Annotated in this window: 60 protein-coding genes and 1 pseudogene (1 of these 61 running past the window's edge); 35 read left to right on the plus strand and 26 right to left on the minus strand. The window is 42.3% G+C overall.

Annotated features, from left to right (window positions below; genetic code table 11):
- Nucleotides 1-111: 111 nt before the first annotated feature.
- The 3 genes from ACHZC4_RS02895 to ACHZC4_RS02905 all read right to left on the minus strand — a co-directional run bounded on the left by ACHZC4_RS02895 (nucleotide 112) and on the right by ACHZC4_RS02905 (nucleotide 4388).
- Nucleotides 112-1542, minus strand: a complete 1431-nt coding sequence (locus ACHZC4_RS02895) for a tyrosinase family protein (protein ID WP_394752278.1) — start codon at nucleotides 1540-1542, stop codon at nucleotides 112-114.
- Nucleotides 1543-1793: 251 nt separating this feature from the next.
- Nucleotides 1794-2984, minus strand: coding sequence for a GNAT family N-acetyltransferase (locus ACHZC4_RS02900; protein ID WP_394752279.1), 1191 nt, complete (start codon nucleotides 2982-2984; stop codon nucleotides 1794-1796).
- A gap of 342 nt (nucleotides 2985-3326) precedes the next feature.
- Nucleotides 3327-4388: a lipid II:glycine glycyltransferase FemX gene (locus tag ACHZC4_RS02905; protein ID WP_394752280.1), complete on the minus strand. Its 1062-nt coding sequence runs from the start codon at nucleotides 4386-4388 to the stop codon at nucleotides 3327-3329.
- A gap of 839 nt (nucleotides 4389-5227) precedes the next feature.
- On the opposite strand from ACHZC4_RS02905, the gene ACHZC4_RS02910 reads away from it, so the two are divergent.
- From ACHZC4_RS02910 to ACHZC4_RS02920, 3 genes are read left to right on the plus strand one after another with little or no spacing between them, the layout of a single operon-like run.
- A complete protein-coding gene (locus tag ACHZC4_RS02910; protein ID WP_394752281.1) occupies nucleotides 5228-5548 on the plus strand; it encodes a DMT family transporter in 321 nt (106 codons plus the stop codon).
- The gene (locus ACHZC4_RS02915) at nucleotides 5549-5839 is read left to right on the plus strand and encodes a DsrH/TusB family sulfur metabolism protein (RefSeq protein WP_394752282.1); all 291 of its coding nucleotides are present in this window, start codon (nucleotides 5549-5551) and stop codon (nucleotides 5837-5839) included.
- Nucleotides 5830-6159 (plus strand): TusE/DsrC/DsvC family sulfur relay protein, encoded by a 330-nt coding sequence (locus tag ACHZC4_RS02920; RefSeq protein ID WP_394752283.1) that lies wholly within the window; start codon nucleotides 5830-5832, stop codon nucleotides 6157-6159. Before ACHZC4_RS02915 ends, ACHZC4_RS02920 begins: the two co-directional genes overlap by 10 nt.
- A 4-nt stretch (nucleotides 6160-6163) precedes the next feature.
- On the opposite strand, the gene ACHZC4_RS02925 is transcribed toward ACHZC4_RS02920, so the two are convergent.
- From ACHZC4_RS02925 to rraA, 3 genes are read right to left on the minus strand one after another with little or no spacing between them, the layout of a single operon-like run.
- A complete protein-coding gene (locus tag ACHZC4_RS02925) occupies nucleotides 6164-6562 on the minus strand; it encodes an RNA-binding S4 domain-containing protein (RefSeq protein ID WP_394752284.1) in 399 nt (132 codons plus the stop codon).
- On the minus strand, nucleotides 6546-7514 hold the full coding sequence (gene ispH / locus ACHZC4_RS02930; RefSeq protein ID WP_394752285.1) for a 4-hydroxy-3-methylbut-2-enyl diphosphate reductase: 969 nt from the start codon (nucleotides 7512-7514) through the stop codon (nucleotides 6546-6548). Before ispH ends, ACHZC4_RS02925 begins: the two co-directional genes overlap by 17 nt.
- A gap of 36 nt (nucleotides 7515-7550) precedes the next feature.
- A complete protein-coding gene (gene rraA / locus ACHZC4_RS02935; RefSeq protein ID WP_394752286.1) occupies nucleotides 7551-8042 on the minus strand; it encodes a ribonuclease E activity regulator RraA in 492 nt (163 codons plus the stop codon).
- Here rraA and ACHZC4_RS02940 point away from each other — a divergent pair.
- Nucleotides 8030-8266 carry a hypothetical protein gene (locus ACHZC4_RS02940; protein ID WP_394752287.1) on the plus strand — a complete coding sequence of 79 codons (237 nt, stop codon included), beginning with the start codon at nucleotides 8030-8032 and terminating at the stop codon, nucleotides 8264-8266. The two genes, rraA and ACHZC4_RS02940, sit on opposite strands and share 13 nt — an antisense overlap.
- Nucleotides 8267-8274: 8 nt before the next feature.
- Here the strand turns inward: ACHZC4_RS02940 and dtd are convergent, their stop codons facing one another.
- The 4 genes from dtd to ACHZC4_RS02960 all read right to left on the minus strand — a co-directional run bounded on the left by dtd (nucleotide 8275) and on the right by ACHZC4_RS02960 (nucleotide 10211).
- Nucleotides 8275-8712, minus strand: coding sequence for a D-aminoacyl-tRNA deacylase (dtd, locus tag ACHZC4_RS02945; RefSeq protein ID WP_394752288.1), 438 nt, complete (start codon nucleotides 8710-8712; stop codon nucleotides 8275-8277).
- Between the two features lie 90 nt (nucleotides 8713-8802).
- Nucleotides 8803-9192, minus strand: coding sequence for a type II toxin-antitoxin system VapC family toxin (locus ACHZC4_RS02950; RefSeq protein WP_394752289.1), 390 nt, complete (start codon nucleotides 9190-9192; stop codon nucleotides 8803-8805).
- A complete protein-coding gene (locus ACHZC4_RS02955) occupies nucleotides 9189-9401 on the minus strand; it encodes a hypothetical protein (RefSeq protein WP_394752290.1) in 213 nt (70 codons plus the stop codon). Before ACHZC4_RS02955 ends, ACHZC4_RS02950 begins: the two co-directional genes overlap by 4 nt.
- A 396-nt stretch (nucleotides 9402-9797) precedes the next feature.
- Nucleotides 9798-10211, minus strand: coding sequence for a hypothetical protein (locus ACHZC4_RS02960; RefSeq protein ID WP_394752291.1), 414 nt, complete (start codon nucleotides 10209-10211; stop codon nucleotides 9798-9800).
- Between the two features lie 1177 nt (nucleotides 10212-11388).
- Between ACHZC4_RS02960 and ACHZC4_RS02965 the strand changes: the two genes are divergently transcribed.
- On the plus strand, nucleotides 11389-12201 hold the full coding sequence (locus tag ACHZC4_RS02965) for a DNA-binding response regulator (RefSeq protein ID WP_394752292.1): 813 nt from the start codon (nucleotides 11389-11391) through the stop codon (nucleotides 12199-12201).
- Between the two features lie 95 nt (nucleotides 12202-12296).
- On the opposite strand, the gene ACHZC4_RS02970 is transcribed toward ACHZC4_RS02965, so the two are convergent.
- The 5 genes from ACHZC4_RS02970 to ACHZC4_RS02990 form a co-directional block, all read right to left on the minus strand.
- Entirely contained in the window at nucleotides 12297-13559 is a 1263-nt protein-coding gene (locus ACHZC4_RS02970; protein WP_394752293.1) for a transporter, read from the minus strand.
- Nucleotides 13560-13904: 345 nt separating this feature from the next.
- Nucleotides 13905-14594, minus strand: coding sequence for a C39 family peptidase (locus tag ACHZC4_RS02975; RefSeq protein WP_394752294.1), 690 nt, complete (start codon nucleotides 14592-14594; stop codon nucleotides 13905-13907).
- A 132-nt stretch (nucleotides 14595-14726) separates the two neighbouring features.
- Nucleotides 14727-14987, minus strand: a complete 261-nt coding sequence (locus ACHZC4_RS02980; protein ID WP_394752295.1) for a hypothetical protein — start codon at nucleotides 14985-14987, stop codon at nucleotides 14727-14729.
- Between the two features lie 214 nt (nucleotides 14988-15201).
- Nucleotides 15202-15513, minus strand: coding sequence for a hypothetical protein (locus ACHZC4_RS02985; protein ID WP_394752296.1), 312 nt, complete (start codon nucleotides 15511-15513; stop codon nucleotides 15202-15204).
- Nucleotides 15514-15888: 375 nt separating this feature from the next.
- Nucleotides 15889-16275 (minus strand): hypothetical protein, encoded by a 387-nt coding sequence (locus tag ACHZC4_RS02990; protein WP_394752297.1) that lies wholly within the window; start codon nucleotides 16273-16275, stop codon nucleotides 15889-15891.
- Between the two features lie 473 nt (nucleotides 16276-16748).
- Here ACHZC4_RS02990 and ACHZC4_RS02995 point away from each other — a divergent pair, with 473 nt between their 5' ends.
- Entirely contained in the window at nucleotides 16749-17009 is a 261-nt protein-coding gene (locus ACHZC4_RS02995) for a hypothetical protein (protein ID WP_394752298.1), read from the plus strand.
- Nucleotides 17010-17338: 329 nt separating this feature from the next.
- Here ACHZC4_RS02995 and ACHZC4_RS03000 read toward each other — a convergent pair whose 3' ends face one another.
- The gene (locus tag ACHZC4_RS03000) at nucleotides 17339-18307 is read right to left on the minus strand and encodes a hypothetical protein (protein WP_394752299.1); all 969 of its coding nucleotides are present in this window, start codon (nucleotides 18305-18307) and stop codon (nucleotides 17339-17341) included.
- Nucleotides 18308-18827: 520 nt separating this feature from the next.
- On the opposite strand from ACHZC4_RS03000, the gene ACHZC4_RS03005 reads away from it, so the two are divergent.
- Complete coding sequence (locus ACHZC4_RS03005; protein WP_394752300.1) at nucleotides 18828-19658, plus strand: thermonuclease family protein; 831 nt, start codon at nucleotides 18828-18830, stop codon at nucleotides 19656-19658.
- 401 nt (nucleotides 19659-20059) lie between these two features.
- Here ACHZC4_RS03005 and ACHZC4_RS03010 read toward each other — a convergent pair whose 3' ends face one another.
- Entirely contained in the window at nucleotides 20060-22444 is a 2385-nt protein-coding gene (locus ACHZC4_RS03010; protein WP_394752301.1) for a calcium-binding protein, read from the minus strand.
- A 199-nt stretch (nucleotides 22445-22643) separates the two neighbouring features.
- On the opposite strand from ACHZC4_RS03010, the gene ACHZC4_RS03015 reads away from it, so the two are divergent.
- From ACHZC4_RS03015 to ACHZC4_RS03045, 7 genes are all read left to right on the plus strand, one after another.
- On the plus strand, nucleotides 22644-24287 hold the full coding sequence (locus ACHZC4_RS03015) for an OFA family MFS transporter (RefSeq protein WP_394752302.1): 1644 nt from the start codon (nucleotides 22644-22646) through the stop codon (nucleotides 24285-24287).
- Between the two features lie 242 nt (nucleotides 24288-24529).
- Complete coding sequence (locus ACHZC4_RS03020) at nucleotides 24530-25012, plus strand: copper resistance protein NlpE (protein WP_394752303.1); 483 nt, start codon at nucleotides 24530-24532, stop codon at nucleotides 25010-25012.
- Between the two features lie 94 nt (nucleotides 25013-25106).
- Entirely contained in the window at nucleotides 25107-25298 is a 192-nt protein-coding gene (locus ACHZC4_RS03025; RefSeq protein ID WP_394752304.1) for a DUF433 domain-containing protein, read from the plus strand.
- 134 nt (nucleotides 25299-25432) lie between these two features.
- A complete protein-coding gene (locus tag ACHZC4_RS03030; RefSeq protein WP_394752305.1) occupies nucleotides 25433-26785 on the plus strand; it encodes an adenosylmethionine--8-amino-7-oxononanoate transaminase in 1353 nt (450 codons plus the stop codon).
- The gene (locus tag ACHZC4_RS03035) at nucleotides 26786-27517 is read left to right on the plus strand and encodes a 16S rRNA (uracil(1498)-N(3))-methyltransferase (RefSeq protein ID WP_394752306.1); all 732 of its coding nucleotides are present in this window, start codon (nucleotides 26786-26788) and stop codon (nucleotides 27515-27517) included.
- Nucleotides 27514-28413, plus strand: a complete 900-nt coding sequence (locus ACHZC4_RS03040) for a type II CAAX prenyl endopeptidase Rce1 family protein (RefSeq protein WP_394752307.1) — start codon at nucleotides 27514-27516, stop codon at nucleotides 28411-28413. The genes ACHZC4_RS03035 and ACHZC4_RS03040 overlap by 4 nt, the downstream gene beginning before the upstream one ends.
- Before the next feature lie 208 nt (nucleotides 28414-28621).
- Nucleotides 28622-29155, plus strand: coding sequence for a hypothetical protein (locus ACHZC4_RS03045; protein ID WP_394752308.1), 534 nt, complete (start codon nucleotides 28622-28624; stop codon nucleotides 29153-29155).
- 30 nt (nucleotides 29156-29185) lie between these two features.
- Here ACHZC4_RS03045 and ACHZC4_RS03050 read toward each other — a convergent pair whose 3' ends face one another.
- Both ACHZC4_RS03050 and ACHZC4_RS03055 read right to left on the minus strand, forming a co-directional pair.
- Nucleotides 29186-30526 carry a sigma-54-dependent transcriptional regulator gene (locus ACHZC4_RS03050; RefSeq protein WP_394752309.1) on the minus strand — a complete coding sequence of 447 codons (1341 nt, stop codon included), beginning with the start codon at nucleotides 30524-30526 and terminating at the stop codon, nucleotides 29186-29188.
- The gene (locus ACHZC4_RS03055; protein ID WP_394752310.1) at nucleotides 30523-32151 is read right to left on the minus strand and encodes a sensor histidine kinase; all 1629 of its coding nucleotides are present in this window, start codon (nucleotides 32149-32151) and stop codon (nucleotides 30523-30525) included. Before ACHZC4_RS03055 ends, ACHZC4_RS03050 begins: the two co-directional genes overlap by 4 nt.
- Before the next feature lie 112 nt (nucleotides 32152-32263).
- Between ACHZC4_RS03055 and sucC the strand changes: the two genes are divergently transcribed.
- The 3 genes from sucC (at nucleotide 32264) to ACHZC4_RS03070 (ending at nucleotide 35141) form a co-directional block, all read left to right on the plus strand.
- Nucleotides 32264-33430: an ADP-forming succinate--CoA ligase subunit beta gene (sucC, locus tag ACHZC4_RS03060; RefSeq protein WP_394752311.1), complete on the plus strand. Its 1167-nt coding sequence runs from the start codon at nucleotides 32264-32266 to the stop codon at nucleotides 33428-33430.
- Nucleotides 33427-34293 (plus strand): succinate--CoA ligase subunit alpha, encoded by an 867-nt coding sequence (gene sucD, locus ACHZC4_RS03065; protein WP_394752312.1) that lies wholly within the window; start codon nucleotides 33427-33429, stop codon nucleotides 34291-34293. The genes sucC and sucD overlap by 4 nt, the downstream gene beginning before the upstream one ends.
- Nucleotides 34294-34358: 65 nt before the next feature.
- The gene (locus ACHZC4_RS03070) at nucleotides 34359-35141 is read left to right on the plus strand and encodes an enoyl-ACP reductase (RefSeq protein WP_394752313.1); all 783 of its coding nucleotides are present in this window, start codon (nucleotides 34359-34361) and stop codon (nucleotides 35139-35141) included.
- 63 nt (nucleotides 35142-35204) lie between these two features.
- On the opposite strand, the gene ACHZC4_RS03075 is transcribed toward ACHZC4_RS03070, so the two are convergent.
- Entirely contained in the window at nucleotides 35205-35492 is a 288-nt protein-coding gene (locus ACHZC4_RS03075) for a hypothetical protein (protein WP_394752314.1), read from the minus strand.
- A 62-nt stretch (nucleotides 35493-35554) separates the two neighbouring features.
- The gene (locus ACHZC4_RS03080) at nucleotides 35555-35866 is read right to left on the minus strand and encodes a DUF3301 domain-containing protein (RefSeq protein ID WP_394752315.1); all 312 of its coding nucleotides are present in this window, start codon (nucleotides 35864-35866) and stop codon (nucleotides 35555-35557) included.
- Nucleotides 35867-36052: 186 nt separating this feature from the next.
- Here ACHZC4_RS03080 and ACHZC4_RS03085 point away from each other — a divergent pair, with 186 nt between their 5' ends.
- The 8 genes and pseudogenes from ACHZC4_RS03085 to ACHZC4_RS03120 all read left to right on the plus strand — a co-directional run bounded on the left by ACHZC4_RS03085 (nucleotide 36053) and on the right by ACHZC4_RS03120 (nucleotide 44902).
- Entirely contained in the window at nucleotides 36053-37852 is a 1800-nt protein-coding gene (locus ACHZC4_RS03085; protein WP_394752316.1) for a transglycosylase SLT domain-containing protein, read from the plus strand.
- Between the two features lie 235 nt (nucleotides 37853-38087).
- Nucleotides 38088-38903 carry an efflux RND transporter periplasmic adaptor subunit gene (locus tag ACHZC4_RS03090; protein WP_394752317.1) on the plus strand — a complete coding sequence of 272 codons (816 nt, stop codon included), beginning with the start codon at nucleotides 38088-38090 and terminating at the stop codon, nucleotides 38901-38903.
- Nucleotides 38904-39064: 161 nt separating this feature from the next.
- Nucleotides 39065-39130, plus strand: a pseudogene (locus ACHZC4_RS03095) (hypothetical protein); the annotation flags it as partial.
- A 39-nt stretch (nucleotides 39131-39169) separates the two neighbouring features.
- Nucleotides 39170-40408, plus strand: a complete 1239-nt coding sequence (locus tag ACHZC4_RS03100) for a competence/damage-inducible protein A (RefSeq protein WP_394752318.1) — start codon at nucleotides 39170-39172, stop codon at nucleotides 40406-40408.
- Between the two features lie 256 nt (nucleotides 40409-40664).
- Nucleotides 40665-43919 carry a tetratricopeptide repeat protein gene (locus tag ACHZC4_RS03105; protein WP_394752319.1) on the plus strand — a complete coding sequence of 1085 codons (3255 nt, stop codon included), beginning with the start codon at nucleotides 40665-40667 and terminating at the stop codon, nucleotides 43917-43919.
- A 24-nt stretch (nucleotides 43920-43943) separates the two neighbouring features.
- Entirely contained in the window at nucleotides 43944-44126 is a 183-nt protein-coding gene (locus tag ACHZC4_RS03110; RefSeq protein ID WP_394752320.1) for a hypothetical protein, read from the plus strand.
- Nucleotides 44127-44157: 31 nt separating this feature from the next.
- Entirely contained in the window at nucleotides 44158-44472 is a 315-nt protein-coding gene (locus ACHZC4_RS03115) for a hypothetical protein (RefSeq protein WP_394752321.1), read from the plus strand.
- A gap of 232 nt (nucleotides 44473-44704) precedes the next feature.
- Nucleotides 44705-44902: a hypothetical protein gene (locus ACHZC4_RS03120; protein WP_394752322.1), complete on the plus strand. Its 198-nt coding sequence runs from the start codon at nucleotides 44705-44707 to the stop codon at nucleotides 44900-44902.
- A 43-nt stretch (nucleotides 44903-44945) separates the two neighbouring features.
- Here ACHZC4_RS03120 and ACHZC4_RS03125 read toward each other — a convergent pair whose 3' ends face one another.
- The 5 genes from ACHZC4_RS03125 to ACHZC4_RS03145 form a co-directional block, all read right to left on the minus strand.
- Nucleotides 44946-45200: a CsiV family protein gene (locus ACHZC4_RS03125; protein WP_394752408.1), complete on the minus strand. Its 255-nt coding sequence runs from the start codon at nucleotides 45198-45200 to the stop codon at nucleotides 44946-44948.
- Nucleotides 45107-45484 carry a hypothetical protein gene (locus ACHZC4_RS03130; RefSeq protein WP_394752323.1) on the minus strand — a complete coding sequence of 126 codons (378 nt, stop codon included), beginning with the start codon at nucleotides 45482-45484 and terminating at the stop codon, nucleotides 45107-45109. The genes ACHZC4_RS03125 and ACHZC4_RS03130 overlap by 94 nt, the downstream gene beginning before the upstream one ends.
- Before the next feature lie 49 nt (nucleotides 45485-45533).
- On the minus strand, nucleotides 45534-45908 hold the full coding sequence (locus ACHZC4_RS03135; RefSeq protein ID WP_394752324.1) for a hypothetical protein: 375 nt from the start codon (nucleotides 45906-45908) through the stop codon (nucleotides 45534-45536).
- 13 nt (nucleotides 45909-45921) lie between these two features.
- The gene (locus ACHZC4_RS03140) at nucleotides 45922-46140 is read right to left on the minus strand and encodes a hypothetical protein (protein WP_394752325.1); all 219 of its coding nucleotides are present in this window, start codon (nucleotides 46138-46140) and stop codon (nucleotides 45922-45924) included.
- A gap of 161 nt (nucleotides 46141-46301) precedes the next feature.
- Entirely contained in the window at nucleotides 46302-47009 is a 708-nt protein-coding gene (locus tag ACHZC4_RS03145; RefSeq protein WP_394752326.1) for a double zinc ribbon domain-containing protein, read from the minus strand.
- Between the two features lie 63 nt (nucleotides 47010-47072).
- Here ACHZC4_RS03145 and bioB point away from each other — a divergent pair, with 63 nt between their 5' ends.
- From bioB to ACHZC4_RS03195, 10 genes are all read left to right on the plus strand, one after another.
- The gene (gene bioB / locus ACHZC4_RS03150) at nucleotides 47073-48065 is read left to right on the plus strand and encodes a biotin synthase BioB (protein WP_394752327.1); all 993 of its coding nucleotides are present in this window, start codon (nucleotides 47073-47075) and stop codon (nucleotides 48063-48065) included.
- Nucleotides 48065-49228, plus strand: a complete 1164-nt coding sequence (bioF, locus tag ACHZC4_RS03155; protein WP_394752328.1) for an 8-amino-7-oxononanoate synthase — start codon at nucleotides 48065-48067, stop codon at nucleotides 49226-49228. Before bioB ends, bioF begins: the two co-directional genes overlap by 1 nt.
- Complete coding sequence (gene bioH / locus ACHZC4_RS03160; RefSeq protein ID WP_394752329.1) at nucleotides 49221-50006, plus strand: pimeloyl-ACP methyl ester esterase BioH; 786 nt, start codon at nucleotides 49221-49223, stop codon at nucleotides 50004-50006. The genes bioF and bioH overlap by 8 nt, the downstream gene beginning before the upstream one ends.
- On the plus strand, nucleotides 50003-50797 hold the full coding sequence (gene bioC, locus ACHZC4_RS03165; protein ID WP_394752330.1) for a malonyl-ACP O-methyltransferase BioC: 795 nt from the start codon (nucleotides 50003-50005) through the stop codon (nucleotides 50795-50797). Before bioH ends, bioC begins: the two co-directional genes overlap by 4 nt.
- Nucleotides 50798-50803: 6 nt before the next feature.
- On the plus strand, nucleotides 50804-51463 hold the full coding sequence (bioD, locus tag ACHZC4_RS03170) for a dethiobiotin synthase (protein WP_394752331.1): 660 nt from the start codon (nucleotides 50804-50806) through the stop codon (nucleotides 51461-51463).
- A 934-nt stretch (nucleotides 51464-52397) separates the two neighbouring features.
- Entirely contained in the window at nucleotides 52398-52838 is a 441-nt protein-coding gene (locus tag ACHZC4_RS03175; protein ID WP_394752332.1) for a low molecular weight protein-tyrosine-phosphatase, read from the plus strand.
- 81 nt (nucleotides 52839-52919) lie between these two features.
- Entirely contained in the window at nucleotides 52920-54161 is a 1242-nt protein-coding gene (locus ACHZC4_RS03180; protein WP_394752334.1) for a polysaccharide biosynthesis/export family protein, read from the plus strand.
- Nucleotides 54121-54345 (plus strand): hypothetical protein, encoded by a 225-nt coding sequence (locus ACHZC4_RS03185; protein WP_394752335.1) that lies wholly within the window; start codon nucleotides 54121-54123, stop codon nucleotides 54343-54345. Before ACHZC4_RS03180 ends, ACHZC4_RS03185 begins: the two co-directional genes overlap by 41 nt.
- A gap of 204 nt (nucleotides 54346-54549) precedes the next feature.
- Entirely contained in the window at nucleotides 54550-56817 is a 2268-nt protein-coding gene (locus ACHZC4_RS03190; RefSeq protein ID WP_394752336.1) for a polysaccharide biosynthesis tyrosine autokinase, read from the plus strand.
- 21 nt (nucleotides 56818-56838) lie between these two features.
- A protein-coding gene (locus ACHZC4_RS03195) for a hypothetical protein (protein ID WP_394752337.1) crosses the window boundary here: on the plus strand, nucleotides 56839-57671 show its 5' portion. The gene runs 400 nt beyond the window's last position; 833 of the gene's 1233 nt are visible here — the first part of the coding sequence; the start codon lies at nucleotides 56839-56841; its stop codon lies beyond the right edge, outside the window.

The raw sequence follows: 57671 nt of genomic DNA on the forward strand, positions 1-57671 counted from the left end.
GAGCTTGTCGAACCATGAACCACAAGTCCTTCGACAGGCTCAGGACGAACGGAGTATTTTATAGTACTCGACATTATAAAGCTGACTAAGTACTAGGTTAGATACCTTGCGTTAGTTCAAGTAAAACAACTCAGCCTTTTTAAGTGTAATTGAGCCTTCTACCGGGCCGGTCGTTTTGACGACCGTTAGGCGAATAGTATCCAGTGCTTGTTTAGAGAGGAGTAACTCATCGGTGAGATCATAGCGAAACTCTCTTTGGGCACCTTTACCTGCGGGGTCGTCAATAAAAAATGAAATGGCACCCGTAAAGTATTTTTTGGCTTCAATGCTGGAAGGCATAATATTTTCCGGTAAATTAATATAGACTTCATAACGGCCTTTAGGCTTTCCGATATAAGCCGCCGTAAGATTTAATACAATACGTTCATCGACAATTTTATCGATAACCTGCAATTGCTCATGGTTTAAAGTAAGTGCTACGTTAGCAGGATTATCCATTGATGCTGTTGCGTGTAACGGGATAGTCGCAAGAGTATGTTCCACTAAACGAGGGGGTGTGATTTTACCCGCAGGCGCAACCGCTTTTTTATCATACACATAGTCAGGCTTGTTAATCATCGCAAGTACTTGTGGCATGGTGTAATTAATCCCAGTGCCATTATTTTTGCCATTATCTATATAGAACCGGTAAAGCCATTTTACAGAATTAAGGTCATCCAACGTCAGATTTTGCCCCGGATTCTCAATGATCCAGTTTTGCCAAAGTCTGTCAACATTGGAGTGATGAAGCCAAAAAACTGGGTCGAACGCGGCTGACGCAACATTGCCCATTAAGCCATTTGACACTTCTTGATTGTATACTTTGTTATAGCTAGTTGCTGTGCCACCAATATAATCATGCATGAAATCATGCAATCCTTGATTAATTTGGTTGTTATACGTTGCGTAATCCACAATGTCTTGTAAAGCAATGCTGTCTACTCGTATGGTCTCTAATGCGCCGCTACTAATGGCTTTGCCTTGGTTTAAAGAAGCCAACCGGCCTGGTTCATAAAGACTGCCCTTGGTTTTTGCCTGCAATTTATCTGGCAGGGTAGGAAATTTTGCATAATCCCAATACGGCATACTAAATGTCGGATCAAGGGAGTATTTGCGCACTATTTTTTCAAAGTGGGACAGATATAATCTGTGCCATGGCAAAAAATGAATATCAGACGCGGGGCCAGACCGGCTGTGTGATGCGCATTTAGACCATGCTACATAAGGTTGGGAAACTTTGGTAAAGCTTGGGCACAGGGGATTTGTATCTAAAATCGCTTCACTTGGATTGGGCACACCGTGTATAGCGGATTGAAAATACCAGCTCACCGGTATGCGGCATCCCAGGGCTTTTAATTTAACAAAAGCTTTTTGCATGGAAGCCAGTGCTTTTATCCCTTGTGCTGAATGCGCCTCGTATCTAATATAAGGAGCAGCAACGGCCGTAACCTGCCAAGACAGTGCGAATGCACCAATGACATGAAGTAATAGATATTTTTTCATTGGACTCTTAGGTTTAATATAAATGTTTTTACACGGGGGATTATTTTTAAAAAATCACCTTATTCATCAGTAAATTAATTTTTTAATTATTGTCATGCAGCCCTACTTAATTTCCGTTTTTAACGGAAACTAGATATTTTGTATTCATTCAACCCCTCTTTGAAAAACAGGGGTTAGGTGAGATTTTTCTAGTAAATCCCGCTCTATCCCCTTTTTTAAAGGGGATAGAGCGCATACGAAATTTTTACTCTTTAGTGACGCGTAAATGTTGTAGCGGGTTGTTTGGGACTTGCTAAAACGATATTTTGCCGAGATGCTTGTGTTGCTGCGAAGTCGCGGATTAGATCAGGTAAGTCAAGCCATGCCCCATTGCTTAAATTAATAATACGCGTAGATTTGGCAAGCCCGCGCACTGTGGCTTGTAGAGTTTCTGTGCGAGAAGCCCACTCTGCACTCAGTAAGATTATCCAGGTAGAATAATGGTCGCCCTGAAACAGACAGGCTCTCAGGTAACTGGATAAATCTTTATCGTTCAACTCTACGTGTGGCCCCAGAAAAACCAAACTGACTAGCGTGTTGTCCTGTTTACAAATAAAAGGGGTTGTCTCAAAGAAGCGCTGGGCGGCCAATTGATTACCACAAGCCAGTAATTTAAATTCCACTTCGTTTTCATCAATAATAATTTGACTGCCCCATTTCTTTTTATAAGCCAGCACCCCGTTTTTAAGAAAAGGCCGTGAGGTTCCAAGGTTAACGGTACGGTAGCCCCGACGGTGCGCATCTATCATGCCAAACCAGTAAATAGCAGAAACAACGCCGTCTTTAATTAGTTTTCGATCAGCATTTAATACCCCGTTGGCATAACCTGTGTAGCAATCATCGTTTTGAAAATTCATGGCTCCAGCCACTAATTCACCCGCGCGGGTAATTAGCAACAGCTCCATATTCTCATGAATTCGTTTAAACGATGGCCAACTGGGGATACGTGCGGAATCACGATGCCGACTTAGAATAAAAGGTTTATACATGCAATGATAAAAGTACTCCAGTTGTGCAGGATCGTTTGAAATATGATATTCAAATCCCGCTTTGCGAATTTTATTGATATCGCTTACCGTAGAAGGGTCGCGGAATGCGGCCAATAAGTCTCCGTCTACTGGCGGCAGCTTAGCCGTTTGGCTGACATAATAGGGTATATTAAACATGCGCCGTGCGATTGTTCCTGAAGGCTGAACACCATGATCCCGGAACAGAATCATATCCGCATGTTTTTCCCAATGCTGAATGGTCTTATTAATGTTCCATATAAAAACACTGCCTACTTTTTGGCTGTCAGCATAGTCGCCATACAATAATTGCACAAAATAAGGATCCTGACTTTTGCGGCCTATTAAAACGACCGTCAACCCATCTTTTTCAATCCGATAAATGGGCAGCCACAAGCACATTCGCCCATAAGCTAATAGAATAAATGCCTTCAGCTGCTTCTGCAAGCTAACAGGAATAAAGTGATAAAATTTTTTTTTCAGATAATCGAGCATTTTTAAAATTAAATTAAATTAATTAAAATTAAAACAAGGAATGAGGATTGTAGACAACTCGTATGACAACGGTATTAATTCTTCGTAGTATTAAAGTAATAAAGGTAATCATTCAGTCTCCCTCTTTGAAAAAGGGACTTTAGAGGAAGATTCTTTAAATAAATCCCCTCATCGCTTTTTAAAAGGAGGAGGTGAATATTTACCTTTAGAGCTGACGATGCTTTAATGATAAAGACTGACGCTTTACATCAACGCTTGCCAGCTGTGATTACGAACAAACACACTGAGTTTACGAAGTTCAAAGGCTACCGCAGCCGCAATACGGCTAGTTGCCCGCTCACAACAATCAAATTCGCCGGGTAAAATACCTTCAATACCATTTTTGCCAATTAAGCCGGATTTAAACTGGCGAAGACCGGCATTATCGGCACTGCCACCCAGGTCGTACCAAGATATTCCCTGATTACTCAACCATTTAATGACTTCCCACTGCATATAATAGCCTGCGTCCAATTCCAAGCCTTTGCTGTTGGATGCACCAAATAAGTATTGCGCAGTATTCCCCATAGCGGAAATAACGGCGCCGGCAACCGGTGTATTTTGAGAAAAACAAATGAGCACTTTGGGGCGTAGAGCCGGTTCAAGATCTTTATAAAATAAAGGCAGTTCTGCAATGGCCGAGGTATCAACAAACGATTTTCTATTAATCATATTGCCATACAGTGACATAAATACATTGATAGCCTCATCGCCTTCTAGCCATTTGCACTCCAGGCCGTGTTTTTCAGCACGATTAAGGTGGTTGCGCCAGCGGCTTTTAAGGTTTTTTCTTAAATCAGAAATGGTTGGCGATAAGTCGACAAAATATCGTTCTGAATCGGCAATGTCGGTTTTTTTATAGCCGGCTCGTTGCAAGGCACTACAAAATGTATCAATGCCGTCTTTGGACGGCGGCGGCATAAGACGTAATAATAATCCACGCTTGATAACATATTCCTCACGTAAAAAGCGAAGTACATGTTTTAAATATTCTGGATTTGGAGCCTGCCCCATGGGTTGCCATAATGGACCAAATTTGACATGGGCAACTCCTGAACGCATAAACGGCACGCGTCTGATGGCCACTTGAGCGGCGGCAACGATTTCCTTATCACGCCTAACCACTAAATTGCTGATAGATGCTTTTTGCCAACGCGCTTCAGCATACGAACGGCTCTGATCGATGGACGCATCGGTAAATGTCATCAAAATTTGATGCCAATCGTTTTTGTCGAGCTGATCAACTTCATATTTATAAAGAGACATAGAGTATGTGTGTAAAAAATTAATGATTGATCGGAATTACCACGTTAAGTATTGCCAAATAGGCATGGGAGTAAACTATTAGGTATTCATCGCAATGAATTCCACTGCCTTTTTCGCCAAAATTGCCTATAAACGTTACATATATTTTAAACAAAGCATGTGCCATGCCATAAATAATTAATCTAATACTATCAATATATTATTTTAAAAAAAATCGAGCGGCTAAGTTTTTTTTGTAATAATTGTAAATTATTCAGACGTTTGAAGGTTTGTAAAGAAAAAATTAAAAAATAATTTTGGGTGTGGCTTAATTTTAGCCCACCCATTTGTATCGGGTTAATAATTATGACTCTCACAAACAAGTTCAGACATCATTAAATTTGGTGGGTTTAAACTGATTTTATTTTTATTGCTACTATTTAGTCAAGTTTATAGTGAGATTATTTATTTTTATGCTAATAGATAGCATGGTTTTACACTTATGCAAATAAATTTATCTCATTAAAATAATTTTGGTTATCCAAAATGACGGCTGACATGTGTAAACAAAAATGACAGTTTACAGCTACCGCATGTAATCTTTTCCTTACGTAAAATTGCATTTGAAGGTAGTTATCTTGCGGGTTTAGTTTGAAGTAATGGGTTGGCTTTTTAATCAAACACGTTGAGTTTGGTTCTTCGATTTACTCGAAGGACAAAATGAGTAGCCGGTTTTTTTCATTATTTTTGATACAATTGCCAAGAAAGCTAGGGTTCATCAATGCTGTTGATTGCCATCACCTCCTATCATATAACGACGGTAACGTCTGATTCCTAAAACATAAAAAACGAGGTGAAGTGTGGCGTGGTTAATTTTATTTTCCGCAGGATGTGTAGAAATAATCTTTGCTTTAAGCCTTAAATACAACCAGGGCTTTACTAAGTTATGGCCTAGTGTGGTAACGTTGATTTCAGGCATTGGCAGTTTTTATTTGCTCATCATAGCCATCAAAACCTTACCCTTAGGAACTGCCTATGCGGTGTGGACAGGGATGGGTGCGGTTGGCGTAGCAGTACTGGGCATTGTTTTATTTAAAGAATCCGCTGACTGGTATCGACTACTTTCCATCGCGCTAGTCATCTTTGGCATTATTGGTCTTAAGCTCACTGACACTCCATAAATGCTACATCTTATTTTTCAATCGCCTGTTGAAGTTGCAACACTAGACCGCATGGATGTGGGGGATGTGGCTGTTTTTTTTGAAAACGCCATTTTTCGACTGCTGAGAGCAGGTGATTTAAATGGGTTATTGACTGAACAGCTGAAAACTAATCGATTTTGTGTGCTGTCGGATGATTTGGCGGTGCGCGGTATAGCACAAGATGAATTAATCAATGGCCTGGATATAATTGATTATGCTGAATTGGTCAGTTTGACGGTAGACAATGCCGTTATCCAAACATGGACGTGATGATACCCATACAGCTAGAAACCACCGATCAGGGTTTTTTGTTAAATGCCGGGGATTGGAGCGAAGCGGTAGCAAAATCACTCGCAGAGTTAAATAATATTAAGTTAACGGATAAACACTGGGAGATTATCTGGTTTATTCGTGGCTATTATAAACAATTTAAACATTTGCCGAATGCGCGGGTGTTTACCAAAGCCATCGCTAAAACACTGGGGGAAGACAAGGGCAATAGCCGCTATTTGCATCAGTTGTTTCCTGATGGGCCTTTAAAGTATGCGTGTAAACTGGCGGGGTTACCTAAACCGCCGACGTGTTTATAACGGTTTAAAAATCCTGCTGTTTAAAACGATGAATCAAACGCCGGTCTTTTTTATTCGGCTTGTGGTCATTGTCTAAATCAAAAAATTCTCGGTTTTCGCGCTGTTGCAATATTTGCTGCTGGCGTTTTTCGTGGCTTTCCGGAGTTTCTTCATAAAGCAGGACAGCCTCTTTAGCGGCACATCGTTGCCCGATAACCGTAACCACAGTAATGTCCCATTTATAGCCATTATGGCTGATGGATATAGCAACGCCGGGCTTGATTTCTTTGCCCGGTTTTGCTCGGTGGTTGTTAATATGAACCTTGCCGCCAGCAATGGCTTCGGCAGCTAGGCTACGGGTTTTAAAAAACCGCGCAGCCCATAACCATTTATCTAAACGAACAGCATCAAGTGCCGCAGGCATGCGCTGGTGCAGCGGCTTTCTTTAAACCGCGCGGTAATGAAAACACCACTTTTTCTTCTATGCCCTGAATTTCAACCGCCGATGACCCGCCCCAGGATTTTAATTGATCAATCACTTCTTGCACCAGCACTTCAGGTGCAGAAGCGCCTGCGGTAACCCCAACAACACCCACGCCATCAAACCATTGTTTTTCCATGTCGTGAGCAGTATCAATTAAATAAGCGGGTTTTCCGAGTTGCTCGGCAATCTCGCGCAAACGGTTAGAGTTGGAACTGTTTACTGAGCCTACCACCAAAATTACATCCGCGGTTTTGGCCATTTCAAAAACAGCATCCTGACGATTTTGGGTCGCATAACAAATGTCATCTTTTTTTAAGCCTTCAATAACGGGAAAGCGTGCTATCAGGGCATCCACCATAATTTTGGTATCTGTCATTGATAAGGTGGTCTGGGTGACATAACCTAAGTCATTGGGGTTATTGACTTTTAAATTTTGCACATCTTCAGGGGTTTCCACCAGATAAATACCGCCATTCTTAGCAATTTTATCGTATTGTCCCATTGTACCTTCTACTTCAGGGTGACCGGCGTGGCCAATCAGCAGCACTTCACGGTCGGCTTTAGCATGTTTGGCCACTTGTAAATGCACTTTAGTGACTAAGGGGCAGGTGGCATCAAATACCGTTAATTTACGATCTTTGGCTTCTTGCTGGACTTGTTTTGATACACCGTGAGCACTGAAAATTAAATACGATCCTACCGGTACATCGCTTAAATCTTCAACAAAAATCGCACCTTTTGCTTTAAGGCCATCAACCACGGTACGGTTGTGGACAACTTCATGCCGCACATAAATGGGTGCGCCAAACGTCTCTAAGGCCTGATCGACAATTTCGATGGCACGGTCTACACCGGCACAGAATCCACGGGGGTTAGCGAGTACAATTTGCATAAGCTGATTTCTTTAGTTAATGAATATAAGGCTATTTTAACTTAACATCATATCCGATACGATAATTCCATCGGTATCGGCGTATAAAAAGTGGTTGGTTTTAAAATTAACACCGGCAAATGTTAATGATAAATCACGGTCACCATGATCTTTTATATGGCTTTGCAGCGGATGGGTATGCAAAGCGCGGATGCCAATAGGTAACGTGGCAATCTTTTCAGCGTGCCGAATACAACCATAAATAACAATACCTTGCCAGCCATTAGCCACAGCAAGGCTTGCCAATTCGTAATCTACTAGCGCACAGCGATGAGAGCCGCCGCCATCAATCACCAACACACGATTTTCGACTTTTTCTTCAAGGACGCTTCTAATAAGCACGTTTTCTTCAAAGGCTTTTATTGTCGTGATTTGTCCGCAAAAACTTTTCTCGCCGCCGTAAGGTTTAAATAGCGGTTCAACAATCTGAAAATAATCTTCTTTGCTGTGGGCATCACAAAGATCAGCAGTAGTAAATGGATTTGTCATTTAAGTTAATTATTTTATTAATTTACAGTTATGCAAGGTATATACTAGATACCGATGTTAAGCAACCTGAAAAGGAGATTAATATGTGGATATTATTTTTTATCGTGGCAATACTGTTTGTTTTGGGCAATGGGCTGCTTTTGCTAAGGTCGGCAAATACCTCCAAACTTCCTGAGAATGTTAAATCACAACCTTATGATAAGGATGAATCCAGCGGTTGGTAGCTTATAGTTTAGACGGTTAATGTAAAGGTCACAGGGCCATCATTAACTAAACATACTTGCATATCAGCGCCAAATTGGCCAAATTGGACATTGGGGTGATTGGTTTGGGCGATGTGTTGCAAGTATTGGAATAATTGCTGGCCTTTTTCCGGAGTGGCTGCCGGTGTAAAGCTAGGGCGGTTACCGCTCTTAGTATCTGCCGCCAAGGTAAATTGCGGCACTAACAGCAAACCGCCGTTAATATCCCGTAAGCTTAAATTCATTTTGCCGTCGGCATCTGAAAAAATGCGGTAATTAAGAATACGTTCCAGTAAACGGTCGGCATCTTTTTCGGTGTCTTTTTTTTCTACTGCCACCAATGCCAGAATGCCAGTGCTGATTTTACCGATGTCTTGATTGTTGACGGTGACTTTGGCAGTGGTTACGCGTTGGATGATGGTTATCATACTTAACAAATTTTGTAAAAATTCCTAGAATTCTAGGAATGATTAATAATCTCAACATTTTCTGTACCGGTCAACGAATGTAGATACTGTTCAATACCAAATGACCTGTGCATATCCCCAGTTAAGAATTTTTTCATCTTTGGAAACTAAGGCGGCTTGATGATGCAAGCTGCTGGCTACAATCAAACGGTCTGCTGGATCACCATGAAAGTTCCCGGGCAAGCGAGTCGCAAGCACTGCAATTTCGGGGTTTAAGGCTAATAGTTTCATTTTTGGCCGTTGTAACGCTATATCAATCCAGGCTTGCACATCCATTGATAAACCAATTCGCTCTTTTGAAACTAACATAGCCAGTTCCCAACAACTGATTGCTGGAATACCGATGCAATCGGCGGCCTGAATGTTATCGTGGGCGATGCCCGATAAATTACTTGACTCATTTACCCACCAAATCCAAGCATGAGTATCAAGAACGATCATTGTTCAACATTCCATGAGTCGCCAATGGGTGTCATCAAATCCTGTTCAAAAATAACACTGCCCTTGAGCGGGTTGGGTTCTTTGGGTGAAGTAACCGAAGTAACCGATGACAAGGGTTGTTTTAAAGCCAAAATAATTCGATGTAATGTTTCGATATGCGCCTCATTAACCGAGTCAATATCGTGTTTTAGTTGTTCGCGGCTAATCATAAATATCTGCCAATTATCGGTAGTTAAATGGGGTCTATTCTGACAGACTTTTTAATACTATCTGTACAGTAATCGACTCCATCGTGATTATAACAAAGTCAACACGTAGGGCGAAGATTAGTACGCTGTATGATATGTCCTGTATTTTCAACGCAGAATCTGAAGTTATCAAAGCTTTCGTAACAGCCTCAAAATATACAGCATTAATAGCGCGTATGAGGCAAAGCAGAATACGAGATGAATAACAGCGGCGCATACGACTACCGCCTATTAAGTCTTACCGCGTTAAATATTTCATAGGATTTACGGATGCCAGGAAGCACGTCAGTCGCGGCTGATGCGCTTCACTTTGTTCAGTACATCCTATGTGGTTTTAATTTATTTTTACGTTTAAAGTTAGAATGTGGCTTTTAATGGGCACACAACAGGCTGGGCTTCACCCACATTAGTTTCGGCATTCGATGTTGCTTTAACGACAGACGCGGTGACCGTGTAAGTTTTACCGCACGTTACCGGAAGACCGCTGAAAACAGTGAAATTTGCGAAAGTGTTAACCAATAACGGTATTTTATCATTATAAGCCGCATAAACGGGCTTGCCATTGACTCTGAATATTACTTTTTTAAGCGAGGCTTTAGTAACATTATCGCTTGCAAGTACGATAGATAATGCGCATTTTTGTGCTTGGTAAGTGGGTACTGAGCAATCGGATAGCAGATCGTAGGTGGTGGCAGCTGATGCCATACTTGCAAAAGAAAATGATAAGACAGCAGCTGATGAAGTAATAAGTAAGGGTAATAAACGGTTCATGAGTTATGCCTCCAAGTTATTTGTAGGACAATTGCTATCAACCGAATCAATTGCGATTGATCAGCAATATAACAATCAGGTAATCATTCAGTCCCCCTCTTTGAAAAAGAGGGGTTAGGGGAGATTTATTAGAAAAATCCCCCTCAATCCCCCTTTTTCAAAGGGGGAAGTGAATACTTACACAATCAGTTGCAGTCATAAAACTAACTCCACAACTGATGTGACTATCATAATCCTAACAACGCACGGAATCAAAAAATAGTATTAAAGTAATGAATAGTCGCAGCGCGTATGAAACAATCCGAAATACGGAGCAGTTCACGCCGATCCACGCTAATTGCAGATATTTATGTGTCTATTATTTTTACATTTAAAATAAACTTTATAAAATAATTACTTAAGCAGGCTTGCATGATTTTACAACCTAGTTTTATTTAATATGCTTGTCATTTTTTTTTACATTTTCTATTTGCAATAAAAAAAACATCAAAATAAACAAGGTGTTGAAATATGGCACAAATGTTGCTGCTTACACATAGCATGTATCACACTTTCTTGTTAACTAGATAGTGTATTTTCATACTTTATATCCTAAATTCAAAGTATTTTCATCCGTGTCCATAGTCTATGCTGGCATAAGTAAAAAGTATTCTTCTAAAGGCTTGATTAGTGATCTTTCTGAAATCAAGAATTAAAAAATTGAAAAAGGCGTTAAATATATCCTTTTTTCGTATAAAGCTGGGAAGTATGCTTCTATTATGTAAGCAAAAAAGATGAAATGAAAAAATTCGGTGATTTTTTTACAGAAAACATAAAAAACGTTAAATGTCCACATTATTTTTTGTGAAATAGTTCACATATTTGTAGCTTAACATAAGGTAAACTCGATACGGCGGGAAGTTAAATACCTAAATGATTTACAGGTAGGAGAGCTTCATCAAATGCTAAAAATAGTGGCTACTAACAACTATATCAAATAGTGCCGGTTACTCAGTATAAATTCCTGGTTTTTATTGTTACTGTAACAATTTAGATTTAATATCGTAATATCGTAATATTGAAATCTGTAAAGATATTTTAAATGCGCAACGCATATAAGTTTTACTAGTTCAATTGTAGTTTAGAGTGGTAACTTTCTTCTATCAGTGCAACCAAAAAAGGATTAAGGTCATTATTTATGCATACAAATACCGGAAAAAATGGTAAGAGCAATGGGAGTTTGTCGGTTGTTGGTTCGGATTTTATTGATATCGATGCAAAGCTATCAAAAAAAATTCCGTTAGCATTAATTGATAGTAGACCTTTAATGTTAGCGTCGTTTACAAATTTTATTCATCACACCACAGCTGATTACACTATAAATCCTTTTAATAATCTCGAGGAGTTAGTTAATCAAGTTCAAAATGAAATTAATGCCGTCGAAATTATTATTTTTAACATTGGTTATAAGCGTGTGGACGACAAAATTATTAATGACGGTATCATCAAGCTAAAAGCTTCCTTACCCGTAACTCCCCTAGTATTAATTACTGATTGTGAAGAGTCTGGTTGTATTCTTCAGGCTATTAATTTAGGTGTTCAGGGGTATGTTACAACGTCGTTAATGCCATCGGTGGTTATTGCAGCCCTGAATCTCGTATTCGAAGGTGGAATATTTGCACCGATACGCCCCTTTATGAATGAGCTTAATCACAAGAACACTGCAACTGAAGGCAGTGAAGGCCTACACTTACCCGATACACTGTATTTTACGCCGCGCCAGCTTGAGGTTTTAGAGCACGTTAAGCTGGGAGAGCCCAATAAAATTATTGCTTATAAATTGGGTATGCAGGAATGTACGGTTAAAGTACACGTTCGGGATATTATGAAAAAACTTAATGCAACCAACCGTACTCAGCTTGTTTATAAAGCTGAGCACATTAATCCTGAAGTGGAGCCTCAGAAACAACACGGCCATAGTAGAGGATTTACAGATCCCAGCAAAAATTAGAGAAGTACATATCTTTTCAAGACTATAAGCGTCTTATGTGCCCGCAAAATTATATTTGCAAGGTTTAACGCTTTGTGGGTTTTCCTCTGATTTTTTTAATTTAAGCCCAAATATGGCTTAAGGTTGGTACGGTTACTGAGGGTGATACCCGCCGTATAATCAGCTGCGTCATCGGTTAAACCCATGCCAACGGTTAAGTTAACAAACAAATTGCGACTGACAATTGAAGACGCGCCAATCGATAATAGCCCGATATTTTGGTTTGATCCGGCGATGGTTTGTGAACCTAGTTCAGTGTTACTGATAAAAGACTGATCTAACGCAATCGATAACGACGTATCCGCGCTGGCCGCAAGTTGCGCCCCAATAGAAAAAGCCAGGGTGTCGCCTGGATTGTAGCTGCCGTTTACCCCTGGGAAATAATCTTTTTTGGTAAAAGCTTTGGTGTAACGCGCATTAAAGGAAAACGCCAAGGGGTCTTGCCGCTTAAGCGCAGTTAAAGACCCCGTAACGCGATGAACGCCCCCTCCCAAGCCGACATCGCCATCAGTTGCGTCACCAGAGTCGGTATTCCAGGAGACGCGGGCGATTAAATCTGGCCACCATTGTTCTTCGCGCAGCAAAGTTTTGGCAAGGCCGATTTGTATATCACCCAACCCTGAGCCACTGGCTTTCCGCTCCCCAACTTGACCCTGAATAACTGGGATTGTCGATTGATCGATAAAACTGTAAGGTAAACTAAACTCTAATTGCGATTCAAAGGGTAGACCCAATCTAAAGGCAACCGAAGGTGTAAACGTATTCCGGCGAACTTTCGCTAGATCAGTAATATTATCGTTACCTATTTTGGCTATCCGCGCTATTTGTCTTTCGCTGTGTGCAAAGTCGAAATTTAAATCAGTGTCCAAAGACCAGGTAGGGACTAATAATGCCCCCGACTTTGCCAAAGTCCGTTCCAAAGCCCGCTGCGCCGCCTGTTCGTCCACGCTAAATTGTCCAGGGGCTTCGGCAGCAGCTTTAGGTTTGGGCGAGCTGTTGGTTTTATCTGCTTGGGTTTGCGTGGCGGCTGGTGCGGCTTGCTGAGGTGGTAGCGTAGTGTTGGTAGCAAGCTGTTCTTGCTGGGGGTGGTGGGGAGCGGAGAGGGGATTTCGGCTATTTTCCAACGCTTCCACCCGTAACAACAGGTTTTTAATCAGGGCATCTCTTTGTTTAACTTCCTGCAACAAAGCTTGTGTGCTGTGCGATGGTTTACGCTTATGTTTATGTGCTGCAACACTGTTGTCCATAAACACTAACGAAACTGCGGTTACAACCAAACAACGCCCAATCTGACGTGATACTAATTTATTGTTATTCATAGGCTTCAATGAAGGTTTTGGATTCAACTGAGAAGTACAATCACGCACCGAGTGCTAACAATTTTAACAGCACTGAGGAAGTAATTTTACACTCTACACATCCCTGCTATTGCTGTGTAAATCTCTATGGTATCCATGATTATGTTATTAAGTACAATATAGCATATTATGGAAATTGTACGAGTCTTGAATCCACTTAATCAGTAATTTTCAATTTAGAAATTAATGCCTTTTAATTCAAATACATAAGTTTTCACCGAAAAGGCATTATTTTTATAACTAATTGAATTGCAATATAATATGTGTTTTAAATTGAGAATTGCTGCCACTCAATATAATTGTCCGTTACCTTAAAAAAACGAAATCTTCTGGAACGGGCGCGAGATGATTGGGGAGTTTGGCAGCATTTTTCTGGGCAATAACAAAGCCGACTTTGCCAAAGGTTGGGTAGTCTATCCAGGCTTCGAGAAATTTTTTGGTTAATAGGGTTCGATTGCCCCACGCAGGATCAGCCAATAGCACCCTGTTTCCCATACTGCCTCGAAAAACGACAAAATGATTGTAATCATTCACTTTTATGGGAATCATCAATGGCGCATATTGCGCTAAATCGGCAAATTCCATCTTGCCCAAACCGATGCCCTCGTAACCACGCTGATCGGCAAAACGCTTGAGATCCAGCAATGAAAATCCCTCTTTAATCTGTATGAGTTCGGGGTGTTCAATATATTCTTTACGTTTGATTAACGTCGCTGCAATTTCTTTTTCCGGAGTCGGGTCTTGCAGTTGGTATGTTAGTAATGTGGATAACGCCGCCGCGCCACAACTTAAATCCCATTTTTGTACCACTACACGCTCACGGCGCATTTCCAGCAGCGATTTAACAATGCGGCTTTCGTTGGCTTGTGCTGCGCTTAAAAAAAACGTGCAGAGCACGACACTGAGTAATACTAGATGGGAAAACTTGCAGATTTTCATCCTACGCATGCCAAGCGATTGGGTTTTGGATTTAATAATAGTTGCCAACACATTCATAGCTCCCGCCTTGGACAAGCATTGCTGCCGGTGTAGATTTGAGCAAAGGCCCTGTAACGGTTTACGTTGCAGGGCCTATATCCTCAAATATTACCGAACCATTTGTGGCCAATAATTTTAGGTATTTCTAACTTAGCAATAATAGCCAGAGCAGGAATAGCTGCTAGACTGAGATACACCCGGTGCAGCAAAGGTAAAGGTAGAGGTAGATGTATTCCAACCAAAAGCTAATGCATCTGCATATGCAGTATTATTATAATAATAATGATAATAATACGAACCAGCAGTTACATTATCCAATTGGGCTGTTGTCAATTGTACAGGGGCAGCGCTAGCAGTACTAGCAGCAACACCTAAAATAGCAGCTGAAACAATAGAAAGTAAAGTTTTCATGACAATCTCCTAAATGAAATTAAAGTAGACGGCTATTCCTTACGTTGAGAAGGCTTTGCTGTGATTCGCTTTTGCCGCTGCGTAAGTTCGTTTGCCGTCGGGTAAAACAATAAGCCTATTTATTTTTTGAAACAATTCCCAATTAGTTGACTAAACCAAAGGCGTATGCCCAAAAACACCCCACCAAAAGGTGTGGGCAACTCTCGCAGCAAGCTTAATTGCTGACAATAAAAGGCACTAACTCCATTGGTATGGAAGGGGGGCTGCCAACTTCAACCATTTCAACCGTGGCACTCGCAATAGCCGATTCGCCTTGCACAAAGGCAGACACACTGTAATGCACCGTATTGCCATTATTCAGTGCAATCTGGGAGGAACTGGAAGACTGGCTGAAGCTTTCTCCTTCCGCGCCGGCTGTCACGGCATCCATTTGGGTATTGGACAAGTGGATTGATTCCGCAGTGGCTAGCCCCGCAGTACTTATCAGGATTATGCCGGGAATCACAGAAAATAATTTCGTATTCATAAGTAAATGTCCTAAATTAAATTAAAAGTGTGACGATACTTTTTAGCTTAACTTGCTCAACCTATTACAAATAAAATTCGAAGCGACGCTACCTGCGCGGAGATGTCTTAATGGCGTTCTGAGATGTGGGTAGTTAACGCTATTTGTTTCAATGCTAAGAAAAAACTGAAATATCGCCGGTTACTAGCATAGGTTTTTTTTTGCAAGAAACAATTAACCATTAGGTGTATCAACCAAAGCAGTATGGTTTCTGCCAGGCCTGCAACAGGTGTTGTTTATTCTGGAGTAGTAGAGCGAACTGAAGTATCCGCTCTACTCTATAGGGGTATGGCAAAGTCTCAAGGCATTCTCATTCAACAAAAAATATATTGTCGGTTATTTATAGGCGACAGTAAAAGAATAAGACAGTGTTCCAAACGACGACGAAGATGTGCCGCCAATCTGATTTTCAAAGGTAACACCACCCGTGGTAACTGAGGTATTGGCATTTGCCCCAGTAGTACCTGTCGCCCAAGCCCCACCGTATCCCGCTTGAAAAGTTGTTCCAATAGCGCTATTAGCAGCAGCCACTGTGCCTGTTTGCGTGGCTGATGCAGTGCTGCTTCCATAAGCGCTTGCTGTCGCAGTTGCGCTAACCGAACCTCCAGCCGTCACAGTATCCATTTGAGTGCTGGATAAGTTTACAGGCGCTGCATTCGCCACACCCACCACACCGGCCATTAAAACCACGCCGGAAAAAATTGAAAAGAATTTTGTAGTCATGACATATACTCCTAAAAATAAATTAAAAGGTTGACGATACTTAAATCTATTACCTTTGCTAGCGCATTACTGCTGTTAAGCTAAATTTTTATCGCCTAGACTAGAGTGGCGTTTTAATAAAAAAAACACAATTCGTCATTAGTTGCATAAACCAAAGGCGTACTGTAATCAGAAACACTGTTATATACCGAAAAACTTAGCAATTTTGATAAAAATGGGGACAGTCGCCCCATTTCTAATTAATCAGGTAAAAAAATTAATACCTTTGATGCCAGCTACTGGAGCTAGGCGAATTTATTGAAATTACAATAATTGACGAATAAGCATATTGTGAACCGGCTGTTGAATAATTACGGTTTATTTGCCGTATGATAACTCTTTGTCCATCTGCACTCCCTGATGTAAATGCGTTAGCCGTTGCGTCCGCACTACAGCACGCGGAGGCGCTCGCCACACCATACCCAATTTCAACATTGCCAAACTGTCTTACGACCGTATTGGTTGATGCCTGTGTAAGGGTGGTATTGCCACTGGCACTTGCATTTGCCACCGCTGTTATCGTTATTGTACCGGCAGTAACAGAATCCATTTGGGTGTTGGATAAGCGCATGGGGGCTGAACTGGCAACGTTAATGCCGCCGAGCGTTAATATCACTCCAAAGAGGGTGGATGAAAATTTTGTAGTCATGACTGAATCTCCTGAGTTAAATTGTGGGCTTGTGGCAATGCTGTAAAATTTCCGGACAGATGTTAGTAGGAAATGGCTTATGGCAAGGCTGGGAAAAGGATGACGTTTTTAAAAAAAATATACAATACGCCTTTAGCTTAATATACCAAAGGCGTAGGCATTAATATCTTTGAGAAATTTGGCGATATTTAACTTGATTCAGATTTAATATTTGTAAATAGGCTATCGATTCACCGTTAAAACTACTAGGGATTTTTAATTACATATATTTTAACTGATTGTTTTTTATTCTATATGTTGGTTTTTTGGAAAAGACGGGATACATTACTCGAAGCAATTCCATTCATGTATTCTCTGCTCCGGTTTATTGCAAATTCACTTCATCCATGCCACTTGTTTTTTAATCCGTGGAAGTCCATAAAATAAAAACAGGGCTACGCTTAAAAGCCATAAGGTATTCGGTTCCGGCACTTTGGCGACAGAAAACTCAAAGTCATCAACCGAAAGCAGCTTCGCATTATTAATACCCGGTGTAGATTCAAACGTTAAACCGATAAAGTTACCCATTGGCACAGTCATAGTTACCTTATCCAATAATTTATGCAGTAAGCCTGTTGCACCGTCCAGGTAAGATGCTGAAATAGTATTTGTTAACAGATTCAGCGATAGCTGCCATTGTGAATAATCCAAATTGTAACCTTGGATGGCGGTTTGAATAAACCCTGAGCCAGTGTTATAGCCAACAAAGTCGGTGCTAGTGCCGGGTTGTACCAATCCCATAGTAAACCCTACGCCATTGCTGCCTAACAATTCAATCCTGTCACCAAACGTACCGGGACCAAGCCCACCTCCTTCCCCTGTTCCCCAAATTTGCGGACACCACCAGAAGCTAATATTAATAGTTTTACCTGCGGTATCAAGAGGGCTAAGACCGTCCAGATCACGAGAATCCAGATCATAACCATATTTTAATGTTGGGCCATCCCATCCTTCGCTGTTAGTGGTAAGCACCAAAGCTTGGTCTGTAGTGCCGTGGTTAGTATGGTCAAAAAAGGGGTGTCCTGTGGCGTAACTGGTAGAGCCAAATTGGCTGGCTTGCGGGTAATTAATACCAATGAGCCTATGCCACAGTCCAGAACCTGGCGGTATTAGCGAGGTTAACGTTGCGCTAGAGCCACCGTTATTACTGCCATATTGGCCCGCATTGTATTGGGTAACTTCATTAAGAAAGGATTGATAACCATCTTCAGGTTCAAATCCGCCAAGGTAAGCATGCGATGTTATGGGGATGCAAAGTAAAGCAGTGATGACAGCTGGAAGTGCGGCTTTTACGGGAAATTTCATATTTACCTTCAAAAGATAACTGCTAAAGAATGAGCTACCTTTAAGACAATACAATATTCAAACGGCCTATCTGTTCGTCCTGAACTTGTTGCTAGGGCGGTTCAATGAGTTCATGGGTATAGAGTCCCAAAAACGAATTGACCGCACCATCTGTCCTAAATGCGTAGCTAGAGAATGTGTAAGTATTCACCTCCCCCTTTGAAAAAGGGGGATCGAGGGGGATTTATTTAAAAAACCTCCCCTAACCCCTCTTTTTCAAAGAGGGGGACTGAATGATTACGAAAATGTTAGGAACGTATCCCCGTTCCAACACGTTAACTCAATTAAATATAGACTATTGTGCACAAAATATTACAAGACACTTTTTTTGCTTAACGTGTTTATAAAAAATAATATTCATGCTGCAAACTTAGCCTATCCTAAGATAAATACAATGTCTTTCAGGCAAACTTTCAATACGGCTCTATAAAGTCAAGTCCGGTATTTGTATGCTTACTAAACCTTCAAAACTTAAACCACTATGATGACTTTACCTACGCACCTAAAGCTATTGGCTGTATTGCTGTGTCTACCATTATGCACACACGCAGAAATCTACGAGTGGCAAGATACCGGTGGCCATAAGCATTTTTCAGATCGCGGCCATGCTGATGCTAAAACAATCACCGTAAAGCCGGGTTATAGTTATCAGGCCATCAAAACCGTTTACGATGGTGATACCGTAGTATTGGAAGACGGCCGTAAAATTCGGTTATTGGGGATTAATACGCCGGAAGTGAGGCATCGAGATAAGCAAGCTGATGCGGGTGGCGATGAAGCCAAACAATGGCTAATTAATAAGCTGAAAAACACCAAAATTCGTCTGCAAATCGATGAGGAATTAACTGACAAATATAAAAGAACGCTAGGACATTTGTTTACGGAAAACAAACAACACATCAATCTGGAGCTAGTAAAAGCCGGTTTAGCGGAGGTCAGCATTTACCCGCCTAATCTGCTGTATACCACTGAATTACTAGCGGCGCAGCACCAAGCTGAGCAAGCCAAATTAGGTATTTGGCAGCGCCCAGAATATGCGGTACAACCGGTTAGCGCGCTAACAGAAGCAGGCCATACTGGCTGGACACGTTTGGCCGGTAAAGTGCTTAATGTGCGGAATACCCGAAAGTCAGTGTATTTGGAGTTTTCAGATAAGTTTGAAGCGCGTATTGAACGTAAATGGCAGTTTTTATTTCCCGATGTGAATAACTATAAGGGCAAAAATCTTGAAGTGCGCGGATGGCTAAATAGAAACAGAGGACGATTTTCTATGCTGATTCGCCATCCTAGCGCGATGGTTTCTATGAAGTAGGGTTTACACACATAAGACGGAACACTCAATAAGTCACACCGTTCGGCTGAGCTTGTCGAATGGCTCACCACGAACAGTTCCTTCAGCTGTACCGACTTAGTTGGAAGCCAAATGTAGCAAGAAATAAGGTGATTTATGAAAATAATCTACCAAGCTCTCATGGAGTTCATGTAGAGAGACGCAAGATTTTGCGTCTCTACGGCGTAAATTTTCGTCGAAAACTATCTGTAATTGAACGCTAACGTGGATAGGTTGCAGCGTTTTCATATCAGGTGAATAACATTAATTATTAGCAGCGGAGTACAAACCTAGGTTTGTACTCCATCGAATATAGCTAATCGGTACTTAAAACGCTGTAAAAATGTGGATAAACTGTGCAGTGCCAAAGTGGTGTAAGCCTATTAACTGATCCAGATGCCGCCGTTAAATACCCCGTCGGTACTTAGGCCAGTGGTTGTCAGCCCTGTTAATTCAATTAAGCTATCTTTAGCGGCGCTATCTTGAAATACATAGCTGTTATTTAACGCGTTAAAGACCACAGTGTTACCTGAGGTATGAATATTGGTGTGTACATAACGCAAGACATCAGCAAAATTGCTTTTGCTAATGGTAAGTGCCTGGGCATAGTTATCATTGTCATCAAAGCTGATTAAACCGTGGCTGATATGATGACTGGCGATGGCTCCTGCATTTATGCCATTTACTTTGACATTATCCTTAGCAATAGGGTGGAAAGGTAGATCAAGTTTATCGGCATCGGCATGAAGAACACCGTTGCTGACCAGCTTAAAGCCACTTACTTTATCAAAATGAGCCACGGAGCTGTCGCCAATATTAATACGCACGGTATCTTGTGCGGCTTGGGTTTCCGTTAAAATATAGCTGTCTTTCCCTAGGCCGCCGATCAGTACATCTTTACCTTCGCCACCTAATAGTGTGTCATTCCCGACACCACCTGACAGCGTATCATTACCCAATCCTCCTTTAAGTGTGTTCGCGCGCTCATTGCCGATTAAGGTATCGTTACCGCTACCGCCTGTAGCATTTTCAATAAAACTGCCATGGCCTATAAAGAATTGGTTTTTGGCTAGAATACTCGCTGCCTTGCTACCGACATAATTCCAGCTACCGGGCTTAAGATTAATAGTAACAGGCAGGGTTTGCGTACTGGCGGTAAGTGTATCGATACCGGCACCATCCCAAATATATCTATCTTCGGGTGTATAAATATCATTACCGGCTCGCACGTTGTGATTAACGCCATATAAATAATGCAAGGTTGCTTTGTCAAACAAACCCAGATCAACGACATAGTCCTTATTGGATTGATAGCTCATGACGCTATTAACAGTATTGTCTTCAGCGCCACCTAATATGGGCTTTTCAAACAAATGCTTCATACCCAAAGCATGGCCGGTTTCATGTAAAAGCGTGGCAAAGTTACCGGTAATTACACCGTTACTCAAAGACATATCTTGGGTTTTAACATTAATATGTACATCGCTATCGGGAGGATAAGCGCCAAACCCCCCTGCATTTTGAAAGTTAAAAAAACTTAAATCGTCCCGAAAAAAACGCAAATCAATCGCCGCAGCATCGGTTTTTTCAGTGAAGGTAACATCAGCTACTGCACTGAATTTTGCCAACGCATCGCGCACTGCGGTTTGTTGCATGGAAGAATAAGGTGCAAAACCTTTAAATTCAGCTTGAGCCTTAGAAACAAAACTGTAGGTAAATGAATGCGCTTTACCAATCCCAAGCTGTGTACCGCCACTGACCAAGCTGTCTATAAAATAAGGTAAAGCCCGTACATTTTTAGCGAGCACAGCATTTTCTATACCATCAGGAATTTTGTAATCATCCACCGAAACATAAACCGTATCGTTGCCTGCTGTTTCATAAATCGTATCTTGCAAATCGGTGATGTAATAACGGTCATTGCCCTCGCCACCTAACAGGGTGTCTTTACCGGCACCACCGGCCAAAATATCGTTGTCGATACCGCCATCAAGGTAATCATCACCCGCACCACCGTTAAGGCTGTCGTTACCGTTTGCCCCGGCTAATTTATCATCACCGTTATCACCATTTAGCGTATCGTGACCTTCTTCCCCGACTAATAAATCACCACCAGCGCCACCTGCTAAGCTATCGTCGCCTTGTCCGCCATATAATTCGTCCTTACCGATACCGCCTTGCAGATTATCATTGCCTTCTCCGCCCGCCAGAAGATCATCTCCCGCACCACCCAACAAGGTATCTTGGCCAGTGCCGCCATTCAATTGATCGTTGCCTGCCAAACCGTCAATTCTGTCTGCCCAATCGAAAACGCCCTGGATTTGATCGTTACCGGCGGTACCTTTAACGATTTCAAGTTTATCGGCAATGGCCTTATCGTTAGCTTGCCATACCGAGCCATCTGCAAAGGTAAACTGATTGATCTGATAATTTGCACCAAAAAAATAATAAGGAATTTGCACCTGGCTATCGCCATAAGTCAGCGTTAACGTGCCTTTTTCGAAATCACGAACGGCTTTGGTAATCGCTGAAGGAAGCAGGTCGGTAAAATTTAGCACATCGACACTGCCGTCAACATCGTAGTTCTCAATAACGTCGCGGCCGCCATGGCTTGTAATCAAGTAAGTATCTGCGCCTTCACCGCCGTACAGCACATCATTGCCAGCACCACCGCTCAAATTATCCTTACCGGCAAGCCCGTAAATTTCATCATCACCCAGGCCACCGTTGAGTGTATCATCGGTAGGCATTCCATATATTTTTGACATTAGTTTTTTCCGAAGAGCTGAAGCTTGCCAAAAGCTTAGTCAATACAGGGCATTGAGAAGAATTAAAATACAAAACTGTGGACGGTGTCACAAAAAACAGCGTAACAATGTTAGCGCAATTGCGTGTGCTGACTTTACCGAACATAAGCGCGTGCGCGTATAATTGCGTTACTACCTATTCGACTCAGGAAATCCTTTAATGCCCAACCTCTCATCGCGTTTTTTAGATAAAGAATGCACTATTGCTGCACCCGGCTTTAACCGTTGGCTATTGCCTCCCGCCGCGTTAGCTATACATTTATGCATTGGTATGGCGTATGGTTTTTCGGTTTTCTGGCTGCCTTTATCTAAAGCCTTAGGCATTAAAGACAGCATTGCTTGCGACGCGGGCATTAGTTTTTTTCAAAAGTTAGTCGTCACCGACTGCGATTGGAATATTTCTACACTAGGTTGGATTTACACTTTATTTTTTGTGTTTTTAGGGTGTTCTGCGGCATTGTGGGGTGGCTGGCTGGAACATGTCGGGCCACGTAAAGCGGGTGTTGTTAGTGCCTTGTGTTGGTGTGATGGCATGTTGATTTCGGCTGTGGGTGTGCATTACCATCAATTTTGGCTGATGCTGTTAGGTTCGGGTGTTATTGGTGGTATCGGATTAGGCTTAGGCTATATTTCTCCCGTCTCTACTTTAATCAAATGGTTTCCTGATCGACGTGGCATGGCGACTGGCATGGCCATTATGGGTTTTGGCGGTGGCGCGATGATAGGCTCGCCATTGGCAGTGGGTCTAATGAAGCATTTTGCTACGCCGACCGACGTAGGTGTTGAGGCTACGCTGGTTATTATGGCGGCAATTTATTTTGTATTTATGATGTCTGGGGCGCTAGGTTACCGTATTCCGCAATCGGGATGGCAACCTGAGGGCTGGACACCGCCAGTTCTTAAAACGAACAACACGCTGATTACCCAGCGTCATGTGCATGTTAAAAATATTTTTAAGATCAAGCAATTTTGGTTGCTGTGGGGGGTGTTGTGCATGAACGTCAGTGCTGGTATTGGGGTGATTGGTATGTCATCTCCCATGCTACAGGAAGTGTTTGGTGGGCAGTTAATCGGTGTCAGCAAAACCTTTAGTGAACTCGATAAAATACAACTTAGCGCCTGTGCGCCTATTGCCGCCGGTTTTACTGCGCTATTAAGCTTATTCAATATCGGTGGACGTTTTTTTTGGGCAAGCTTATCCGACAAAATGGGGCGAAAGCTCACCTACAGTATTTTCTTTGTGTTGGGCTGTGTGTTGTATATCAGTATTCCTGGCAGTGCCAGCGCAGGAAATCGCCCCTTATTTGTTGCGGCTTTTTGTCTGATTTTAAGCATGTATGGCGGTGGTTTTGCCACTGCGCCCGCTTATCTTGCGGATTTGTTTGGTACGCAAATGGTGGGTGCTATTCATGGTCGCTTGCTGACGGCGTGGGCTACAGCGGGTATTTTAGGGCCTGTGATTGTCAATTACATGCGTGAATATCAGTTGGGTCAGGGCATTCCGCGTGAGCAAGTCTATAACCAAACCATGTTAATACTGGCGGGTATGTTGGTGATTGGTTTCGTGTGTAATTTACTGATTCGTCCGGTGGCGGATAAATGGTTTATGAATGATGCCGAGTTAGCAGAAGAAAAGCGTCTTGCCCATGAAAAAGTTACGGTGGCCAAAAATATACATAACACACCCACAGTGAATCAATCCAGTAGCGTAATATTGGTTTTGACAGCGTGGTTAATGATTGCTGTTCCGTTGGGGTGGGGAATTTATAAAACTCTGGCTAATGTGGCCAAGTTTTTTTCTTAAAATAATTTGCTCAACACCGTTCGTACTTGTTCAGTCCCCCTCTTTGAAAAAGAGGGGTTAGGGGAGGTTTTTTAAATAAATCCCCCTCAATCCCCCTTTTTCAAAGGGGGAAGTGAACACTTACCACCGCTCTAAAAAACCAGCTGGATAAATCGCTTAAGATTCCTTTGCGTTTAATCAATAAAGAAACGGATATTCCTAGTAAACTTACTGGGCGAACCCATTACCATTGAGGAGAAACTATGCAAGCATTTAAAGTAAATCTTAAAAAAACCCTGGCTTTTTTAATAGCCAGCTCTGTTTATATGACCTGTTACCCCGTTTTTGCAGAAACTGCAACAGACATTCAAGATATGCACCACGAGCAAACTAGCCTTGATTGGCCCGGGCTTTATTACGGTTTTATGCCGTGTACCGATTGCAAGGGCATAAAAACAACGCTCGCTTTAAACAAAAATAATACCTATGTTTTAAGTGCTGAATATGTCGGTAAATCTATAAGGGAATTTGTAGAAAAAGGTAAGTTTGACTGGAGCGATAAAAAAGATACCATCATTTTGACACCGCGCAAAGGTGATGCAAAGCCGCAACAATACCTGGTGAGTGAAGACAAACTTGTTAAGCTTGATGAAAACGGCAATCCGTTTACTGGCGATCTTGTTGAGCGGTATACGTTGCGAAGAAAAGATATCACAGCAACACCGCCATCCCATTCATCCCATTAAGTCATTTTTGTGTACACGGCAAAAACTTAGAGTGATGAAGAATATCTCTAAATTATATTTTTTGTCGTGTTCTAACTACCCAAAAGAGAACCTTATGACTGAGCTACATAGAATTACCACTAATCCGCAGTTATGCGGCGGTCGTCCTTGTATTCGTAATATTCGTATTCGGGTAAAAGATATTCTCGATATGCTGGCATCGGGCGCTGATAATGAAGAAATATTGGAAGACTACCCTTACCTGGAGTCCGAAGACATTAAAGCCGCTCTTCAATATGCAGCGTAACAAATGGGTCACTCGCCGTAAAGAATTACTCAATTGGTTTGAACGATTATTACCTATTATTGAAGAAAAACTGACTGCGGGAGAATTGTTGGTGGAACTCATTTAATGGTATATACAGAAAAAAGGAAGCACCTGTGACAGCAAACCAAACGCTAATACAACGTGATCATAAAGTGTTATGGCATCCCTGTACCCAAATGAAAGACCACGAAACCTTTCCTATTATTCCCATAAAACAAGGGCAGGGCGTGTGGCTGGAAGACTTTGATGGCAACCGTTATCTGGATGCCATCAGTTCCTGGTGGGTTAATTTATTTGGCCATGCCAACCCTATTATCAACGCCGCGCTTAAAGATCAGTTGGATAAACTGGAACACGTCATCTTTGCAGGTTTTAGCCATGAAGCTGCTATAGAACTGGCTGAACAATTGGTGGCCATAACGCCAGAAGGTTTATCAAAATGTTTTTATGCCGATAATGGCTCAGCAGCTGTCGAAGTTGCCTTAAAAATGAGCTTTCATTACTGGCGTAATCTGGGGCAAACACAGAAAACTAAATTCATTACCTTAGAAAACAGTTATCACGGTGAAACGCTGGGTGCATTGGCGGTTGGCAATGTGGCTTTGTACAAAGAAACGTATGCGCCACTGCTAATGGATGTCATTACTGTACCAGGGCCGGATTGTTACTTTAGGGAAGACGGAGAAACATGGCATGATTACAGCGTACGCCGTTTTGAGTTAATGGAGCAAACCCTGCGGCAACATGCAGACCAGGTGTGCGCCGTTATTATAGAACCCTTGGTGCAATGCGCTGGCAATATGCGCATGTACGATGCTATCTACTTAAAATTACTGCGAGCGGCGTGTGATAAATATGGCGTACATTTAATTGCCGATGAAGTTGCCGTCGGCTTTGGCCGCACCGGCACTTTATTTGCCTGTGAGCAAGCAGCGATCAGCCCTGATTTTATGTGTTTATCCAAAGGTTTGACGGGGGGGTATTTAGCGTTGTCGGCTGTTTTGACTACCGATACTATTTATCAAGCGTTTTATGATGACTATCAAAAACTCACCGCCTTTTTGCATTCGCACAGTTATACCGGCAATGCGTTGGCGTGTCGGGCAGCATTAGCCACTATAGGCATTTTTCAGCAACAGGCTATTATTGCCAACAACCAACAACTGGCAAAAATTATGGCGCAAGCTGCGCAACGTTTTAACGACCATCCCCACGTTGCCGAAGTGCGGCAAACTGGCATGATACTGGCCATAGAAATGGTTAAAAATAAACTCACCAAAGAACCGTATCCCTGGCAAGAACGGCGCGGTGTTAAAGTCTATCAGCATGGTTTGTCACAAGGCGTTTTACTGCGGCCACTGGGTAATGTTATTTACTTTATGCCGCCGTATATCATTACTGAAGCGCAGTTGTTCCACATTGCCGATGTCGCTTGGCAAGCTATCAACTTTGCGGTGCAAGACTAAATGCGGGTTTCCAGATTATACACACCGGTAACGCTGAACAGCGGTAAAGTCATAGCGCTGGATGACGAAGCCAGCCATTACATCAGAACCGTATTGCGCCTTAGAAAAGACACCAACCTGATCCTGTTTAACGGCAATGGCTGCGAATATTGTTGCCGCGTAGCCGATGTCACTCGCAAAGCCGTGATGATTGCGATAGGCGAACGCATAGATCGTAGCGTCGAATCGCCGTTAACCGTTACCTTAGGCTTAAGTATTTCGCGCGGTGATCGCATGGATATGTCGGTACAAAAAGCCGTGGAATTGGGGGTTAACGTAATTACACCGTTATTAACCGAACGTTGTGTAGTGCAATTGACCGATGACAAAAAACAGCAACGTCTAACGCATTGGCAAAAAATTGTTCAACATGCCGCCGAACAAAGCGGCCGCACTTATCTGCCGCCTTTAAAACCCATACAAAAATTAGACAGTTGGTTACCTGCTCAAAACGGCTTAAAAGTGTTTCTTGATCCTTATGCCACAACGTCTCTGTCAGAGTTACAGCCTGAAAATCTGCATGTGACTTTACTTGCAGGGCCAGAAGGTGGTTTTTCTAGTGCGGAACGCGAGATGGCAAAAGCCGCCGGTTTTATTCCCGTGCGGTTAGGTGCGCGTATCCTGCGTACAGAAACCGCATCTTTAGCCGCATTAGCCGCCGTGCAAATGTTATGGGGAGACTTTGGGCTGTGAGACTCTATCTGTATGCGCTAGTGCCGTTGTTGGTGTTATTAGGTGCAATTTCTTTGGCATGTATAGTTGGCTATTTTGTGGTTCATGGTATTGATGCAGACGTGCCACTGCGCAAAATCATCAGAAAATCGACGCAAGGGTTTTTGCTGCTGAGTATTATTCCGGCCATGTTTTATCTTAAACTCAGTAAACAAGAACTGGGGATTGCTGAAAGATCGGTATTTATAAAGCAACTGCTACACGGCTTTGCATTAGGTTTTTTGACGCTAATGCCGGTGTTTGTAATCCTGTATTTATTAGGCATTAATGTCGTTGATAGCACACAGCCATGGACATGGGATTGGTTAGCTAAAAAACTGGTCATTGAGCTGTTGCTGGCGCTGCTGGTTTCATTGTTTGAAGAACCGATTTTTCGCGGGATACTTTTGGCCGGATTAAGACGAAAATTACCGCTGATGTCCGCTGTTTTTATTACAGCATTTTATTACGCCATCCTGCATTTTTTAGACAGCAAAACGCTTATACCCAAGCAAGATTTAAATATATTCAGTGGCTTTCAATTATTCCAGGAAGCATTTGTTAATGTATTGAACCCTCAGATTTTATCGGCTTTCTTTTCCCTATTGATGGTAGGTATTTTTTTAGGTTTACTAAGAACGCGGATACCCGCCAGTTTAGGGTTGTGCATAGGCTGTCACACCTGTTGGGTGTGGCAAATCAAGATGAGTAAAACCCTGTTTAATACCGATTATCATTCAGAGTATATTTATTTAGTCAGCAATTATGATGGCGTTATCGGGCCTTTGATAACAGTGTGGCTGGCGATTGCCATTGCGCTATATTTGTCGTTTTACTCTGTCAGAGCTTATCGGCAAAAATCCCAAAACCACGTATAGCTTGCGAAGCTATGGCCGCTTAAAGCTAACTTTTAGTTAACTACAGTATACATTGGTAAATTCTTAGTAGATTCCGTTATTTAAAGCTTACTTCCATCGTTAGCTTCTGGTATATTCAAGCCGCAGCAATTTAGCTGACCGACTGACCGAAATAAGCTTGTTGCAAAGCAAATATAATAAAAATTAATTTAAGAGGTGGAGAGCCGTTATGATTGAAGGGTTGTTTGTAATAACTACCATATTTGTTTCTTACGTTGTTTACCAGATTGTTAACGAACCAAAAACAACAAACACGCCAGAAACACCCCAAGTACAGCCTGAGCCTAAGGCGGTGGTTGAAACGCCTGCAGAACCTGAGAAGCCAGCTACTGCAAGCGTGTCTACACCCAAAGCAAAACCGGCAACTAAAATAGAAACTAAGGTGGAAGCCAAGCCAGAAGTGGCGCCTGTTGCTGTTGCGGTTGTGCAAGAAGCACCTGCTAAAGTGGCGGACGTTGAGGATCAAGGTGCCGATTCAGCCGAGCAAAGTACAGCGAAAGCCGGCTTAAAAAATCCAAAAACCGGGGAAGTCGTACTTGTTTACAGTAATTATCGCTTTGCTAAACGTTGGGTAAAAGAGGCATTAGTCTCTGAAGGCTTGCTCGGTAAAATTTATAAGAATAACGAGTTGAACGCGGATGTTGAAGCAAAGATAAAAACCGCCTTAACAAAGCTGGAAGCTATCGATAAATATCGTCCTTAAGTATTAGTAACCAGCAGTATTTTCTGCTGGTTACTCATCATCCAAATTAAGCTTTTTCAGCCGGTAACGAAACGATCTGAACGACAAGCCCAATTGCTTGGCCGACGCCGTTTTGTTCCAGCGATTTTCTTCTAAGGCCGCCATGATGGCGGTTTTTTCAATTTCTTCCAGATAATCTTCAAGTGATCCCATAGAAGGATCATATAGCGGCGAATCAGCTACATGACTCACCCCTATCGGCAAATTTAAATCATCTACTTCTATTTTGCTGCCATCATAAAGCGCCAGTGCGCGTTCCAGAATATTTTCAAGTTCCCTGACGTTTCCAGGAAAACTGTACTGTTGCAGCGCTTTTAACGCCGCTGTTGATAGTGTTACGGGGTTATCGCCGGTTAACTTGGTTAAAATATGGGCAGTCAAATCGGGAATATCGGCACTTCTATCCCGCAAGGGTGGAACTTGCAAATCGATAACGTTGATACGGTAGTATAAATCTTGCCTAAAAGTGCCGGCTTGTACCATTTCGGCAAGATTTTTGTGGGTGGCGCTCAATAAACGCACATCAACAAAAACTTCTAACTGGTCTCCTACGGGGCGTATTTTCTTTTCTTGAATGGCCCGCAGTAGTTTAACTTGCAACGATAAAGGTAAGTCGGCAATCTCATCCAAAAATAAAGTGCCTCCTTCCGCCGCTTGAAACAAGCCTTTTTTATCGGTAATCGCGCCGGTAAAACTGCCTTTTTTATGGCCAAAGAATTCGCTTTCCATTAATTCAAACGGAATGGCCCCGCAGTTTATTGCCACAAAAGGACGGTCGCTTCGTGGACTTTGTTGATGAATCAACCGCGCCACCAATTCTTTACCCGCACCAGATTCTCCGCTGATATACACAGGCGCTTGGCTTCTTGCCAGCTTATCTATTTTAGTGCGAATTTCCCGCATGGCAGGCGACTCGCCTAACAGCAGATGACGGGTGCGTCTTTCTTTATCGCTGGAGGATTGCTGGTTAAGTTTTAAGGCACTGCTAATAATTTGCCGCAGCGCCGGTAAATCAATCGGCTTGGAAATAAAATCAAAGGCACCTTTCTTCATGGCTAAAATCGCCATATCGATGCTGCCATGAGCAGTAATAACGGCTACGGGAATAGGCTTTGGTAGCAGTTGTATATAATCAACAATCTCAAGGCCGCTGCCATCCGGCAAGCGCATGTCGGTGAGGCAAAGATCGACTGATTTTTGCTTTAAAATATCTTTGGCTTCGCTGACATTTTCTGCACTGTAGGTTTCAATGTCCATCCGGTTGAGAGTGATTTCTAATAACTCCCGGATATCGGGTTCATCGTCGATAATTAATACTTGCGGCTTACTCATATTGCAATCCTTATATCGTTGGCATCCATTAGGAATATTCGAAAACAGCTGTGGTTATCACTGGTTAAATAATAACGCAAGGTAGCCTGGTTTAATTCGGCTAACTCCTTGGAGATATAAAGTCCAAGGCCGGTTCCACTGGATGAGGTAGTAAAAAAAGGTTCAAATAAACGCGGAATATGGTCAGGCTTTACTCCAGGTCCCTGGTCAATAATTTCTATGCATGGGGCTTGTTGATAGATGTAAACCCGTAAGGTAATAATGCCGTTGTCTGGATTGCCGTATTTCAAGGCATTACGGCATAAATTGTCCATAATTTGTTTTAAATGCCCCGGATCCATATAAATGACCAAAGGCTCTTTGGCGAGTATTAGATTAAAAGACGACATAGACGCCCCGTGTTCAATCACAAAATGCTCTAAATAATCTTTTAGCCATAATTGCAAAGAGATTGCATCGCGTGTGGTCGCGCCTCGTCTGGATAATTGCAAAATATCTTCAATAATGCAATTAACGCGGCTGGAATGGTTTTGGATAATTTCCAGTAAGCGCAAATCCGGTTTGGATAAATCGGGATTCTCTGATAATAATTGCCCAGCATGGCTGATTGCACCCAGCGGATTGCGTATTTCATGCGCGATGCTGGCGGTCAATTGCCCTAAAGAGGCCAGTTTGCTTTGTTGAACCCGTTGATTATAAACGGCCATATTTTCAAAAGTAACTAAGTAATAAACATTTTCGGGTGTGGGTAGCACAGTAAAACGCACATGCAGCTCTAATTGATTTGGCAATTTAAGCAACACAAAATCTTGCTTGGCATCGTTTAGCCAGTCCTCAAAAGAGCTCTCCAAAAGCTCGGAAATCTCGGTAAGTCGCTGGGGTTTTATCAGGGTATGTGTCAACTTTAATGCGGCATCATTCGCCATTTCAATGGTTTTTTCCGGGTTAATAATAACAATACCCGATTGCAAATTTTGAATAATATAGCGATTTAGCTCTTCCAGATTGATGATGGTTTTTTTCTGTTGAGTGGCAATTTTTAGCATGTGTTCGCTGCGGCTTGCCAATACAAATGATAACAAGGCAATGGCAAAAAAAGACGCGCCTAACATGCCTGCGCTAGGATAAGCCGTGGTCACAAAGCTATGCGTTATTGTGGCATACACCTGTTCAGCCAACACCGCTAAACTGGCCATGGCGGCAAAAACCAAGGCACATCGCCCGCCCACTAACAGGCCGCCAGCGGCAATGGATACCGCTAGCATAATACCCACGCCGCTACCGATGCCGCCACAGGCATGCATTAATAGGGTAAAGATAATAATGTCGCTGAAAATCAGTAATTGTGCTTGAACGCTATAGCTTAAAGGCCGCCAAAATACCAGGATAGTCGATAAAATGCACACTGCAAAATAGCCGTATAGGCTATAAGAGTAGAGATGTGCATCATAAGAACCCAGAAACGATGATCCGGTTTTGCTGTAAAATAAAACTCCAAATAAACACACACAAACAAAACGATAGCCTAAAAAAACTTTGAGTAATGTCCAGGCCTGGCGTGCAGGAATGCCATAGCCCGTCGAAAATGGGCAAGGGAAAATGATGTCAGTGTTATTATCCGGCATGTTTTTTTAAGGTAGCGTTTTGCGGGGACTTGGTTAGAATAGTCAGCATACGTTGCTAAGCATAGCAGCGATAAAAAAACTCGCCGATTTTTAGTGTCCATCAGGAGTGGCAATGAATATTCATGAATACCAGGCAAAACAGCTGTTTCTCAATTATGGAATACCGATACCTGATGGCAAGCTTGCTATCAGTGCTGAAAACGCCAGCCAAGTGGCGCAAGAACTGGGTGGAGACGGTTGGGTAGTTAAAGCCCAAATTCATGCCGGTGGCCGAGGTAAAGTGGGAGGCGTAAAATTAGCTAAGACATTTACTGATGTAGCCGCTTTTACCGATGCTATGCTGGGTACAAAATTGGCAACCGTGCAAACGGACGCAGCAGGTTTACCCATCAATAGTGTGTTGATTGAAAAAATCTATCCCATCAAACGTGAACTGTATTTGAGTTTAGTGATTGACCGAGCCCAACAGCGGATGGCGTTTATTGCCTCGGCAACTGGGGGTATGGATATTGAAGCCGTTGCTGAACATTCGCCTGAAAAAATCGTTACTGTGCATATTAAGCCGGCTGCGGGTTTGCAGGCTTATCAATGCCGGAAAATAGCGTACGCGTTAGCTTTATCTGGCGTACAAGTAAAAGCGCTGGAAAATATCATGCACAGTATGGTGCAGTTGTTTTTAGACAAAGATGCCAGCCAAATTGAAATTAACCCCTTAATAGAAACGGATAGCGGCGAGCTGATGGCGCTGGATGCCAAAATTAATTTTGATGATAACGCCTTAAGCGCACATCCTGATATTGCGGCCATGAAAGACGGCAGCCAGGAAGATGACCGGGAAAACCAGGCGCAGCAGTTTGGCTCTGTTTATATCACTTTGGAAGGCAATATTGGCTGCATGGTTAATGGCGCGGGTTTAGCGATGGCGACAATGGACATTATTAAATTAAAGGGCGGGCAACCCGCCAACTTTTTGGATGTAGGCGGTGGTACCGATCCTGAAAAAGTGGCGCTCGCTTTTAAGCTGATTTTATCTGACAGCAATGTCAAAGCCATATTAATTAATATTTTTGGCGGCATTGTTAAATGTGATGCCATCGCTGAAGGTATTTTGGCCGCCGTAAAAGAAACGGCAATTAATCTACCGATAGTGGTTAGATTGGAAGGTACAAATGCACAATTAGGCCGGGATTTATTAAATCAATCCGGACTTAATCTTACGGCGGCTGATGATCTGGATCATGCTGCCGAACAAATTGTTATGCTGGCGGAGGCGCAATGAGTATTTTAGTTAACAAGCACACCAAAGTACTCTGCCAAGGATTTACCGGCAAGCAAGGCACCTTTCATTCCCAGCAAGCACTGGATTATGGTACAAAACTGGTCGGTGGCGTTACCCCCGAACGCGGCGGCAGTTTACATTTGGGTTTGCCAGTATTTAATACCGTACAAGATGCAGTCAGCGCAACAGAGGCAACTGCTACGGTTATTTATGTGCCGCCGTTTTATGCCGCTGATGCTATTTTAGAGGCGGTAGATGCCGGTATTAAATTGATTGTGTGTATTACTGAAGGCATTCCCATATTACACATGCTCAAGGTAAAAGCCGCTATGCAAGAGTCGCAAGCGATTTTAATTGGTCCCAACTGCCCAGGTATTATTACCCCAGGCGAGTGCAAAATAGGCATTATGCCGGCTCATATCCACCAACCTGGTTTTATAGGTATTGTGTCCAGATCAGGTACCTTGACGTATGAAGCCGTTCACCAAACTACCCAACAGAACCTTGGCCAAAGCACCTGTGTAGGTATTGGCGGCGATCCGATTCATGGTATGAACTTTGTTGATGTGTTAAGCCGCTTTCAGGAAGATGAGCAAACCCGTGGCATTGTCATGGTCGGTGAAATTGGCGGCGGTGAGGAAGAAGAAGCCGCTGAATACATTAAAGCCCATGTGACCAAGCCCGTTGTTGCTTATATAGCAGGGCGTACTGCACCGGCTGGGAAGCGTATGGGACATGCCGGTGCAATTGTCAGTGGTGGTAAAGGTGCAGCATCATCGAAAATTGCTACTTTGAAAGCAGCGGGAATTGAAGTGGTCAACTCGCCTACTGATATTGGTTTGGCCATGAAGCGTTGCTTTTGATTTTTTGTTTACAAAAGCACAAAAATATAAATAACACATTCAATAACAAACACTAGGAGATAATAATGGGTTTTATGCAAGGCAAACGGGTGTTAATTGTGGGCTTGGCCAGTAATCGTTCGATTGCCTGGGGAATTGCCCAAGCCATGCACCGTGAAGGCGCTGAACTGGCGTTTACTTTCCAAAACGAAAAATTGCAAAGCCGTGTGGTAGAAATGGCCGAACAATGTAATTCAAACATTATCCTTGAATGTGATGTCAGCCATGATGACCACATTACTAACGTATTCACAGAATTGGCCAAGCAGTGGGATGGTCTGGATTGTATTGTACATTCAGTCGCTTTTGCGCCGCGCGATGCACTGAATGGCGATTATGTTGAAGTGACCACCCGTGAAAATTTCAGCGTAGCGCATGATGTCAGTTCATACAGTTTTACGGCACTGGCTAAAGCCGGACGTGCCATGATGGCAGGCCGCAATGGTTCGTTGCTGACTTTAACCTATTTAGGCGCGGAACGTGCTATTACTAACTATAACGTGATGGGCGTGGCCAAAGCCAGTTTGGAAGCCAATGTACGTTATATGGCCGTCGCTTTAGGGCCAGAAGGTACGCGTGTTAATGCTATTTCCGCAGGCCCGATCAGAACCTTGGCAGCTTCTGGTATTAATGATTTTAAGGCTATGCTCAACAAGGCCGTAGATACCGCGCCATTAAAACGCAATGTCACTATTGATGAAGTCGGCAATGCGGCGGCATTTTTGTGTTCTGACCTGGCATCGGGTATTACCGGTGAAATCACTTACGTTGATTGTGGTTATAATATTGCAGGCTTGGCAGCTTCTTAAGCTGATAAATCTTCTCGTAGAGACGCAAAATTTTGCGTCTCTAATTTCAAAATTGCCATTAGTTTATAGAACAGATAACGTCAACAGGAAAACAAAAGCCAAAATAACATACAGGGTAAAAACGCCTTTGCGGCTTAAACCAGCCCTGAATTTTTTGTATTCTGCTAATAGCTCAGCTTTAATGTTGCCTGATTTTAGAATACGTTTGCATTGGCCGTTAAACGTTAGTAGCTCTTCTTCCGCTTCTTCTGCAGAAATAATCTCCATAACTTTTGAAAAATAATGCCCGCACTGTGTACATTTAATAGCATCTTTATTTTGTGTATAACCACACGATGGACATTTGTTCATAGCATTCTCCTAAAAAGGCTTTTTAAGCCAGGATACATTTACAGCAACCCTAAAGTTAATTGTTATGGCAAACGATACGGATCCATCACAATCGATTTTACCTTACGCCCCAACATAATAATTTTACCGCTATAACGCTCATAGCCAGTGGATGAGAATTCAAAGCTAAACGTACGTTTTAATTGGATTTTTCCAGCGCTATCCCTTTGAAAACCCAGGTTGCTTAAGGCGATGTAAGCATCCAACATCTGAACCTCCATCGCTAAACAATAGTCTTTGGTAGCGTTAAAAGCGATTTCTTTTACTTTTTGCGCGCTAGTCCAATACCAAAAAGCACCAAGCAAAAGGCCAATAAAAATAATATCATCTATCATTGTTTGAAAAAATAGGGTGTAGTACAGAGGTGTGTTGCATAATTATCGCAAATAACAACACTTAAGATGTGTTTAAAAAACTTGTATTATGTAATTGACAAAAATATGCTTATCATGATTGAATTTTTAAGTTGGTAAAGTTTCTGTTTTTTCTGAAAATAGTCATAACACAGTAGGTAGTCCATAATGCGGTCATTGGTTTTAGTTTTAAATCTTATTGTAAGCGCGTCTTTTGTTATTTATCCCACCGATATGTTGGCGGCATCAGGCCACAAACATAAAAGTAGCGTTAAATCACACAGAGGCAAGCATAAGCGCGGCCATGGTAAACACGTAGCGCGTGATCCAGGCAATGTCTGGGATCGTATTCGTGCGGGTATGAGAATATCAAAGCCAATGCCACCTCAAGCTTTCTCAAGTTTGCAGCACGCCAATGTGCCCAGTGCTTCAACGGCTTCCAATCCTGTCAGCGCAACTCAGGTAAGCGCGGATCAGCAAACTGCCAATGAAAAAATCCAGGCCGAACTGGCTAGTAAATACACAGATCTTGGCAGACAGCCTCAGATACTAAATCACAATCGCCTTACATCGCCCAGTATTGTGGCCGCTCCACTGCAAAACTACACGCGTTATGGTCGTCAGCGTCTTAACGCCACGCGTTCTGATTTAGGCGCGGCTAACGCGACTATCGCGCAATCACTACAAAATCGCCATGGGCATTTGTTAGAGCCCAGTGCGGATTATTTAACTTCGGGTGCTCAAGCACGTACACGTATCCGTACTCAGTTAGCACCACCGTCAACATCGACACCATCGTCGCCTGATCATACGCCAAATATGAGTTCAGAAGTTATTGCCAAAGCTAGCGACTCGTCGGGGTATTACACCAAAAAACAACACGATACTCCGCCCATTTCTCCTCAAGTTGACGCCTCAACACAGCTGTCAGGGCTGGAATATAAGCAAAGCGCACGCGAAGAGGAAATCTGGAAGCGGCAGGCGCTTATTTACGGACGTTTTAAAAAACAGGTCAATGGCTACGGACAGCGTCCGGATTATTTGCAGCGCGTTGCTGAACGCTCGCAGCCTTATTTGTATCATATTGTTGAAGAACTCAGCCAACACGATATGCCCATGGAATTGGCGTTGTTACCGGTGGTAGAAAGTGCTTTTCAGGCGACGGCTTTGTCGCCGATGAGTGCCGCCGGTATTTGGCAATTTATTCCTAGCACGGGACGCGATTTTAATTTGGTGCAAAACGCAAACTATGATGCGCGTCTTGATGTTGCCGCCTCAACCCGTGCTGCGGTACGTTTTTTATACGGCTTAAAAAGCCATTTTGGCGACTGGTTGCTTGCGCTAGCGGCTTATAATTGTGGGCAGGGCACGGTTGATGCGGCAATCAGCGCTAATAGGGCTTTAGGTTTAGGTACAGATTACTGGTCGTTAACGTTACCCACCGAAACCATGGATTACGTGCCGCGTTTGTTGGCGGTAGCGCAGATTTTTTCTAATCCGGGCGCTTATGGTTTAAAGCTCAGCCCGATTAGAAATGAGCCTTATTTTGTTAAGGTCAAAATTGACCGTAAAGCCGACATTGATTATCTGATTGGTAAAGATTTGACGGAGGTTGCGCAAATGGCTAATCTCAGTTATGGCCAATTTTGTCAACTGAACCCAGCTTATATCCAACCCAAATTAACTCCGAATGGCCCATTTACTTTTTTGATGCCAAGTTCTCATGCCAGTAAATTACGCGACAGTTTGGATAGTATTGCAAAATTTTTAGGTCAGCAGCCTACCCAGTTGTCAAAAAATGCGCCGGTAAAAGCTGGGTCTACCCAAGAAGCGAGTTTGTCATTAATACCTTCAACCATCAGTGTAGCCGCTTCACCAATGATGGCTATTAATGCACCTGGTATCAGCAGCCCGTTTGTATCATTGGATTTAGCAACGGGTCAAAATAAAAAACCCATCAACCCATAAGAGAGCTGGATAATTTTAATCGCTGTAAATAACAAGTTGGTGTAAGTAATTTTGTCAGTAATTGGGTTTTTATAGGCATTGTAAGTATTTTAAAATGATATTTGTAAGTTATTTTAAGCTGGAATTGAAGTGTGTACATTAGTGTTAAATAAAATTTGACAGACACTGTGCAAAAGTGTTTTTTTCTATTAATCTATATCATTATTAACACTTTAAATCCTCCCTAGCCTTATAAATGAAACGGACATTTGTTTTTTTATTAACTGTTTTAACACAAGCCCCATTTTCTTACGCTCAAACGGACACCCCTGCCTTAGATAAAAAAATCCCTGCGTTACAATCTACGCTATCCCAGCAATCTGATTCTTTACCGGCAAATCAGATTCAAAAACCTGATTTACTGTTGCACGCACAACTAAAAGCCCGACAAAATATTCTTTTAGCCAGCGAAATGTCCGGGCGTATTCAGCGTCTTGACCTGCGTGATGGCGAGTGCTTTATAGCCGGTCAGGTGCTGGCTACAATCAGTTGCCCAAAAGCAAAATCGCAACTCAGTAAAGTGCGTGGCGTGCTCACTCAACAAGAGCAAGCTATACAACAGCTAGAGGATATGCATTCTATTAACACCTTGGAAATTGATCTTGCCACTAGAGAGCGAGATGAAGCAAAGGCTAATGTTATGCTCACAGAAGCTTTAGTGAGCCGTTGTGTGGTTTATGCGCCTTTTGCCGGGAAAGTTGTAAAACGCTTTGCCAAGCCTTCGCAAATAGTACGGGTAGGCGATCCTTTGTTAGAAATTATGGATAATAATAGCCAAGACGTTGAATTTTTAGTGCCTGCGAGCGAAATATCCCACATCACGTTGGGTAAGCATTACCAAGTTAATCTGGAAGACACCACGAAACCTTATCAAATTGAGTTAACTGGCTTAGGTGGGCGTATTGATTCGGAAACACAAACCATTAAAATTTATGGCCGAATTGAGGATGCCGTAACAGCTGCTTTGTTGCCTACCGAAAATCTGGCGGCTTTGGGAAGTTTTAACCATTAAAGTGACATAGTGCAGCGTCAATGCCTGCTGGATTCCAACTTGTAAAGGCGGGCTACACACATAAGATGGGATGCTCAATAAGGCACACCGTTCCTGAGCTTGTCGAATGGTTCACCACGAACCGCTCCTTCACCTGTCTCGCCTTAAGTTGAAAGCCTAAAGGGGCTTTCACGATAACCACGGCATTGAGTTTATTGACCCTGCCGTTTTGGTACGGTGTGTATTAACACACTAAATTTTTTTATGCCCTTAAACAATCTCAATTAATGCACATTGATGCTATAAATCCGCTCCTGGAAATTTTTTCCCAAGGTGAAGAAATCACCCGCGGCCAAATTGCCGACACCAATGCTGCCTGGCTTTCGCAGCAGGCTGTACAGATTGGCTTTACCGTAACACGGCATACAGCGGTAGGTGATAAGCTGGATGATTTGGTGGCGCTATTACAAGAAATTGCCCAGCGTGCCGATTGTTGTTTGTGCACTGGTGGTTTAGGGCCTACTAGTGATGATTTAACGGCGGAAGCGGTAGCAAAAGCGTTTAATTTACCCTTGGTATTGGATGATATTGCCTTTGCGCAAATCAAACAGTTTTATGCCAATCGTAACCGGATTATGCCAGAGACTAATGCTAAGCAGGCTTTATTGCCGCAAGGTGCTGAGCGACTGGATAATGCTTTGGGCACGGCGCCGGGCTTTGCGCTTAAGTATCAAGGTTGCTGGTTTGCCTTTATGCCAGGCGTGCCGTCTGAAATGAAACAGATGTATCTGGAAAAGCTCTTACCCAATTTTCCGCAGCGATTTACCTTGCGCCCTGGACGATTGGTTACTTTAAAAACCATAGGCATGGGCGAGTCGGCTATACAGCAAGTGATTGACGCGATTTCGATACCTTCCGAAGTACAATTAGGTTTTCGTGCCGCCGAGGATGTGCAAATTAAACTGTTGTTTCCGTGTGCATATCCAGAAAAAGCTCTACAAACTTTAGTTGATGCTGTTGTTAATGGCTTGAAAGATTGTGTGTATGCCATTGATGGCCTCGGTGAAGAAACCGGTGATTTAGTCGCTACTATTGGTCAATTGATGACGGCAGGTCGTCACAGTTTAGCGGTGTTAGAAACCGTCAGCCAAGGTTTGTTGGCGGCCAAATGTATTGGCTCAGAATGGCTGGTAAGTGGCCTTTATGAACAATCGCTGCGTCGGTTAAAGCAACAATTCGGCATTGCTGATGATGTTGATGATTTAGTAGCCATTGCCAAAACAATAGCACAGAAAATTCAGCAACAGCAGGACGTTGATTTTGCGTTGGTACAACTGTATGCTGAAGATCATCATGCTTTGTACGATAAAGATAAATCCATTGCAGTGCACAGTGTGTTACTTGCAGGGGATCATTGTTACCCTATGGTTCATTCCATAGCCGGTTCTATTCAACGCAAGCAAAAGCAGGCAGCAGTGATGTCTTTGGACGTGTTGCGCCGCTATCTTCTAAATGCCCCTCGCTAATAGCGTCTATTGAGTTTGTAAATCTTTCCTTGGACGAACCTGTAACACACTATTTTTTTATTGTCATGTGAAATATTACCTTGTAAATACAAGGCTATGCGGATTAGAATCGAACTGACAAAATATTCTTATTTGTGGAAGGGATATGCGCTATTTGGTCATCCCATTATTGTTTTCATTCGTGCCACTGTGCTGGCCGGGCATTATTATTGCCCGTGAAAGCTGCCCGGATAGCCATGCCGCAAAGGTAGTATCTTTGCAAGGCAAATTGTTTTTTGATCCAAAAAGTAATGGTCAATGGCAACCCGCGCAACTTAATGAGCTGTTATGTGAAGGCAGCCGCATACGCGTAGATGTCTACAGCCGGGCGCTAATACAACTGCCAAGTGGCATTGTGCTACGCCTTTTTGAAGGCACTGTGCTTTCCTTGAATGAAATAGCCCCGCAGAAAGCGCCATTATTGAATATGGTTAAAGGTTTTGTACACTTTATCAGTCGAACCCCTAAGCGCCTCCTAATTACTACACCCATAGCCAACGCGGGGCCAGAAGGCACGGAGTTTGCCTTACGTGTTAATGAAAACAACGCCTCGCTGTGGGTTTACGAAGGTGGCGTAAAGTTCTTTAATACCCAAGGCAGTGTTAGTCTTAAACCAGGGCAGGGCGCACAGGCGCAGCTAGGACAAGCCCCCAAAGCGCAAATCGACATTAAGCCGCAAGATGCCGTTAACTGGGCGCTGTATTATCCGCCGATCTTACCTTATCCTGATGCAGCAACGGTTATTGATGCTGATATCCGCACCGCTATTGAGGAATTTCGTCAAGGGCATGTGGATGTGGCTTTATCGCGTCTGGATGCTTTAGCAACTGACAAACAAACACCGTATTTTTTCAAGGTACGTGCGGCCATACGGCTTACTGTGGGGCTTGATCAATTGGCCTTGCAAGATATTAAGGCGTTGCTGGCCAATAATCCGCACGATGCCGAGGCTTTGGCCTTGCAATCTATACGCTCACTTACCCAAAATCGAAAAGACGAAGCTTATGCTTTGGCAAACAGGGCGGTTGCGGCTGATCCGCATTCGGCTACGGCTTATTCTGCGCTGTCGTACGCTGCGCAAGGCCGTTTTGAGCTGGATAAAGCCCTCCAAGCTGCCAATAAAGCCACGCTATATGCACCACATGATGCGATGGTTTGGGCACGCAAAGCAGAGATTGAACTGGCGTTGGGATTAACATCTGAAAGCAAACAAACTGCACAACGGGCTTCTGGGCTTGATGCATCGCTTGAAAGAACACAAACGGTGATGGGATTTTCTCATCTTATAAGTATGGATACCAATGAAGCGTTACAAAGCTTTGAAAGAGCCGTGAAGCTGGACTCTTCTTCGCCTTTGGCACGCTTGGGTTTGGGGTTGGCCAAGATTCGTAATGGCGATTTGCAAGCAGGCCGGCAAGATTTGGAGATTGCCGCGATTCTTGATCCAGGTAATTCTTTGATTCGCAGTTATTTGGGCAAGGCATATTATGAAGAAAATCGCAATTCGTTGGCGGAGGATCAGTTTAGTTTAGCAAAGCAGCGCGATCCTAAAGATCCGACGCCGTATTTTTATGATGCGCTTAAAAAGCAGACGGAGAACAGGCCGGTTGAGGCGTTGCAAGATTTACAAAAAGCCATGGCGTTGAATGACAATCGGGCGGTTTATCGTTCTAAGCAATTGCTGGATTCGGATAGGGCGGCGCGTGGGGCTAGTTTGGCGCGGATTTATGATACGTTGGGGTTTGAGCAACGGGGCATAGTGGAAGCTACGAGTTCATTGCAGATTGATCCTACTAATTTTTCTGCGCATCGTTTTTTGTCCGATACTTACGTAGATCAACAAGGCAAGGAAAATGCTCAACTGAGCGAATTATTGCAGGCAAAACTATTGCAGCCCATCAACATTAACCCTGTGCAACCTCATTTGTCGGTTTCCCAACGTGGCTCATTGAATGCTTCCGGCATAGCTAATTCATCATTGCAAGATTTTACTCGTATTTATGAAAGAAATCGGCCTCAATTACTTCTTTCGGGAATTGGCGGGAGTCAAAATAGTTTCGGGGATGAGGCTATTTTAAGTGGGATATATAATAAATTTTCCTATAGTTTAGGTCAGTTCCACTTTGGAACTGATGGTATAAATGTTGACAATTTATCTCAAATTAATAAACAGGATTCAAAAGAAAGACATAATATCTACGATGCCTTTATTCAATCAGCATTAGGAGATCATCTAGACTTACAGCTTGAATACTTAAATAGAAATTCTTTTTTGAATAAAACGAATCAACCAAATAGGAATCCAGGTTCATTAAACCAAGAAATAGTTAGAACAGGCCTGCATTTTAAGCCAAATAAACAACTACATATTCTTGGACTTTATACACATATTAATTCCAAAAACACACAATTTCATTTAGAGGAAAAAATTAATACAAATGATCCAGATTCTGGGTCATTTTCGAGTTTAACAAAAACTATTGGTGAACTTTGGCAAGGACAGCTAATTCTTTCAAATAATACTTATAATATTACATCTGGGTTTAATCGCTATAAAATTGGCAACATACAAACAGATACTGTATTAAGAAATAATCGTAGTTTTACATATGAAAGACCTGATCAGGATGGATTTAATCTTTATGCATATTCACTAGCAAGATTTATCGATAAAATAAATTTAACTCTAGGGCTTAGTTATGATCAACACGATCCAGTCTCAACGATACCTGGATATATTACAAAATTGAATCCAAAGATCGGCTTACAATGGGATTTAAATAATAATGCGAAGTTTAGAATGGCTTATTTTTCTTCGTATAATAAACCATTACTGGTTAGGGACACTTTGGAACAGACTCAAGTAACTGGCTTTAATCAAATATTTGACGATTTTAATAACCGTAATTTCGATTTTTATGGCGTAGCACTAGATTTTTTTTGGCCTGGGCTATTCAGTGGTATTGAGTTTTATCGCAGAGATTCATTTACTTTCGATAATAATTACTTAGAGAAACTTGATAATTCAAATGATCGCTTTAGATTTTATTTTTATTACGCAATAAACAATAATTTTTCACTATCCTCTGAATATAAGTATGAAAAAAATAATTTTTTAGTTAACGGAATAAATACTCAAGTGCCAACGAAATACTATACCCATAAATTGCCCATAGAGATTCGGTACTTTAATTCAAATGGCCTTTTTATGAATTTAAAGTCAACTTGGGTTTTACAAAATGAATTAACCAATTTACCCAATTCTTATTTTGAATTTGTTGTTTTTGATGCGGGTCTTGGTTATCGATTACCAAAACGTAAAGGCATATTAAGCTTAGAAATTAAAAATTTATTTAATAATAGAGTTAATTATAAAAATATCACTAGATTTACTAGTGCAGATATTTTTAATAACAATCTAGAGTTTTTTAATGATAGAACAATTTTAGGCAGGATTACAATAAATTTTTAGAAAAAATAACATTAGGAGAACATCATGATAAATAAATATGTTACAGAAAAAAATACTGTAAGAACAATATATTTTTCTGCAATGGTACTTGGTATGCTTATTGGCAGTTATATAGGAAATAATTTGTTACCGCCTAAGACTATTACATATATGTATGATAATGATTTTAAAAGCTTAATAACTAATAATGAAGATTACAAAAAATAAATAATTATATACTTAACATAGAGGATTTAATATGACTACCCATATTATTAAAGCAATACCTGTATTAGTAGTTTCCGCCACACTTACTGCTGCATGGACGTGGAATGATACAGGCTTATGGGTTCAATTTGTAAATCAAAAAAAAGGATTCGCATGTAAATGTTCAAATGTCAATGGTACTCTTACTTGGGATGGAAAGACTGGTTCTGCTAAATGTTCTAAAGTTTCTAGCGTTGCGCCTGGTATTCCTAACGTAGTATCCGGTAAAACTTTTGAGAGTAGGAGTTGCTGCACAACATCACCCACTGTAAATGGTGCGGGTATTACTCTACCTACAAATTGTTAACTTAACTAAGACCGTAGGTCGGTAAATTGTAGAAGGCCGTAAGACGGATTAATTGTAAGGTGGATTCGCGTCAGCAATCCACTAATGCAATCAACGAAACCTTTTTCGGGTGATTTTTACCTATGCCGTGTGTTTATACAGGGAGGACTATGTTAGCAAAGCTGGCTTGTTAATGCTAAACCACCCTGCCAACTCTTCTAGGTTACTTTTTACAACCTTTTGCTGTGCAGTAATGTCTTTCTTATTTGTTAAAAAGAGTGGTGCTATGGCGACTATTAAATTATCCGGCGATTTTATTAAAGACGTAAAAGCAACGGCAATGGCCATGCACAGATCCGTACCCAAGCAAATAGAGCATTGGGCACGACTGGGAAAGATAACGGAAGAAAAGCCTGATTTACCCATTGGCTTTGTAAAAGATGTTTTTTAACCAGCTAAAACATTTACTTTAAACTCAATTTAGCAAGCTCGTGTCAAGGCACAGTTATCTTGGCAACAACCCCAAACTTAGGATGATCCAGATAATAAATTTCATTCAATTTGATCGGGCGTGTTTCGTTAAGACGGTACAACACTTCGGGTTTACTGTCGCTATGTGGCGAAGAGATTGTATATTCAAAATCAGCAAATAATTCTAAGCTCGAAGTGTTTTTAAGCTGGACAAAGCCATTGATGCGGCCATCGTTATTTGTGATGTGAACAGGGGATAGTTGCTCTTGCTCTTGCAGCCATGCAACAACGGTTGATAAAGCGGATTTTTGGCTAACGCGTTAACTGTGTCGGTGAGTGTGCTGTGCGCTGATTTAAAGCTGGACAGCTCGCTTAATAACGCAGTGGTTGGCCATTCAATCTGGCTTTTGGATTGATTAAATGTTTCGGAGCTAGGCAGGTTTTGAGCAAAAACTATCAGCCCAATACGGTAATTAATGTCTTCCGCAAAAGCATTGCTTGAGATTGCCAGAAAAATAGCCAAACCCGCCATCTTGCTTAAGCACAATGGCCTTTTACCCAAAATACAAGGAGGCGAATGTACAAGACAGACGCCACCATTGGTCGGTATTTTAACTGAATATCGCCTTGATTTTGGCAAACAAACCGTTTGGATTGCTGGTATGCTCTTCTATTTCTTCTTTAATTTCAGCGCTGGCGCTATCCCACATAGATTCAATATCAGCTTTCAGTTCTTCCCAAGATTCTTCTGTTGCGTCTTTTACAGTTTCAAATTTTGCTTGAACTTCTGAAAATTGAACCTTTAAATTTTCAATTTGTTCGTCAAGTTCTGCTTTAATATCATCGGTCGCTTCTGCGGCTCTTGCTTGTAATCTATCAATATCAGATTGTAAGCCGGTTGTAGTTTCTTCTAATTTAACTTGAGCTTCATCTTTCGTCATAGCAGTTTTCTCCATCTCAGTTTTCAAAGACGCTTTTGTTTGCACAAAGCGCAAATAGTTATTGTTGTTTTACACTGGTTTTTTCTGTTTTCCATAAAGTCCACGCGCCGTAGCCTAAACCCAGCCAAGCCGCATATTTTATGAAGGGGGATGCAATTAATGCCAAAATACTGATGACAATGATAGTAAGTCCATCCCAAGACGAGCGTTCGGTTATACGTTTTTGTATCCAGTCAACCACGGTGTTTACTGCCGACATCCACGATAGTTGTGCCATATATCCCTCCAAATTTATCAGGTTATAACAAAAAACTGGAGCCCGGTGACCACAAGTTGCAATGGCGACCTCACTCATCCGACAAAATACTATAAAACATAAAAACTTACAATACTAATGCTGAATGTGTGCGTGAAACAGTTTAAGTAAGGTTTACAGCTTTAAGCTCTTGCACAAGCCCAGACATCTACTCGTTTTACACCGAAGTTTTTTAATACTGCCGCCAGCTCATGTACAGTTGATCCCGTCGTCATCACATCATCCACAACGGCAATATGTCGTGCAGTTATCGGCTTAATCAGTGAAAAAGCATTTTTTATATTGTGACGGCGTTCTTTGGCAGTTAATGAGGTTTGGTGCTGAGTATCGCGATGGCGAATACAACTTTCAACATCCAGCGGTAACTTAAGCTGTTTGGCGATAGTCCGGGCGATTTCAATGGATTGGTTAAAGCCACGTTCTCTATATCGGGATTTGTGCAAAGGTATCGGAATAATAACATCGGGGAGTTCCGCATGTTTTTGCAGATAGTCACCCAAAAGATTCCCCAATAAGCGGGCATTTTTATAATTGGCACTAAATTTGAGTGAGGTAATCAGGTAGCGGGGCACACCTTGGTGCAGAAAGGGAGCGTAGGTTCTATCAAATGCTGGTTTAAGGGAGACACAACGTCCACAAAGGCTTTTTGTGGGAGTGGTTATCTCCAGCGTTTCAGCACATTGCCAGCAGCAATGATGATTGCTAGGCAAATGCCGGTAACAGGAGTCGCACAAATCCAAATCATCCATCCCCGCATGGCCGCATAAGATACAAATAGGCGGTAACAGGTTCTTCTGTATAATATTAAGCCAGTTGTATCCTATTTTCATGGCAGCAAGTTGACAAGTGTGTCGCCGATTGTTGTCACTTAACTTTAGCTGGAGTTTTACAAAATGTCTGCAAACCTCGTAAGTATCGGCGTAATTGAGCCCGCAATCCGTCACAATTGGCAGTTGGATGAAGTGCAAGCCCTGTATGCCATGCCGTTCAATGATCTGATTTTTAAGGCGCAAACCGTACACAGAGCCCATTTTGATCCTAACGAAATCCAGATCAGCAGTTTGTTGAGTATCAAAACCGGTTCTTGTTCAGAAGACTGCGGTTATTGCCCGCAAAGCGCCCGTTACGATGCCGGGGTTAAATCGGAAGCCTTGATGCCGGTTGATGAAGTATTACAGATGGCGCAACGTGCTAAAGATCAAGGCGCATCGCGTTTTTGTATGGGGGCTGCGTGGCGTAAACCCAAAGACAAAGATGTTGAGCGGGTTATCGAAATGGTGCAAGGCGTAAAGGCCTTGGGTATGGAAACCTGCGTCACGCTGGGTATGTTGACCGATGCCCAAACCGATCGTTTAAAAGAAGGCGGTCTGGATTATTACAACCATAATCTGGATACCTCGGAAGACTATTACTCGGAAGTGATTACGACGCGCACTTATCAAGATCGTCTGGATACTTTAGACCGGGTTAGAAATGCCGGTATTAACGTGTGTTGTGGCGGTATTGTCGGTATGGGTGAGAGCGATGTTGACCGCTCCAATTTATTGATACAACTGGCTAATATGCTCAAACACCCTGAAAGCGTACCTGTTAACATGTTGGTGCAGGTAGAAGGCACGCCGCTCATGGGCACAGAAGCTTTAGATCCGCTGGTTTTTATCAGAACCCTAGCCGTTGCCAGAATTATGATGCCCAAATCTCGTGTGCGCTTGTCGGCAGGCCGGAATAATATGAGCGATGAAATGCAGGCGCTGTGTTTTTTAGCGGGTGCTAACTCTATCTTTTATGGTGATAAATTACTGACTACCGACAACCCTATGACCAACGACGATCTGGCGTTATTCAAGCGTCTGGGTGTACATTCAGGTGGCTCGAGTTACGCTTAATGCCGGCACCGTTTGCACATTTGGCGAATGATCTTGAGGATATTCGCCAAAAAAATCTGTACCGTTCCAGGCGCGTTATTCAAGCATCCCAAGGCGTTTATGTGCAAGTTGATGACAAAACACTTATCAATTTTTGCAGCAATGATTATTTGGGGCTGGCACAACACCCAGATGTAGCCAAGGCATTTAAAAATGCTGTTGATGAGTATGGCGTTGGCAGCGGTTCGGCGCATTTGATTTGTGGCCACAGTGCAATCCATCATGCGTTGGAAGAAGAACTGGCCGCCTTTACCGGACGGGATAGGGCGTTGCTGTTCTCTACCGGATATATGGCCAATTTGGGCGTGATTACCGCTTTGCTGGGGCGATCTGATACGGTGTTTGAAGATCGTTTAAATCACGCGTCGCTATTGGATGGCGGTTTGGCATCGGGTGCTAAATTTAAACGTTACAAGCATGCGGATGTTAACGATCTCGCTAAACATCTACAAAAAACTACCGCTAACAAATTGATAGTAACGGATGGCGTGTTTAGTATGGATGGTGATTTTGCGCCTTTAAATGATTTGTCGCGTATTGCAAAACAGGAAAGCGCCTGGCTCATGGTCGATGACGCGCATGGGTTAGGGGTTATTGGCGAACAAGGCGGTGGGTTATTGGAACATTACGCTTTAAATCAGCAAGATGTGGCCGTGTTGATGGGCACGTTAGGCAAAGGTTTTGGCACATTCGGTGCGTTTGTGGCAGGCTCTGAAGTGTTGATTGAAACCTTGATTCAAAAGTCCCGCACGTATATTTATACCACTGCGTTGCCTACGGCGGTGGCGGCAGCGACACGTGCCAGTTTACAGCTGGTCATCAAGGAAAATTGGCGCCGATACAAACTTAACGCATTGACGGAACGGTTTAAAACCGGAGCAGGGCAGTTGGGATTGAGTTTAATGCCATCGTTATCAGCCATACAGCCAGTTTTAGTTGGTGATAGTTATTTAGCTGTCGGGTTAAGTAATGGGCTGTTTGACGCTGGATTTTTAGTCAGTGCCATACGTCCGCCAACCGTACCGCAAGGCAGTGCGCGGTTGCGTATTACATTCTCAGCTTTGCACGAGGAAAAGCATGTTGATCAATTGCTGGATGCTTTGGACAAGATAAGCCATGACTAAAATTTATCAACGCACTGTCGGTAGCGGAAAGTCGATTGTGCTAGTGCATGGCTGGGCAATGCACAGTGGTGTGTGGGGTGATTTTGCAGCACAGCTGGCGCAGCATTATCGGGTAACCTGTGTTGATTTGCCGGGCCACGGCTACAGTGAGCCGTGCGATGAGTTCACCTTGGCGCATATCAGTGAGCTTTTGGTGAATGCGGTCGATGCTGAAACTAGCTGCTGGTTAGGTTGGTCATTGGGCGCGACAGTGGTGCTGGATTTGGCAGCGCGGTTTCCGGAGCGGGTTAATTCAGTGATTTTACTGGCCGGTAATCCAAAGTTTGTGCAAGCTGACCCTGAAAGTAATGATGATTGGCCAGGCATGAATGTTAATGCCTTTGATGCGTTTGCCAGCCATCTCAGCCAAGATCGTTTGGCAACCTTATCGCAATTTTTATCTTTACAAAGTCAAGGATTATCGGGTGCTAAAAATCAGTTAAGCCAGCTAAAAGAGCTGTTGTCAACGTGCGCATTACCTAGTCAGGATACTTTACAGTCTGGTTTGGCGCTATTAAAGCATAGTGATATGCGATCAGTGTTGGCGACGTTGGATATTCCGGTTTTAGCATTATTAGCTGAAAAAGATGCGCTCGTGCCTGTCGCCGTGGGGCAATATCTGCACGATAACTATCCACAGGTTCAGGTAAATGTATTTAAAAACGCTGGCCACCTTTTATTTTTATCCCATCAGCAAGACGTGTTGGCACGGGTTTACAGGTTTATGGATGAGCAATGAGCGTTAGTTTTAATCTTGATAAACGTAAAATTAAACAGGCTTTTTCGCAAGCTGCGCTGACCTATGACGGTGTTACCCAATTACAGCGCACGGTGGGTAAAGCCTTGCTGCGCGATATTGATAACCGCTGTATAAGCGATAATGTGCTGGATTTGGGTTGTGGTACCGGTTTTTTAACTCAAGAACTTCTGGCGCTGTTGCCTGGTAAGCAAATAATTGCCCTGGATTTGGCGCTGCCTATGTTACAGGCGGCGAAAGCAAAGTTAAAAACTATCGATAACGTGATTTATATGTGTGCGGATGCAGAGCAGATACCGATTACTGAACACGCAGTTGATCATGTTTTTTCTAATCTCATGCTGCAATGGTGTGTTGATATTAAAGCGGTTTTTATGGACGTTCGCCGAGTTTTAAAACCCGGAGGGCAGCTGGTTTTTTCTATCTTTGGCCCGCAAACGTTACAAGAACTGAAACAGGCTTGGGGCGCTGTTGATAACTATAACCATGTCAATTATTTTTACGGCATGTATGAGCTTAAAGATTTTTTGCAGCAATCAGGTTTTAATATTCTAAAATGTCAAAATCAACTTTACACAGTAGAGTACGAATCGGTTCTGGCGCTGATGAGAGAGTTAAAAAACATTGGCGCACACAATGTCAATGTGTCCCGAAACAAACAGTTGACCACTCAGCGGCAGATGCAACAGATGATTTCGGCCTATCCAACATGCCACGTTACTCATCGAATCAGCGCGACATTTGACGTGATTACTGTTATTACTGGCAGGTAAGGTATTATGCAAGAAGGTTATTTTATTACCGGCACCGATACTAATGTCGGTAAAACGTGTTCAACGGTAGCACTGATGCGCTATTTTAAGCGTCAGGGGAAATCGGTAATAGGGATGAAGCCAGTAGCTTCTGGGTGTTTTATGGATCAAGGCCAGCTAAGAAATATGGATGCGTTATTAATCCAAAAAAATGCCTCGGTGAGGGCAGGTTATGATCTGGTTAATCCGTATGCTTATCAACTGCCGGTTTCGCCGCATATTGCAGGTCTTGAAAATCCCGTTGAGATGATTAATTTACTGGCCAAGTTTGAGCAATTAAAGCTATTGGCGGAGGTGGTGTTGGTTGAAGGTGTGGGCGGATGGTATGCGCCCATTAATAACCACCAGGATGTCAGCGATTTGGCGGTAGCACTGGAGTTGCCGGTCATTTTAGTCGTAGCGGTTAAGCTAGGCGGTATTAATCATGCCAAGTTAACCTATCAGGCTATTCAGCACTCAGGACTGACTTGTGCTGGCTGGATTGCCATGTGCATAGAGCCGCATTTGTTGTGCTTAGACGATAATATCCAAAGCTTAAAAAACGTGCTAAATGTGCCTTTATTGGGCGTTTTACCTTTTATGGAGGTTATTGATTTCGATCTTTTGTCCAGGCAGTTAAAGCTATAGCCTGGTTTATTTAAGTCGTAATGGGGATTTTAATAGTTTACGGTCTTTAGTTTTTTAATCTTTTAAGTGTATTATTTGTAAGAAAATTATATTTAATGTCTATTTTATTTACACTAGATAAAGATATGCTTTCTATTCCCCGCTGTTAAAACATAGTCGAAGAAATATACAGGTAAAGTGATTATTAATTTTAGAATAACGTTGTTTATTAGTGGCTTTTATTGTTTCAGTCATTGCTCTCTGCACGTATTTGCAACACATTAAAAATAGTTTTACACTGTTCACACATGAGAAAGAAGTTGTTTTTATTAGCTGAATTTTCTATGTCAAAAAGCATTTTTGCCCGTCAAATGCTATCCATTTTATGGTCTTAAAATAAAGCTAAGCCCTTAAGGGTATTGAAATCGCATGAATCTCAGTGTTTGATATTTTGCGTAACTTCCCCACCCAATTCTGCATAAAATAATATTTTTAAAGACTATACGGCACACCATGAATGTTGTTTTAATTTTGTTGAACATATTATTAATCGGCAATCCTGGTTTTTTGGTGAGTTAACCAATATCTTCAGATTTTGATGTCGGTTATATTTACATTTATGTTAAATATAAAATTTTTAAGCTAATTAGAAAATAAAATATATAATTTTAACATCTTTGTTTTCAATCGCTTGGCAATATAACTTTCTAGTTTTTAAGAAATAATTTTAATGTGGATCGAAAATTGCTTTGCTATTTAGTTACTTGGGTCTTGTAAGCGTTTTTAGCATGTAGAATCCTAAATAAATAGGCGTCTGTTGTAAGCAATAAGCAAAACAGCGTGGTTAGTAAACTTATTAGGTGTGTTGATACCTTCTAAAAACTGCTCTAACAGGTAGTTTTGTTATTTGTTTGCATCTGTGTACCCTCATAACCTCACTTGGAGGATTAAAGCCTTGTTTAATAATATTCTGGTTGTCTGTGTGGGCAATATTTGTAGAAGCCCTATGGCTGAAGCATTGCTTAGACAAGCTTTGCACGAAGCGAATAAATCGGGTTATACCGTGAGTTCGGCAGGCTTGGGTGCGCTAGTTGATCATGCGCCGGACAAAATGGCATGTGGTCTTATGTTAAACAAAGGCATTGATATTTCAGGCTATAAAGCGTCACAAATTAATACCCTTCTGATTCGTAAGGCTGATCTTATCCTGGTAATGGAATCGGGGCATAAAAATGCGCTGGTAAATCAAGAGCCGAGTGCTCAAGGTAAGGTGTTCCGCTTGGGTGAATGGGGTGAGTTCGATATTCCAGATCCTTATCAAAAAGATTTGGCAGCATTTGAAAATGCCTTGCATCTAATCGAGCAAGGCGTGGCGCAGTGGATAAAAAAATTATAATTAAATCAATGTTATATTGATTATAACTCATTGTGCTGTCAAAAATAATTTACAAATAGTGTTATTAACCTGGAATATTTTATGCGAATTTGTGTGATCCTTTGGCTGATTGTATTAAGCCAATTAACAGCGTGTACGGTCATTCCTGGCATGCATATGAGTCCATTTTCTGTGCAGTCGCATGTAGAAGTACCTATTACGGAAAATAACAAAACAACGTTAAAAAAACTCAACATTAAGTTAATTACTGCCCAGCTTATTTTAGATTTAGAAAAGGATTTTAATAATCGCAGCTTAGGCAAAGATAACGTTGCCAATCATTATTTTGATTACCGGATTGGCTCTAAAACAGTAAAAGAAACTCCCATGCAAGAACCCTACTATCAATATATGGTAGGGCCTAGGGATATATTAACGATAACAGTATGGGAGCATCCCGAATTGACCATTCCGGCCGGTGAGTTTCGCTCTGCAGAAGCGTCGGGTACTCTTGTGGGGGAAGACGGCAGCTTTTATTATCCGTACGCCGGTATTATTAAAGCGGCAGGTAGAGCGGTTGAAGACATTCGTAACGAATTGGTGCGCAAGCTTTCTGCATTTATTGAGATGGTGCAATTAGATGTGCGCGTGGCAGGTTATAGGAGTCAACGGGTGTATGTGGTGGGTGAGGTAAAACAGCCAGGAATTCAAACGGTTAAAGATATTCCTTTAACTGTTTTAGAAGCCATTAATAATGCGGGCGGTGTTAATCCGGAAGCTGATTTACGCAATCTTACCTTAACCAGACAAGATAAATCTTACAGCATAAATTTACTGGCACTCTATGAGGGCGGTGATTTACGTCAGAATGTTTTATTGCAACATGGCGACGTTATTAACGTACCCGACAGCATGTTCAACAAAATTTTTGTGTTGGGTGATACAACTGTGGGCGGAGCGGGTGCCGGAAGAGGGCGCAGTGTCATGATGAATAAGGGACGTATGACCTTGGCCGAAGTACTCAGTGATGCAGGTGGCCTTAATCAGGATACCAGTGATCCTTCCAGAATTTTCGTGTTTAGAAGCGGTATTAACAAACCAGAAATATTCCATCTGGATGCAAAATCACCTGATGCTTTATTGCTGGCTGATAGATTTCCCATGCAGCCCCGTGATGTTGTTTATGTGGATCGTGCCGAAGGCATACGCTGGAACCAAATTATTGCGCAAATTCAACCGACTGTTTCATTGCTAAGTAGTTTCGGTACTATACAAATGAAGCCTTTTGAAGATACCAGCACCAGTGGCACTATTCCCTGTGTTCCAGGTTTCACTTGCCCGTGATGTGCTGTCTGTTGATTGTGCCGAAGGCATACACTGGAATCAAATTATTGTGCAAATTCAACAGACTGTCAGCTTTCTAAGTAGTTTCGGTGCTATACAAATGAAGCCTCTTGAAGATGCCAGCATCGGCACTTTTAATGGCAACATAAACAACGTTGGGTGTGTTCTTACGGTTACTTGTTAACTTGGTCGACCCACTAAAGCGAACATTGGGTAAGAATTGACCGCTCATCTACGCTTATGGATGGATGGGCATGTGTATGGCAAGGTTTAGGCTGAGTGAAATTAAGGTGTTATTTTAGCCAAAGAACATAACTATTAATCTATTTTAAGAATAGGCAACTAGAATGATAATTCAAGATTTATTATTAATGATGACTGGCGGCTGATGCTAAATAACACTAACGACAACACCCAAAATTCTGTCAATGATTTATCCCATCATCAAGAAGATGATGAGATTGATTTGGCTGATTTATTGGGTACTTTGCTGGATAATAAGTGGCTGATTATTACAGTGACTACAAGCGTGCTGTTAATAGGCTTGGCGAAAGCTTTTATTGATACCCCTATTTATAAAACCGATGCCATGCTGCAATTGCAAGAGCAATCAAAATCATCGTTGCTTGATGGCTTGGGCGATATGAGTGATGTGATGGAAACCAAAAAGCCGATTATGGCTGAAATTGAGTTGCTTAAATCACGCTTGATATTGGGTGAGACGGTTAAAAATCTTAAGTTAAATATTAGTGCCCAACCTAAATATTTTCCTAAGATTGGCGCTGCTATTGCCCGACGTTTTAAATCCAATGGCACAGAGGAATTTGCCCAACCTTTATTTGGACAGCCTCAATATGCTTGGGGCGGTGAAGAAATTCATGTGGATAATTTTACCGTGCCGGCCAGTTGGGAAGGCAAGGCATTAACGTTGGTGGCTGATAAACACGGTTATTTTCAACTTTTAAATGGATTGACTTTGGTGCTGGAAGGTCAGGTCAATAAACTTGTACAAAAGAAAGTGCCGGATGAGAAAGAGCCTGTCACGCTTTTTATATCCGTGTTAAAAGCCCGTCCCGGTACGCAATTTGTATTGATTCGCCAGTCGGATATTTCTGGTATTAACGCACTTAAAGGTATTGTTTCCGTAGCAGAAAAAGGCAAATCGACAGGCATTCTGGAGTTGACTGCAGAATCCGACAATCCGCAATTAGCGGTAAGGATTTTAAATGAAATTGCTAATATTTATGTTAAGCAAAATGTAGAAGACAAATCTACCGAAGCCCAAAAAACCTTAGAGTTTCTGGAACAGCAACTACCCAAGCTAAAAGAACAGCTGGAAGTATCAACCGCTACGTTAAATGATTTTAGAACCAGTAAAGGTTCGCTTGATCTGGAGCAAGAAACCCAGGGCGTGCTAACAGGCGTAGTGGAGTTACAAACTCAAACCACGCTGTTGCAACAAAAGCGCGATGAACTCCGCCAGCGTTTCACTGAATCTCACCCATCTGTAGTTGCCTTGGATAAGCAAATTGCACGATTAATGGAGCAGATGAAGGGATACGATAACAAAATAGAAACGTTACCGGAAACTCAAAAAGTTATCTTAAGGTTATCCAGAGATGTACAGGTTAATACTGAGTTATACACATCGCTATTAAATAGCGCACAAACCATAAGGGTCGCCAAAGCGGGCACTGTCGGGGATGTCAGGATTATCGACTATGCCGTGTTGCCAACCACACCGATAAAGCCGAAAAAAACCTTGATTGTTGCGGTTGCTTTTATCGTAGGTTTAATTTTGGGCATTGCTATTGCGTTAATTCGCAAAGCCATGCAACGCGGCGTAGAAGATCCTGATCTTATTGAAAAACAGCTGCATATTCCGGTTTATGCCACAGTGCCCTTTAGCGACACGCAAAAAAATCTGCGTAAACAATTTAAAAGTAAAGATCCTTCGCAATCCTATCGCCCCATTTTGCTGGCTGTAGAAAGCCCTGAGGATCTGGCGATTGAAAGTTTACGCAGCTTAAGAACTTCTTTGCATTTTGCGTTTTTAGAAGCACAAAACAACACCATCATGATTACCGGGCCACGACCTGAGATTGGTAAAAGCTTTATTGCGCTTAATCTTTCTATTGTATTGGCTAACGCAGGCAAAAAAATATTATTAATTGATGGCGATTTGCGTCGGGGTTATCTGCATAAAGAGCTGGGTGTGCGCAGGGAAAATGGTTTATCTGAACTGGTTTCACAATCCATTACCCTTCCTGAAATCATCCATAAAATACCAGGCGCTAATTTTGATTTTATCGCCACCGGCAAACTGCCGCCTAATCCTTCAGAAATATTGTTACATACTCGTTTTGCCAGTCTACTGGAAACGATCAGGAAGCAATATGATTACGTCATCATAGATTCACCGCCCATTTTAGCGGTTACCGACGCCACTATTATTGGTCGTCTTGCCGGTGCAACCCTGATGGTTGTTAGAGCCGGTATGCACCCCATGCGCGAAATTGAACAGGCAAATAAGCGCCTCATTCAGGGCGGTGTGCGTACAAAAGGTATTGTGTTTAATGGCATAGTGAAAACTTCTTCTGCTTACGGCACATACCGATACACCTATCAATATGATTATAAAAGCCGAAAACACTAACTCTTCTCCAATGAGTAATTTATGCACATCAGTTTCTTTTTAACCGCTTTTGCCGCAACATTTTTTCTTGTTGTCATTTTAAATCCGCTGGCGTGTAAAACAGGCTTGATGGATCATCCTGGGCATAGAAAGCACCATGCAGACCCGACGCCGCTTACCGGTGGTTTGGCGGTCTATCTGGCCATACTGGTTACGCTGTTTATTCATGATATTAATCTGCCCAACAAATCGGCTTATATTTTTTCTGCCACGATATTGGTGTGTATCGGTTTGGTAGATGATTACAAACCTGTCAGTTTTAAAGTCAGAATTCTGGCTCAGATTGCCGTGGGTTTATTGATGACTCAAATTGCTGATATAAAAATTGTTGATTTAGGCGATTTATGGAATTTTGGCAATTTTGAGCTGGGTAGTTTTGCCACTGCATTTACCATTTTTGCGTTGGTCGGGGGTATTAATGCGTTTAATATGGCTGACGGCATAGATGGCTTAGTCGGTGGTTTAACATTGATCGCGATTGGTACTGTCGCGGTATTAGCGTGGGTTTATGAAGATTGGATACTGTTCAATTACTGTATTATTTTTATTGCTGCCGTCATCGTTTTTCTGATATTTAATCTGAGGATTTTTGGCCAGGCCAGTACTAAAATATTTTTGGGTGATACCGGCAGCACGTTGTTTGGTTTTATTGTCTCGTTGTTATTAATTTATATCTCCCAGGGCGAAGATCGCCTGATTACCCCGGTAACAGTATTATGGGTGCTGGCCATACCGCTGATCGATTCGGTATCTACCATGGTGCGCCGTATCGCGAATGGGCGCTCACCGTTTTTTCCTGATCGGGAGCATTTTCA

This window comes from Crenothrix sp., assembly GCF_043729335.1.
In the GTDB taxonomy this organism is placed as follows: Bacteria; Pseudomonadota; Gammaproteobacteria; order Methylococcales; family Methylomonadaceae; genus Crenothrix.

Bases quoted from the DNA above. Each gene is read 5' to 3' on its own strand.
- ACHZC4_RS02965 (WP_394752292.1), top strand. From the start codon at position 11,389: ATGCATACAAATACCGGAAAAAATGGTAAGAGCAATGGGAGTTTGTCG.
- ACHZC4_RS03020 (WP_394752303.1), top strand. From the start codon at position 24,530: ATGCAAGCATTTAAAGTAAATCTTAAAAAAACCCTGGCTTTTTTAATA.
- ACHZC4_RS03070 (WP_394752313.1), top strand. From the start codon at position 34,359: ATGGGTTTTATGCAAGGCAAACGGGTGTTAATTGTGGGCTTGGCCAGT.
- bioF (WP_394752328.1), top strand. From the start codon at position 48,065: ATGCCGGCACCGTTTGCACATTTGGCGAATGATCTTGAGGATATTCGC.
- bioB (WP_394752327.1), top strand. From the start codon at position 47,073: ATGTCTGCAAACCTCGTAAGTATCGGCGTAATTGAGCCCGCAATCCGT.
- ACHZC4_RS03015 (WP_394752302.1), top strand. From the start codon at position 22,644: ATGCCCAACCTCTCATCGCGTTTTTTAGATAAAGAATGCACTATTGCT.
- ACHZC4_RS03075 (WP_394752314.1), bottom strand. From the start codon at position 35,492: ATGAACAAATGTCCATCGTGTGGTTATACACAAAATAAAGATGCTATT.
- rraA (WP_394752286.1), bottom strand. From the start codon at position 8,042: ATGACAAATCCATTTACTACTGCTGATCTTTGTGATGCCCACAGCAAA.
- bioH (WP_394752329.1), top strand. From the start codon at position 49,221: ATGACTAAAATTTATCAACGCACTGTCGGTAGCGGAAAGTCGATTGTG.
- ACHZC4_RS03190 (WP_394752336.1), top strand. From the start codon at position 54,550: ATGCTAAATAACACTAACGACAACACCCAAAATTCTGTCAATGATTTA.
- ACHZC4_RS03140 (WP_394752325.1), bottom strand. From the start codon at position 46,140: ATGGCACAACTATCGTGGATGTCGGCAGTAAACACCGTGGTTGACTGG.
- ACHZC4_RS02895 (WP_394752278.1), bottom strand. From the start codon at position 1,542: ATGAAAAAATATCTATTACTTCATGTCATTGGTGCATTCGCACTGTCT.
- ACHZC4_RS03010 (WP_394752301.1), bottom strand. From the start codon at position 22,444: ATGTCAAAAATATATGGAATGCCTACCGATGATACACTCAACGGTGGC.
- ACHZC4_RS02960 (WP_394752291.1), bottom strand. From the start codon at position 10,211: ATGAACCGTTTATTACCCTTACTTATTACTTCATCAGCTGCTGTCTTA.
- ACHZC4_RS02940 (WP_394752287.1), top strand. From the start codon at position 8,030: ATGGATTTGTCATTTAAGTTAATTATTTTATTAATTTACAGTTATGCA.
- ACHZC4_RS03050 (WP_394752309.1), bottom strand. From the start codon at position 30,526: ATGAGTAAGCCGCAAGTATTAATTATCGACGATGAACCCGATATCCGG.
- ACHZC4_RS02920 (WP_394752283.1), top strand. From the start codon at position 5,830: ATGGACGTGATGATACCCATACAGCTAGAAACCACCGATCAGGGTTTT.
- ACHZC4_RS03025 (WP_394752304.1), top strand. From the start codon at position 25,107: ATGACTGAGCTACATAGAATTACCACTAATCCGCAGTTATGCGGCGGT.
- ACHZC4_RS03045 (WP_394752308.1), top strand. From the start codon at position 28,622: ATGATTGAAGGGTTGTTTGTAATAACTACCATATTTGTTTCTTACGTT.
- ACHZC4_RS03120 (WP_394752322.1), top strand. From the start codon at position 44,705: ATGTCTTTCTTATTTGTTAAAAAGAGTGGTGCTATGGCGACTATTAAA.
- ACHZC4_RS03180 (WP_394752334.1), top strand. From the start codon at position 52,920: ATGCGAATTTGTGTGATCCTTTGGCTGATTGTATTAAGCCAATTAACA.
- ACHZC4_RS03005 (WP_394752300.1), top strand. From the start codon at position 18,828: ATGATGACTTTACCTACGCACCTAAAGCTATTGGCTGTATTGCTGTGT.
- ispH (WP_394752285.1), bottom strand. From the start codon at position 7,514: ATGCAAATTGTACTCGCTAACCCCCGTGGATTCTGTGCCGGTGTAGAC.
- ACHZC4_RS03145 (WP_394752326.1), bottom strand. From the start codon at position 47,009: ATGAAAATAGGATACAACTGGCTTAATATTATACAGAAGAACCTGTTA.
- ACHZC4_RS02980 (WP_394752295.1), bottom strand. From the start codon at position 14,987: ATGAAAACTTTACTTTCTATTGTTTCAGCTGCTATTTTAGGTGTTGCT.
- ACHZC4_RS03115 (WP_394752321.1), top strand. From the start codon at position 44,158: ATGACTACCCATATTATTAAAGCAATACCTGTATTAGTAGTTTCCGCC.
- sucD (WP_394752312.1), top strand. From the start codon at position 33,427: ATGAGTATTTTAGTTAACAAGCACACCAAAGTACTCTGCCAAGGATTT.
- ACHZC4_RS02950 (WP_394752289.1), bottom strand. From the start codon at position 9,192: ATGATCGTTCTTGATACTCATGCTTGGATTTGGTGGGTAAATGAGTCA.
- ACHZC4_RS02915 (WP_394752282.1), top strand. From the start codon at position 5,549: ATGCTACATCTTATTTTTCAATCGCCTGTTGAAGTTGCAACACTAGAC.
- sucC (WP_394752311.1), top strand. From the start codon at position 32,264: ATGAATATTCATGAATACCAGGCAAAACAGCTGTTTCTCAATTATGGA.
- ACHZC4_RS03000 (WP_394752299.1), bottom strand. From the start codon at position 18,307: ATGAAATTTCCCGTAAAAGCCGCACTTCCAGCTGTCATCACTGCTTTA.
- ACHZC4_RS02905 (WP_394752280.1), bottom strand. From the start codon at position 4,388: ATGTCTCTTTATAAATATGAAGTTGATCAGCTCGACAAAAACGATTGG.
- bioD (WP_394752331.1), top strand. From the start codon at position 50,804: ATGCAAGAAGGTTATTTTATTACCGGCACCGATACTAATGTCGGTAAA.
- ACHZC4_RS03035 (WP_394752306.1), top strand. From the start codon at position 26,786: ATGCGGGTTTCCAGATTATACACACCGGTAACGCTGAACAGCGGTAAA.
- dtd (WP_394752288.1), bottom strand. From the start codon at position 8,712: ATGATAACCATCATCCAACGCGTAACCACTGCCAAAGTCACCGTCAAC.
- ACHZC4_RS02990 (WP_394752297.1), bottom strand. From the start codon at position 16,275: ATGACTACAAAATTCTTTTCAATTTTTTCCGGCGTGGTTTTAATGGCC.
- ACHZC4_RS02970 (WP_394752293.1), bottom strand. From the start codon at position 13,559: ATGAATAACAATAAATTAGTATCACGTCAGATTGGGCGTTGTTTGGTT.
- ACHZC4_RS03080 (WP_394752315.1), bottom strand. From the start codon at position 35,866: ATGATAGATGATATTATTTTTATTGGCCTTTTGCTTGGTGCTTTTTGG.
- ACHZC4_RS02955 (WP_394752290.1), bottom strand. From the start codon at position 9,401: ATGATTAGCCGCGAACAACTAAAACACGATATTGACTCGGTTAATGAG.
- ACHZC4_RS03090 (WP_394752317.1), top strand. From the start codon at position 38,088: ATGAAACGGACATTTGTTTTTTTATTAACTGTTTTAACACAAGCCCCA.
- ACHZC4_RS02975 (WP_394752294.1), bottom strand. From the start codon at position 14,594: ATGAATGTGTTGGCAACTATTATTAAATCCAAAACCCAATCGCTTGGC.
- ACHZC4_RS03055 (WP_394752310.1), bottom strand. From the start codon at position 32,151: ATGCCGGATAATAACACTGACATCATTTTCCCTTGCCCATTTTCGACG.
- bioC (WP_394752330.1), top strand. From the start codon at position 50,003: ATGAGCGTTAGTTTTAATCTTGATAAACGTAAAATTAAACAGGCTTTT.
- ACHZC4_RS03085 (WP_394752316.1), top strand. From the start codon at position 36,053: ATGCGGTCATTGGTTTTAGTTTTAAATCTTATTGTAAGCGCGTCTTTT.
- ACHZC4_RS02985 (WP_394752296.1), bottom strand. From the start codon at position 15,513: ATGAATACGAAATTATTTTCTGTGATTCCCGGCATAATCCTGATAAGT.
- ACHZC4_RS03110 (WP_394752320.1), top strand. From the start codon at position 43,944: ATGATAAATAAATATGTTACAGAAAAAAATACTGTAAGAACAATATAT.
- ACHZC4_RS02925 (WP_394752284.1), bottom strand. From the start codon at position 6,562: ATGCCTGCGGCACTTGATGCTGTTCGTTTAGATAAATGGTTATGGGCT.
- ACHZC4_RS03100 (WP_394752318.1), top strand. From the start codon at position 39,170: ATGCACATTGATGCTATAAATCCGCTCCTGGAAATTTTTTCCCAAGGT.